The sequence below is a fragment of the Paenibacillus lautus genome (assembly GCF_050482385.1).
GTDB lineage: Bacteria > Bacillota > Bacilli > Paenibacillales > Paenibacillaceae > Paenibacillus_AQ > Paenibacillus_AQ lautus_B.
In genome coordinates this window covers 173,015-230,685 of the sequence record NZ_JBCNHV010000015.1, presented here as the reverse complement: position 1 = coordinate 230,685, position 57,671 = coordinate 173,015, and the positions used below count along the sequence as shown (strand labels likewise).

The following is a 57,671-nucleotide window of genomic DNA, read 5'->3' as shown; positions in this document are numbered from 1 at the left end:
ATGGATCGATCCGGGAAGGCATGGGCGGACGAACATCAGAGACTGGGCACTTATAGGTATGAAACCTTCAGCAAAGAAAACTATGATCGCTTCTTTAAAGAATACGTGACCAATCTGGATATTCATCACGGCTGGGCGGACAACGATTTCGGCAAGCCGGGAATCGAATATGTCAAACCGCGGCCGGAACATCGGCGGTATACGGCATCCTTGCGGACGATGCACCTGGAGAGGTGCGCCGATTATGATATCGTAACAGTGGAATTGAAGCTGCCGGAGATTCTCAGTAAGCAGTATGGGGCTCCGCGCCGATTGAACGTAATCTATACCTTTCTTGCGAATGAGCACGTCATAGAGGTAAGTCTAAGCTGGAAGGGCAAACCAGCCTGTCGTCTTCCGGAAGCAAGCTGGTTCTCGTTTGCGCCCCTTGTGGATAACCCCAACGCATGGATGATGGATAAGCTGGGACAGCGTATATCTCCGTTATTCGTCGTGAAGGACGGTAACCGGAATATGCATGGTGTCGATTCCGGCCTATATTATGAGGGGGCGGACGGAACGGTCATCATTGAAACCTTGGACGCGCCGCTTGTGTGCCCTGGGGAACCGCGTTTGCTGCAATTCGACAACTCCTATGCTTCATTGACCGGTGGATTCCATTTCAATCTGCACAATAACGTGTGGGGGACGAACTTTATGATGTGGTTCGAAGACGATATGAAATATCGGTTCAGATTGAAACTGCACTCTCATTCGTGAGCTAATTGTGCCCATCGTGAAAAACAAAACGGAAAGATGTGAGTTTATAACTCGCATCTTTTTATATATGCACGATCATCCGCCGGTCAAGTTATGAAGAGGAATTGTTTTTATTAATAAAATCGTGAATCCTGTTACGAAGCTGCTCATGCTGCTCAAAATGGTTATACATCCGATAGGCTGCCGTCTGCGCATTTCCGAAGAAGAAACGTTCAAACTGGGTTTGCCGGCCACCGAACGAGCTTGCACCAAGCTCCCATGCAAGCCTGAACAATGCGATACGATCCCAAGCTTCCGTCGTGGATCCTTTTAAATATTGATTAAGGTAAGGGCCTGATTTCGAATGAAAATCCAGTTCAGAAGGGATCATAATCAGGCTGCTGGAGCCCAGTAACTGTATCATCTCGACCATCTCGGGATAGAATTTGGGGAAGAGCATGCTGGATGCGAGAAGAGGACTGGCAGCAGGAACGAGATATCCGAATTGATCCTGGCTGGCGCCCTGCTCGGAAGCCAATCTTAATGCTTTGAACGTCTCGAGAAATGTAATCATTTTTGAAACATTCGAGACCATATGGGGCTCGAGTCCAACGTTCTGTTCATCTGCCAAGGATTCCAGCAAGCCGAGCATGAATTCGGTTTTAACGATGAAACGGGTGACCATTTGGTGGGCGATATGCGTATGAAAGTGACTCTCGCCGAATAAACGCCCGGCGTAAGTCTCGTCCCCATAGTAAAAGAACCGGTCATGGGGGACAAGCACGCGGTCGAAGACGACAAGTGTATCCATCTCTTCGTATCTTGCGCTGAGGGGATAATCATAGGAAGAAGTGGCACCGTAGCTTTCACGGCATATAAAAGTCATGCCCGGTGAATCGTTGGGAACCGCAAATGCAAACGCAGAAGGATTCACATCCTGGGACATCGTTGGCGAAGGTGTCGGGAATACCAGCATTTCTTCGCAAGTAGCTCCTTGTGTTGCCATCAGGAATGCCCCGCTTATGATCATTCCATCATCGTTAATCTCTACGACTTTAGCTGCGATAGTGTCTTCAGCAGCATCTTGCTGACCGGACATTTTACATGCATAGGGCTGGATGAAGGCGTGAGATAATGTAATATCATGGTCACGACAGTACTTATAATAGTTCCTGAGATTTTCCGCATATCTCGGATGATGTTCCTCCAAAATATTGGCAGCGGTATATAAGGACATGATCGCGGTGTTCATATAATCGGGTGAACGCCCTAAAAAGCCATGATGCCTGTTCGCCCACAACTCCATCATCATTCTGCGTTTCTGCAAATCCTCTGCGTTCTTGGGTGGGAGAAAAGACAAGCCTACCTGATCTCCCGTATCGGGCGAGGGGTAAGTCATCTGTTCGATATAACATGCTTCACACTGCATATCGTAAAGATCGGCTTGGGTCTGAATAAGACCTTGGAATGCAGGGTGTTCGGATAAAGGTCCCTTGATAGGCTCTCCTTTATACCAAATGTTAATATTCCGTCGGTCAATCCGTTCGATATACTGCTTCCCCGATTTAATAGGCACATTGCTCACCCCATTTTCGAAAATCGTATGCTAACAAACCTGTCTACTAGTGTTAATGTACGTGCTTAGTCCATACGGAGTACGTTGTCCGTTGGAAACGGGATAAAATATGCGAATGTACCTCAAAAGCTTGAGCCAGGAAGAGACAGCAAGCAAAAAAACGGACCCGTTATGGTCCGTTTCTTGATATTTCGATTATTGGGATTGGCCCAGATATTGCTCAAGCGTGAGGTTTTGTCTCGTGATTTCTCCCGCAATATAGACACCAACATAACGAACATGCCAAGGCTCATAAGAATAGCCGGTTAATTTCTCCTTGCCTTTTCCGTAACGAATGATAAATCCGTATTTCGGTGCATTGGCTTTCAGCCATTTGCCTTCCTTGGTATTTCCGAAGCTTTGCTCCAACGCATATCCTACGGAAGCGCTGGATATATCCATGCTCAGTCCGGTCTGATGCTCGCTTTGTCCCGGACGCGCGCTCGTTTTGTTAGCGACCGCCTCGCCCTTATTACGGGCGTTGCGTTCGAATATGGCTTTTTGGGTGGCATAGGACCGGTAGCCCGATACGGCTTTGAGATCGATCCCGTCTTTCTTGGCTGCCGCAAACAATTTTTCCAGCGCAGATGCCGCTACTTTTTTCATCTGTTTTTTAGGACTAGGTCCTGAGAAACTGAACGGAATATGGGGAACAACCAAGTCTTGCGGAACATAACTCGATGGTAGATTTCTTTGCTTGTTGACAAGTACAACGGTGCTTGATAGATTGGTGACCGTATTTAAACCACGAACCGTTTGTAAAGTTCGGTTAGGAGCGTTGTTTTCCAAAAACTTCGTAAATGATAAGCTGGAAGAAGCTGCCGCGGCAGCTTCTACTTTGCCAACGCCGGTGCTGCTTAGAAAACTGGATAAGGCTAGGCTTGTGACAACGGACCCGATGATGACCGTAGGTATGATAGATTTGACGATTTTTTTGCGCATTTGAAGTCCCTCCTCGTTAGCTATCTCTCAGTATATAAGAGAGTTATATCGGTAGAATCTCTAACTTGTTTCTGAATTGTAAACAAAATAGAATAGATCGAATCTGATAATAACCCAAAAATAGATTATAGTGATATAAAATAGGTAGGAATTTCTACATAAGGAGAAGTTTCACATGCAAAATGAACAGCTGCAAGAATTATTGAAGGAATATGGCATCCGGGAACCCGAGATTACGTTTATTCGCCATAATGAAAATCGAACCTATAAGGTGAGAGACCCTGACGGAAGTACATATCTGCTGCGCATTCATCAACCGGTAAAAGACGGCATGGCAGGTCAGCAGCATACCTATGACGGCCTGCAGGGTGAACTGCAAATGCTGGAGCATTTGTCAGGATGGGATCAACTGCTTGTCCAAAGGCCGCTGCGGAATCGGGAAGGCGAGCTGATTACAATCATCGAACATGAGGGGAAGCGTTGGAATAGCTCCGTGCTTACCTGGCTGGAAGGAAGAGACTTGCATAAGGATGATGTAAGCGACCCGGTCGTGGTCGAGAAGCTGGGGGCTCGAGTTTCAGAGCTGCACCGATTCTATGGTCAGTACATGCCAGAGGGTCTGGATAAGCGCCCGAGTCAGGGGATTTCCTACAATCAATATATGATCGAGGTTATAAAGCAAGGGTTAGCGACAGCGTTGTTTACTTCCTCCGATGTTTCCGTCATTGAAGACACGATATCGTTGGTTAACTCGCGGCTTGCGGATCGTGGGAACGAAGAAGCCTGGGGGCTCATTCACGGTGATTTAAGCTTGGGGAATATCATCATGACTTCAGATGGAGAACTGAGTTTTATCGATTTCGGTTTTTTCGGACCAGGTTATAATTACACGGATGTTGCAATGGGTGCCATGATGGTTCCCTCGGAGCTTCGGAATCTATTCCTGAGAGGGTATTATGGCAATGATCATACGGGACAAGATAGGCTTGTTCGGTTAGAAGGCTTCATGCTGCTGGCCATTATCGGATACTATGTCTTTCAAATGGAGAATGAATCCGTGCATGCATGGATGCGTGAAAGAATGCCGAAGCTGTGCGCCGATTACTGTAAGCCGTATTTGTCGGGTGAACGCATATTTTATTCCGTATAGTTCGATGACGAATTAGACGGTATCCGTGAAAGTTCATTATAAGCATTCAATCCCTTGGTATGCACAATGATCGGGTGATACGATATGAGATACATAACATAAGGATTAGAGGGGAAACCAAATGGCGGAAAGCAAACTTCTACTGCAACAAAAAGCTCTTCAGGATGAAGCTTCTGAGGTGGCTGATGAACTTCGACTTTACGAATTGTTAAGTCAAGCAGGCGAACCCGTGCGAGTTGGCAGTTCAGCCCTCGGATTGATGGTATGGAGAGACCTGGATATGACGGTAAAATGTTCACGACTGAATCAGCAATTAATTGCACAAATCGCATCGGAACTCATGCTGCATGCTGGTGTACGGGAGTTGAAGTTCATAAACGACACCGGTGTTTATAATACGGATCCCGCTTATCCCGATGGATTATACATTGGTCTAAAGTATAAGTCTCAGCGAGGGCAGGAGTGGAAAATGGACATTTGGTTCGTGGATGAACCGGAGAGACAACCCGACTTGAAACATATCGTCACGATGCCTGAACAGCTGACTCAGGATCGCCGGGAAGCTATTTTGCAAATCAAAAATGATTGGGCGAGCCGTGATGAATATGGCAAGACTGTGCGAAGTTTCGATATTTATACAGCGGTTCTGGAAGAAAACATAAGAACACCGGAGCAGTTTCAGGCCTGGCTGGACCAAAGGTCCAGGAATAAAGAATAAATCCAATGATTAATAGGAGATTTACATATGGAGATTATCAAGCATAACCAAGACAATTGGGAGCTTAAAGTAAAACAGCAAAATCAGTGGACTGTTCCTGTAAGCAGCGAAGAAATCCAGAATGCCAGGATGGGCGATTGGTCTATTATTGTCACCTCAACCAAGCCTGTGCCCAAAGAATGGTTTCCTGAACTAAGCGGAAAGAATGTGCTCTGCCTAGCTTCTGGGGGAGGGCAGCAGGGACCCATTTTGGCTGCTGCGGGAGCGAATGTAACCGTGTTGGATTTCTCCGAATCTCAATTGGATCAGGATCGCTTTGTTGCTAAGCGGGATGGATTGTCCATTCGGACGGTTCTTGGTTCAATGACGGATTTAAGCATGTTTGATTCGGAGAGCTTTGAGTTGATCGTTCATCCGGTATCTAACCTTTATGTGCCTGATATTCAACCGGTCTGGCAGGAGACATACCGCGTGCTGAAGCCTGGTGGCGTTATGATTAGCGGCTTTATGAACCCGTTTTTTTATTTATTCGACTGGGAACTGGAAGAGCGTGGTACGCTTCAGGTGAAGCACACGCTTCCATATTCGGAACTGGATTATGCGTCGGAAGAAGAGATCGTGAGAAGCGGGGTCGCTTTGGAATTCGGACATACGCTGGAGCAGCAAATTCAAGGTCAGATCCAATCCGGTTTTTTGATTGCCGGGTTATACGAGGATTCGTTCGGAGGCCAGAAATTGTTGGATCGTTATGCGAACAGTTTCATTGCGACAAGGGCCATAAAGCTTTAACATCCTGTCTATTTCCAAGGGGTTCATTAAGAAGAGTCATCCTATCGGGTGGCTTTTCTTTTTTTATGTATATGTAAAACATAAGTAAATCCTATTTTTTTGATATTATCCATATCATTTTTCCTGTGATAGCATGTTCGTATATCTAGTAAGTGGAGAGAGGAATGGTGGATATGAGTTCAGGATTTTGGTTGACAAATGCCCGGTTAGAGAGCGGTTATGAAGTTCAAGATGGCGTAATTAGGGGAACAAAGACGGAGATTCGCCACATATTCATAGAAGATGGAAAAATCGCGAAGATCGTAGCTTCGACTACAACCCTAACAGACCAATGGCCGCAGCACGACGTGAAGGGCTTATTGCTTCTGCCATCCTTTATCGAGAAGCACTGCCATTTGGATAAAACACTGCTTGGTGACCGATGGCGCTCCGTTACGCCGGTTTCCAATATTTTCGAGCGTTTGGCGATCGAGAAAGCGACGCTTCCTTCGCTGGATACCTTGACGCAAGACCGTGCCGAGCGGCTGCTTGATATTTACCTGGAGTCCGGCGTGACGCATGTGCGTACGCATGTGGATATCTATCCGGAAGTGGGATTAGACCATTTAGAAGCGGTTCAACAAGCATTACGTTCATTTGAAGGAAAGTTATCTTATGAGATCGTTGCTTTTCCACAGCATGGTTTGCTGCGCTCCAGGGCAAAGGAATGGGTCAGACAAGCTCTTCGCAATGGAGCAAACCTGGTCGGCGGCGTTGACCCGGCTACGGTGGATGGCGATATCGAAGCATCTTTACAGGAACTGGTAGAGCTCGCAGTTGAAGCCAATGCGGGCATCGACCTGCATCTGCACGATGCCAACCAACTGGGGATCTTTACCATGAAGCGATTAGCTCAGTTAACCATTGAAGCGGGACTGCAAGGCAAGGTGGCGATTAGCCATGCCTTCGGACTGGGTGATATTCCGCCATCCCAAACGCAAGAAATGGGGGACTTGCTCGCTGATGCGGGGGTCGCGATTATTACGAGTGTGCCGATTGGCCGCAAGTTTCCGCCGGTTGGCTTGCTGAACGAGCGCGGTGTAGAAGTTTTCGTCGGATGCGACAACATTTTTGATGTGTGGTCGCCCTTCGGAAATGGGGATGTACTGGAGCGTGCCGGCCGATTGGCGGAAATATCCGGATGGGTGGATGAACGCGCGTTAGCGCAAACGCTCCAATATATTACCGGTGGCACCACACCGCTTAATCATGATGGGGAGCAGGTATGGCCGCAGGTTGGAGATGTCGCCAGCATGGTATTTGTTGAAGCTTCTTGTTCCGCTGAAGCCGTTGCGAGAAGATCCAAACGCGTGGCGACGATGTTTCAGGGGAACATCGTTTCCGGTTCGCTTTAGGCGAATTTTATGTCCATCCGGATTAAATTGCTGCTGTCCTATACCGGTATGCTGGTCATTAGCTTGCTGGTCTTTGTGTTGACTGCGAGTTTGTTCACCATTGCGGCCACAGGCGATATTCACGGTATTCGGGATTTTTATAAAGTGCATTATCAGATTAACCCGCTTACGGAACAAGAGGAGTCTATTTTCCTCGAATTAAAATATCTTGCCAAGAACGAACCGGATGAGCTGCAGAACAAAGAGCTGCTGACGGAATATGATTTTAAGCTTAGAACCGTACGAGCGGGCCTGTATGTCCGCAGGGAAAACGACCAGGTCTTTGAGTCCAATACGATGAACCAGCCTGAATTGGAAGCGAGTCTGCCTCCATATGACCTGAACAACCATCAGATTCGGAATACCCTTAACATCGGTGAACGGTTTTATGCTTATGCCAAATATGATTTTCGGTATTCGGACGGTGCCAGAGGCAGTGTGTATGTGATTCGAGAGCGAAGTCCTTTCGGTGAAGTCACGCGCAAGCTGCTGCCCATTCTTGTCTTGAGTCTCGTTGGCATCGTTGTGGTTGCAAATGTATTGTTATATCGCTGGATTACGCGCAGCGTGGTCAAACCGCTTGATTTGCTTCGAAAATCGGCGGAACACATCAAGGAGGGAAATCTCCAGTTTTCTCTGGAATTGCATTCCAAGGACGAAATCGGCCAGCTGAACGAGACGTTTGAGAATATGCGGAAGCGTCTGCATGAATCGATTCAACTCCGGCTTCAGGACGAAGAGAACCGGAAAGAACTGATCTCCAATATCTCTCATGATTTGCGCACACCTATAACGAATATTAAAGGGTATATCGAAGGTATACGCGACGGCGTTGCGGATACGCCGGAGAAAATGGATAAATACGTGAACATTATCTACACCAAAACCATCGATCTGGATAAACTTGTGGATGAGTTGTTTCTTTATTCCAAGCTAGATTTAAAGCAGGTTCCTTTCATGTTAGAGCATGTCGATATCATCGGTTTTATAGACGATTGCATCGATGAGCAGCGCTATGTTTTGCAGGAAAAGGGAATACGGCTGGAGTGGAAGGAGCGTACCGGTCAGTCTGTCGAGGTCATTGCCGATCTGGAAAAATTAAAGCGAACGGTGCTCAATATCATCGGGAATGCTCAAAACTTCATGGACAAGCAGCACAAAACCATATGGGTCTCCACGCAGCTTTCTCCGGCATGGGTAACGGTTGAAATACGGGATAATGGGATGGGCATCGAGCCGGAAGTGATCCCTTATATATTCGAAAGGTTTTATCGTGCGGAGCCATCCCGCAATTCTTCAACGGGCGGCAGCGGTCTGGGGCTTGCAATTGCCAGCCAGATCATCGAGGGACACGGGGGGACGATCTGGGCGGAAAGCGAGCCCGGCATAGGCACCAGCCTGTATTTTACCCTCAAACGAGCGACGAAGGAGGCAGTGTAATCCATGACCACACGCATTCTCATTATTGAAGACGAGACGACGATCGCTCAGTTGGAGCGGGATTATTTTGAGTTGAACGGTTTTCTGGTAGATCTATGCCATACAGGCAATGAGGGGCTGAAGCTTGCCCTTAACGAGGACTACAGTCTTATCATTGTCGACCTGCAGCTTCCCGGAATGAATGGCTATGAATTATGCAGTCATATCAGGAAGAACAAGGAGGTTCCTATTCTGATCGTTTCTGCCAAGAATGAAGAGATCGATAAAATCCGTGCCTTTAATCTCGGTGCCGACGATTACATTACCAAGCCATTCAGCCCGAGCGAATTAGTCGCAAGAGCCAAGGCCCATCTGATGAGATATGAGAGGCTTATGGGCAAGCAAAGCCCAAGTCCAAGCTCAGAAATTCATATTCGCGGCTTGGTCATCGACAAATCGGCGCGAAGGGTGTTCGTTCGCAATCAGGAAGTCACGTTTACGACCCGGGAGTTTAACTTGCTTGAATTTCTGGCAACTCATCCAAACCGGGTGTTTAACAAAACGGAGCTGTTTGAACGGATTTGGGGCATGGATTCCAGCGGGGATATTGCAACCGTAACCGTCCATGTCCGTAAGCTGCGCGAAAAGATGGAGCTGGATCCATCCAATCCGCAGTATATTGAAACGGTATGGGGGGCTGGCTATCGCTTTTCGGTCTAAACAATTTATAATTTGTTAATAAAAGTTTTCGAAACGCTTAATCCCGGCTTTCTTGGGAGTTTAGGACTCTCTTCTATCATGGAGATATGACGATCGATGTTCATACTCATCGAATTAGGGAGGGTTTACAAATGAAAACATATTCTAATAAACTGGCGGCCATGATGGTGGCGGCTGCCCTGGGAACGGCTTCGCTTCCGTTTCATGTACTGCAGACCGAGGCTGCGGGAGCCCCGCTCGTTGCCCAGGATATAGAGCAAGCCACTCAAGTGCTGTCCCAGCTTCGCGTGATGCAGGGTTACCAGGATGGCACGATGGGGATAACCAGTCCCATTACGCGGGCAGAGCTGGCAAAAATGCTTGTGCTTGCGTTTGGACTTGAAGGCAAAGGAGATACAAAGCCAAGTTTCACGGATGTGAATTCAAACGCGTGGTATGGACGGTACGCAGCTGAGTTGGTAGCACAAGATATTATGCAGGCACCGGAGGGACGTTTTGATCCACGGGGAATCGTTACCCACGCCGACCTGGTACAAATGGTATCTAAGGCTCTGAAACGAGATGTGAAGTCCGTGGATGAATGGGCGAAGCGTTTTTATTCTGAGGTAGGCCATATCACACGTGGTCAAGCTGCCTACTTAATAAGCTTTGCCCATGAGGCAATTCCGTCAGAAAAAGCCAAAATCACAAGTGTCCGCGCACTGAATGCCATCACCTTGATCGTCACCTTTGATGCTCCCTTGACGGCAGACAATGAGGCGTTTGCCCAAGCCAAAGAAGATTTTAAATTTAACAACGGGCTTGAACTCACTAACATGCCGCGCTTGAAGACGGGCTCAATTTCCACTTATATCGTCCCAACCTCCGTTCAAAAACAGGGTACATCCTATACGCTTACCTATAAAGGGAAAACAGCAGGCACATTTACAGGTAATAGCACGAAGTTGGACATGACAGAGGCTAGACAAGTCGCTCAGGATACTTTTGAGCTGGAGGCACTTAAAGAGAATGGTGTCGTTGACTATGGTTATGTTATTTCCGCTTATAGCGGAGGCCGCGGAGCCAATGCATTCGTATTGGATGAGAACAATAGCGCCGATGGAAAAGTCTATCAGATCATATCCTCTGGTCAAGCCAGAGAAGTGACGATTACGCCTGCAGGCGGACAAGCTATCGTGGCAAAATACGTACCCTTCACCCAGTCCACGGATGGCAACCAAGAGCCGAAATTCCGTTTACCTGAAGGCCAGACACTGAAGCCGGGTGTTACCTATACCGTTACCTCGGATTGGGCACAGATTGCGAAACCTTCTTTCGTTGCGGGAAGTTTCGAACCGCTGGATATCATCGGAGCCGAGGCAATCAGCGACAGCTCCATTGCCATTACCTTGTCCGAGGATCCTGGAGACGAGCTCTTCTCTGGCCGGAGTGTTGAATTGACCGACGCAGACGGCAACAAGCACATAGCGACCTATAAATATTCAAGCCGCAAAGGTGCTGCTGGCGTGTTTGATCTTGCGCAGGAGGCTAAACTGAAACCAGGTACGACATATACAATTCAACCGGTTGGCGAATGGGCAGGCGAAACAACGGCGGTTCTGACAATGGATTGAGAATTAGAAGTGAATACACAACCTTTAAAGGATGAGCTTAGCTCGTCCTTTTTTTTATGGATCACTCACTCATACAGACCATGGAAATGATGTAAAAAGATTAAAATTCTAGCTGCTTCGGATGATACCTGGATTCTTCAGGCTGGAGGAAGGTATTTACCGTTTTTGTCATAAAGCATCATGAACCTTAACAATCGGATATTTACCAATCTCGCCGATTACCCTAATATGGAGTTACTTTCCGTCATTTGGCTGCATGCAGGTCCGATATGGAAAAATGTACCCTTCCATACGCAGAAGTACCTACCCATGCGCCGCAAACATCCATTATGATCAAATTTATTAGTTGGCGGGAGAACTTGAGTCGTTATTTTTTGAAAACGCTATCACGTAAGGGGGGATATTTATTCTTAAGCATTCGAAGGTTTTTCGCAGCTTTCTCATCTCCTATATTGCCATCTTGCTAATTCCCACCCTCGGGGGATACATATCCTACTTAACCTCCATCTCCGTAACGCAATCCATTTCGATTGAGAATAGCATCATTCAGCTCGAGAAAAGCCAGGAGCTGCTGGAACACAGGATGGCGGAAGTGGAGGGGATGACGCGGCAGCTGGCGATCAATCAAGAGCTTAACGTGCTGCTAAGCGACCATCTTGCCCAAAGGGATGTTTATGGCATATGGCGAACGATGCGCAATGTGCTGACCTTCGGTCAAACCAACGATTTTCTTCAGCATTACTACATCTATTTGGCGAATTACGACTTGATCGTAACGTCAGGCTCCTCCTTTCGACCGGAGCATTATTACGAGTTTTTTCATTATGGTGATCTCACGTTCGAGGAATGGAAACAACAGATCCTGGTGAAAACCCACCGCAGCGAAATCAAACCGCTCTCTTTCTTTTCGGATAGGGACAACGAAACCTCGGTGATCACGTACATGCAGTCGCTCCCGCTGGACAGCTTCAACGATTCGTCCCCGGCCACCGTGGTGGTTGTGATTGATGAACAGACGATTGCCGGGTTGTTCTCGGGGTTAACCGACAATTACGGCGGCTGGGTCCACATCCACGACGGGAAAGGGAATACCCTTGCTCTTCAAGGAAACATGGAATCCGATGTGAGCCAAATCATAAACGATCCGGCATTCGATCAGAACAAAACCAGCCAGTTCTACAAGAACGATCTTGTGATCACCACGCACTCGGATAAGAGCGGTTGGGTCTATCAGGCCGGCATCCCCCGGAGCGCCTTAATGGAGAATGCCGATCAAATTAAACAAGCGTCCTGGTTCATTACCGGGGGCGCCATGATCGTCGGGCTGCTGTTCGGGTTGTATTTGGCTCATCGGAACAGTGTGCCGATCCATCGCATGATTAGCATCATGAAAGAGCAGTTCGGCAGAGATGAGCTAACGGAGCGCAATGAATTTGACTTTCTAAGCGGGAATATTGCCAATATGATCAGCAAAAACAAACAGCTGGAAAACGAGCTTACGCGTCAGCTGCCGTTTGTCCGGGATGCTTTTCTGAAACGGCTGATTGCGGGCGAGTTTGAATCTAGGGACGAAATTGCTTCTGCTGCCGAGCAGGCCGATATTGCCTTGCATAACGGAAAGGGTTATGTCGGCATCCTGCAGATCAAAGGATATGCCGGAATGGACAGCGTGGAGATCCTTAACGAGCTTAACGCGGCCCGGCTTCTTATGAAGCAGGCTTTTTCTGAGATCGCCGGGTCGCTGCCCATGACGGATCTGGGTTCGGACAAAATGGTGGTTTTGTTTTTTACCGACGAGGAACGGGAGCCTGGGTCGGATGAAGAACTTCGAATTACGGGGTTGATCGAAACGCTGACGAAGCAGGTTCTGCATGAATATAAAATGTTCCTCCAAGCCGGTTTCGGTGATCCGTTCGATTCTGTCGCAGAGGTGGGGCAGTCCTTTGACCAGGCCAAGCAGGCGCTTGAATATGCGATCTACATGAATCAAAAAGAGACTGTGTGGTACCACGAAGCCAGAATCGTTAACACAACGTATTACTACCCGCTGGACACCGAGCAGCGTTTGATCAGCACGGTACGTGCAGGAGAGCTGGAAGAAGCCGAGAAGATCATGGGCTCGATTATCGATCAGAATCTCAGTCAGCGAGAGCTATCCGTTGAGATGAAACACCAGCTGGTCGGAGAAATCAAAGGAACGTTCCTTAAATTAATGGATCAGAAAATTTTTGCGGAGTCGGAATGGTTTGAAAGCATAAAGAGACGCATTATCGATATCGGCTTTACCGAGCCGCTGGAATCCATTCGAAACGAAATCCACGTGATCATGGGAGAGCTGTGCAGCTATATTTCCAATAAAAAGAAGGATTCGCATGCCAAACTGATCAAGCAAATTTATGAATACACGGCAAATATGTATACCAATTCGGATTTAACGTTGTATCGAGTGGCCGAGCATGTGGAACGACCGGAAAAATACATCTCTCAATTGTTCAAGGAAGTGACCGGAGTCAACTATTCCGATCATCTGATCAAGGTGCGAATGGAGCGGGCAGCCATTCTGCTTACAGAAACCAGCCATACGGTCGACGATATAGCTGCTCAGGTGGGCTACAACAGCTCCCATTCGTTTCGCAGGGCATTCAAGCGCCTCATCGGCATATCACCGAGCGCTTACCGACAGTCTCATGAGGTCATGTAGTAGGTTGATCCTGACAAGCCGCATTGTCGTTTAGGACGATGCGGCTGTTTGGGCTAGAGAAAACCGTAAATACGCGGGATTTGGACCCTATCGAGACAGGATGGCCTATGGAAAAGCGGTTTTTTGTACGCCAAACGACCGAAGTGTACCTGTTCAAGGAGTGGAATTCTCCCCTATGATCGACACATAAAGAAAACGCTATCAATTCAATGCCGACACATCGGTTGTCATTACATTAGGGGGGATTATTCTGGAGAAGCAATTGGTAATCGAGTCGGAGCCTGTTATCCATACCGACACCAGCGCCGGCTATTGGCATGCTGCGCGGAAAAGCTTGAGGAAACATTGGCAGCTGTATCTGCTTGTGATTCCTCCGCTGCTGTTTTTCTTGATCTTTAAGTATTATCCGATGCTGAATGCCGTCCTCGCTTTCAAAGACTACAACGTCATCAAGGGTATATGGGGCAGTCCCTGGGTGGGCTTCAAGCACTTCGAGCTGTTCTTCGAAAATCCGTTATTTTGGACGCTCGTCAAAAACACGATTATTCTCAGCGGTTATCTCATCTTAGCCGGGTTTCCGATTCCGATCGTGCTAGCATTAATGATTAACGAGATCCGGGGCGGTCGATTCAAAAAATTCGTCCAGTTGGTATCCTTTGCGCCGTATTTTATATCCACGGTGGTCATGGTGTCGATCATCATGCTGTTTCTGGCTCCGCGGCTGGGCTTTGCCAACGTGGCTTTGAATTTTTTCGGACTGGAGTCCGTGAACTTTCTCGGAGATCCCGGGATGTTTCGTTCGATTTACGTATGGTCCGATATTTGGCAGACGGCAGGTTACAGCGCGGTGATCTATTTGGCGGCATTGGCCGGCATTGATCCGACCCTGTATGAAGCTGCGAAGGTGGACGGCGCCTCCCGCTTCCAAAAGATTCGCCATGTGGATCTGCCCGGCATTGTGCCGACCATCGTCATCATCTTGATTCTGAATGTCGGCAACGTGATGGCGCTTGGATTCGAGAAGGTCTATCTGCTGCAAAATCCGCTGAATCAGGTGAACTCCGAGATCATTGCAACCTATGTCTATCGGATCGGACTGCTGAATGCGAACTACAGCTTCGCAACCGCGGTCGGCCTGTTCAATTCCGTGATCAACCTCATTCTGCTGCTGACCGTGAACGGATTGGCTAAACGAATAACTAATAACAGCATTTGGTAAGGAAGGAGTTAGGGCATGGCAGTTCAACAAACAGGTACTAGAAAGATCAAGGAGTCCGCAGGCGACCGCATCTTCCTGACAACGGTATACATCGTTCTGTTTCTGGTCGTTATTGCGGTCCTGTATCCGCAGATTTACATCATCAGCAGCTCCATCAGCAGCCCGGGGGCCGTTACTTCGGGCCGGGTATGGCTGTGGCCGGTCGATATTTCGTTTGAAGGCTTTCGGGTCCTCTTTAAAACGCCTGAGATCATGACCGGATACGCCAACTCGATCTTCTATACGACGGCCGGCACGATGATCAGTGTCGTGTTGACCATCATGATTGCTTACCCGCTGTCGCGCAGGTCGTTTTTTGGACGTAACGCGTTGATGATGATCATTACGTTTACCATGATATTCAGCGGAGGATTGATTCCGACCTACATGGTCGTGCGGGAGCTTCATCTGATCGATACCCGATGGGCACTGCTCATTCCCAATGCCATTTGGGTGTGGCAGGTGATTATCGCCAGATCTTTTTTTCAATCCTCCATTCCGGAGGAATTGCAGGAAGCCAGTGAAATGGACGGCTGCAGTGATATGCGGTTTATCAGGAGCATCGTCCTTCCGCTATCGAAACCGATAATGGCCGTGCTCGTGCTCATGTATGCGGTAGGCCAGTGGAATGCGTACTTCGATGCGTTGATTTATTTGAAAAGTGCCGACCTGTTTCCGCTTCAGCTAATCCTTCGAAGCATCATCATACAGAATAACAGTTCCGGGACGATGGATGCTTTAGCCATGGTTGAGAGGCAGCAGCTTGCCGAGCTCCTGAAATATGCACTGATCGTGGTTGCCACCCTGCCTGTGCTGGTCATTTATCCGTTTGTGCAGCGCTATTTTGTACAGGGGATGCTTGTGGGTTCTGTGAAAGGCTGATCGCTTTCGAGGTGACCGCCGAATTCCGCAAAGCGATCCTGATCTTATGATGGAAGGGAGGTGATGCTCTCTTTACGTGCGAAGCTAGACGTTTACGTGTTCATTTTAATGAAAAAGGGAGCGATCCAATTTGAAAAAAGGCCTATTAAGTTTGTTCATGCTGCTATTGGCGAGCAGCATCGTGATGGCAGGCTGCTCGGGCAAAAATACAGAAAGCTCCAGCAGCCCGCAGGGCGGAAGCTCGCCTGGCAGCACGGATAGCTCGAAACCCGTGGAAATCAGCGTTTTTGCCGTACAGGAATCAGGCATCGATATTCCGGCCAACAAATTCACTAAGCATATGGAGGAACAGTTCAACATCAAATTCAAATGGCAGATCAATCCCTCCGACGGCGCCAAGGAGAAACGCCAGATCTCTCTGGCCAGCGGCGATTATCCGGATGCTTACCTGTTGACGCATTATATCGATGAATTCTCCCAAGCCGATGTGCTCAAATACGGACAACAGGGAGTACTCGCTCCCCTGAATGACCTGATTGACCAGTATGGACCGAACATTAAAGCGGCTATGGAAGCTACACCGGAGATGAAGGCGCTTGTTACGGCCCCGGATGGGAATATCTACGGGCTAGGCGCATACACGGAATGTTTTCACTGCTCCTATCCTAACAAAATGTGGATCAATACCGAATGGCTGACGAAACTGAATCTCGAGGAACCAAAAACGACCGAGGAATTCAGAAGCATGCTGCAGGCATTCAAAACGAAGGACCCGAACGGCAACGGTAAAGCGGATGAGGTGCCCCTTAGCGGTTCAACGGAGGATTTCGGCGTACGGATCATCCCTTATTTGATGAACAGCTTCGTTTACGACGACGACCGAAACTACTTGATGATGAATGGCGGCAAGGTAGAGTCCGCCGCGATCACGCCGGAATGGAAGGAAGGGCTCGCCTATATCAAATCGTTGTATGACGAGGGTTTGATCGATCCCGGCGCATTTACGCAAAATGCCGAGGCGTTCAAGAAAATCGGTGAAAATGCGGATGCTGAAATTCTCGGCGCCGGCGCCGGCATGCATCCGGCCATCTTCATAAACATCGATCCGGGCAACACCCGCTCGGCGCATTACAATCCACTTCCGCCGTTAAGCGGGCCGAAAGGAATTTCATACGCAACCCATGATGCGGGGGGCGTATCACCGGGCGCAAAATTCGTGATCACCAACAAAGCCAGTGAAGAAGCCCGCATTGCTTTGATCAAGATGGTGGATTACATGTTTACGGCGGAGGGTCAAACCAATGCCGGAACCGGTATGAAAGGAATCGATTGGACAGACCCCGAGCCTGGCGATAAAGCGCTTGGAGAAGGCGTGACGCCGATGGTTAAATCGATTCCCGCGAAAGAAGGCGAAGCGCCGCACAATGCGGGTTGGAGCGGAATGGGCCATTTCTATATGCCGAAGGAGTACCGTGATACTTGGGTGCAGGGAACCGACATTTATGCATCTGATGGCTATGAGCGCAGATTGTACAATGCTTCGCTGCTGTATCAAGGACATGAGCCGAAGGAAATCTTTCCGATCTGGTCGATCTGGATCGATCCGAGCGTCATCGACGAAGCCAGCATGCTTCAAACCAACCTTAAAAACTATATTGAGCAAAACCAGCTGCAATTCATTACCGGCAACAAGGATCTGAACAAGGATTGGGACGCTTACGTCAAAGGATTGCAGGATCTGAAACTGGATCGTTATCTTGAAATTCTGCAGACGGCTTACGATCAATCTGCCAAATAATAGAAGGGCAACTCACAGCTGCGGCTGACTATGGAGCCATTCGAATATCCATATGCGGGTGCCGGTCTAAAGAGATCGGCCACTCCGTATTTTCTCTGTTTTACGGGTGACTAGCAAAAAGAAATAGGAATTTTACGAGGGTAGGTTATCATATGTCCGATTATAACAAAGGTACAGATCGTGCCGCGTTCATCGTTCATCGCCGAGGGCTGCCTAATGTGAAGGCCAAGATTGCAAGGGAAGCCCAGGTTACGGTTGCCTTTTTGGGCGGATCCATTACGGAGGGAGCCGGTGCCTCAGCGGCGGATAAGACCAGCTGGAGGGCCTTAACGGCTCATTATTTAAGAGACCGCTTCGGAAAATCGCGGATTCGCTCCATTAACGCAGGGGTTGGGGGGACGGATTCGACGCTCGGAGCCCACCGCCTTCGCGAGCATGTGCTGCGCGTTGAGAATATCGATTTGCTATTCGTGGAATTCAGCGTAAATGACGGCAATGACCGGAAGGAATCCATCAGAGGAATGGAGGGAATTGTCCGCCAATGCCGGCGTCTGTCCCCCGGCACGGATATATGCTTCATTTATACCGGGGCGGATCGAAATTTGACCTGTATCCGGCCGTATCCCATTGCCGCTCACGAAGAAGTGGCCGAGTATTACGGCATCTCTTCCGTCGATTTTGCTGCCGGGATCTATCGCATGCTGCAAAATGGTGAGGCCGTGTGGGCATCGCTTGCGCCTGATGGGTATCATCCGAATGATGACGGGCATGAGCTCTACGCCGGTTTTTTGCGAGGAGGTTTGAATGAGCTGCTGTCGACCGAGCCTGATTCTTTGATGCTCGATCACTGCGAATCTTTGCCCGAAGAACCGCTGATGACGGGGAATTACGAACATGCCGACATGCTCCCATTTGAGCTTGCCGATTATACCGGGGATTATCATATCCGGAAGCTGCCGCAAGGTTCAAAGCTAATGAATTGGCGTTATGCGACAGAGCACAGGTACGCTGATCATCCGAACGCTTCATTTACGTTCACTGTGGAAGGACAAAGCGGCGGACTGCTGCTGCTATGCGGACCCGACACCGGAATTTTTGAATACTCGATCAACGGCGGGTTCTTCGTACGGGTCAATCCCTTCGACGAGTGGTGCTTGAACGCCTATCGGCCAGTCAGCGTACACTTTCCGAGACGTCATGTTCGCGGGCCGATCTCGATCATGGTTCGAAACACTGGACTTAAGGATAAGCGAAGCCAGGGTACGGGCATGCGCGTGCTGAAGCTGCTTGCGAATTAGGCGGAATCGACGGGACTCCTGCGATTGTTATACCAAGCTCGAAAATAGCTGCTATTAGTGATGGAGGTGTTGTTATTGCATTTTCCTGGAAATCAAGACAAAACAACTCCGATCGTCTTTTCGTTACGGGATTACGAGGACCCGAATAACCCGGATGCGCAATCTGCTATGAAATGCGCGATAGAAGCCGTCAGGAAAATGGAAGGCGCGGTCATTCTGGACATACCGCCGGGGTGCTATCATTTTTATCCTCAATCCGCCGTTCGGGAGGCGTATTATATATCGAATACAGCCAGCGAGGAAGAGAAGCCGGATGTGACCAAAACGATCGGGATATGGCTTAAGGATCTGCACCATGTGACGCTTGAAGGGAACGGCGCCTTGTTTATTTTTCACGGGAAGCAGACGATGCTTGTGCTTGATGGCTGCACGGATATTGAAATCCGCAACCTGCACTGGGATTACGCCGCGCCGACCGTGACCGAAATGACGGTGGATATGTGCGGCGAAACTTACCTTGAGGCGTCCGTTCACCCGGATTCTTGCTATGATTGCGTAGACGGTAAATTCGAATGGGTTGGGGAAGGCTGGCGTTTTCGTGAAGGGCCGATGCAGTTATGCAGTGCAGATTTGAGTGCTGCCTGGCGCGTGGATAATTGGCTGGAACGGGTGTTACATACAGAGGAGCTGTCCCCTCGTCGGCTTCGGTTTCATTTTGGAAACCAAGCTTCCCCGCATATGGCTCCCGGTACGATCGTGCAAATGCGCGACGGCATTCGGGACCAGGTTGGCATGCTGATCACCGGAAGCTCCCGGGTGACGCTAAGCAACGTGGGCATACATTTCATGCATGGATTGGGCGTGGTTGGACAGTTCAGTGAAAATCTGACCTTTGAACGCTTGGATCTGACGCCGCGTCCGGAGACCGGCCGCACGGTGGCGGGCTTTGCGGATTTCATCCACTTGTCGGGCTGCAGGGGGAAGGTCTCAATCCGGAATAGCCGGTTTGCAGGAGCGCATGATGATGCGATCAATGTCCACGGCACCTACCTTCGGATCGTTGATCGACCGGCTACCCATCAATTGCTTGTAAGGTTTATGCATCCGCAGACCTACGGATTTTTGGCCTTTCTGCCAGGAGATGAGGTCGCATTCGTGGATGCGGATACGCTGAACGCCTACGCTTTCGGACGTGTGGCTGCTGTCGGTATGAAGTCAGCACGCGAATTGCTGCTTACATTGGAAAACGCGGTTCCTGCGGGCGTCGGAGTGAGGGACGTGCTTGAAAATGTGACTTGGACGCCGGAAGTCGAAATTGTCGGCAATACATTCGCCCGGATTCCCACGCGCGGAATTCTGGCCACGACACCGCGGCGGATCGTGATTCGGGATAACACCTTTTTGAACATGCAGATGAGCGCGATACTGGTCGCAGCGGATGCATCATCTTGGTATGAATCCGGCGCCGTAACGGATATGAGCATCGTGGATAACCGGTTTGTGAATTGCGGCGGTCCCGGACATGCCGTGATACGGATTGCGCCGGAGAATAAACATAATCATGCAGCCGTTCACAGCAACATTCGGATCGCGTGCAACCGCTTTGAAACGACCGGGGAAGATTGGTTAATGGCTAGAAGCACGGAGGGACTGATATTCAAAAATAACGTGATTCGGATGCAGGAAAAGCACGGCCTTGCAGGGAATATCCGTACGGACGAACGCGTCCATTTGGAAGCCTGCATGGGAACGGATATTTCGTGTAATGACTTGGAGTATGACGATTTGAAATAAGGGAGGCATAGCGAGTGGGAGAAAATATGAAATTGCAGTATGTTAAGCCGGCGTCAGTCTGGACCGAAGCGCTGCCGATCGGCAACGGACGTCTTGGAGGCATGGTCTACGGCGGCGTGGAGCGTGAAACGATCAGCTTGAACGAGGATACGCTGTGGTCCGGTTATCCCAGGGATTGGAACAACCCGTCAGCCCGGGATGCGCTGCCGGTGATCCGGGAGCTGATACGCCAGGGACGTTATTCGGAGGCTGACCAGCTAGGGCGCAAGATGATGGGGCCCTATACGGAATCTTACCTCCCGTTTGGAGACTTATGCCTCAGGTTTGATCATGGAGGCGTGTTTCATTCTTACCGAAGAACGCTGGATATCGCTAATGCCGTTCAACGAACGGAATACCGTATCGGAGAGGTATCCTATACGAGGGAATGCTTCGCGTCCAGCCCGGACCAGATGATTGCATTGCGGTTAACCTCAAGCGCTCCTGGCGCTCTGAACTTGCATGCACATCTGGAAAGTCCGCTGCGCTATACCGTAAAGATCGAAGAAGATATGCACTCCATGTCGGGATTTGCACCGGAACGCGTCGAGCCCAGCTACGTGTCGTCTGATCGTCCTATACGTTACGGTCATCCGGAACATACCGCCGCCATGGCTTTCGAAGGTCGGCTGGCCGTGGCTGAAACCGATGGCCGCGTTACGGTGGACGCAGCTGGCATTCATGTACTGGATGCGAGCGAAGCGGTCATTTACTTCACCGCTGCCACCAGCTTCAACGGATTTGACCAAATTCCCGGTCACCGCGATGGCGGAGACCACCCGGCGGCTGCCGCCGCTGCTAAAGCTGCGGCTAGTATGGAAGCTTTAAGCAGCCACTCTTGGACAGAGCTGCGCGAGCGGCACATCAACGATTATCGCAGCCTATATGATCGCGTAAGCCTCCGATTAGGCGAGACGCTGGCTTCCGAGGATATGGACACGGAGATGAGAATCGAGCAATTCGGTGCCCGGGATCCAGGCCTGGTCGAGCTGCTGTTCCACTATGGCCGCTATCTCCTGATTTCAAGCTCCAGACCCGGAACGCAAGCCGCCAATCTCCAGGGAATATGGAATGCGTCAACCCGTCCGCCGTGGAGCAGCAATTGGACCTTGAACATCAATGCGGAAATGAATTATTGGCCCGCGGAGGTATGCAATTTGGCGGAATGCCATCAGCCTCTGTTGGAGCTGATCAGAAGCCTGTCGGTAAACGGTGCGGAAACCGCCGCCGTCCATTACGGTACCCGGGGCTGGACCGTTCATCACAATACGGATATTTGGGCCCATACCGCTCCGGTCGGCAATTACGGGGACGGCGATCCTTCCTGGGCGCTTTGGCAGATGGGAGGAATCTGGCTGACGCAGCACTTATGGGAGCATTACGCATTTAGGGGCGATGAAACCTATTTGCGCGCAGTTGCTTATCCTATCATGAAGGAAGCTTCCTTATTTGCTTTGGACTGGCTTATAGAAAACAACGAAGGTCATCTCGTGACATCTCCGTCGACCTCACCGGAGCATAAATTCCGCACGTCGGATGGGACAGCTGCGATCAGCGAAGGGGCGACCATGGATATTTCCCTCATATGGGAGCTGTTCACCAATTGCATGGAGGCGGCCGACATTCTCGGCTTGGATGAGGAGCTCCGGGAGGAATGGAGCAACAAACGGGAACGGTTGCTGCCACTGCAGGTCGGCCGATACGGACAGCTGCAGGAATGGTCTCATGACCTTGAGGATGAGGACATATTTCATCGGCACACGTCCCACCTGGTCGGGGTTTATCCTGGACGGCAGCTATCTGGGGAAGAAAGCCCTGATCTGTTTGCAGCAGCCCGAACTTCTTTGGAGCGGCGCGGGGATGAAAGCACGGGCTGGAGCCTGGGCTGGCGCGTTGCGCTATGGAGCCGGTTCGGGGATGGCAACCGAGCGCTGCGACTGTTAAATAACATGCTGAGATTGGTAAGGGACGGCGAATCGGAGCGTTATGAGCACGGAGGTGTGTATGCGAGTTTATTAGGAGCGCATCCCCCCTTTCAGATCGACGGCAATTTCGCGGCTACAGCGGGAATAGCGGAAATGCTGCTGCAGTCCCATCGCACCGTACTCATGCTGCTGCCGGCTCTGCCGGATGCTTGGCCGGAAGGTGAGGTACGTGGACTCCGGGCACGAGGCGGTTATGAAGTCAACATTCGCTGGAAGGATGGAAGACTGACGGAGGCAGAGATCATGTCCCGGTATGGCAATATGTGCAGCGTAGACGTAGGCCATGGAGATTGGATTGAGGTTTACCAAGGTAAAGCCCGGATTCCCGTACAGCTCTCCGGAAAAGATGTGCATTCATTTGCAGTAGAACAGGGGATCACCTATCGGCTGGTCAGGGAACCGGCTGGGGAATCCAAGGCTTGATCGGCATAATGCATACCTTTTCGATTGTACCCGTACAATTCGAAGTTGAAGAAGACTCCATTAAGGAGTCTTTTTTACGTGGAAGCAGAAGAAAATTCCAATTAAATTGTTATTTTTGTAGTCGAAACGTCCACGAAGTGGGTATTAATTGTTAAATGGTTGACAACCTGTATATACATGTTAATGATTTTCCTATATACAACCTGTATATACAAGATGACGAGGAGGACGAAGTTTCATGTTGAACCCAGAAACCCAGTCTCAAGATTGGTGGAGAACGTCGACGGTTTATCAAGTATATCCGAAGAGCTTCAACGACACGACCGGCCTAGGCACCGGCGATATACGCGGGCTCATGGAGAAGCTGGATTATATAAAGGGACTTGGCATTGACATTGTGTGGCTTCAGCCGGTGTATGTTTCTCCGCAAAATGATAACGGTTACGACGTTGCCGATTATTGCAGCATAGATCCTGTATATGGGACGATGGACGATTTCGACGAGCTTGTGGCTGAGTTGAAAAAAAGAGGCATGCATCTGATGATCGACATGGTCGTGAATCATTCTTCGACCGAGCACCGATGGTTTAAAGAAGCGGTGTCTTCTCGCAATAACCCGTATCGAGACTATTATATCTGGCGGGATCCCGCGGAAGACGGCGGACCGCCCAACAACTGGCAATCCAAGTTTGGAGGCCCGGCATGGCAATATGATGAAGGGAGCGGGCAATATTACTTGACCCTTTTTGACAAAACGCAGGCAGACCTGAATTGGGAGAACGCGAAGGTCCGTGCGGAGGTCGTGGATATCCTCACCTTTTGGGCGGACAAAGGAGTAAGCGGATTCCGGATGGATGTCATCAATCTCATATCGAAAGATCCCTCGTATCCGAATGATGACGGTTCGGTAGCACCCGGAGATGGACGCAGGTTTTATACGGACGGACCGAGAGTGCACGAATACATTAAGGAATTGAACGAAAAAGTGTTCAAGCCTTACAATCTCGTTACGGTGGGTGAGATGTCCTCCACAACCCTAGAGCATTGCGTTCGTTACTCGAACCCGCAGGAGAACGAATTCTCCATGACGTTCAACTTCCACCATTTGAAGGTAGACTATCCCAACGGGCAAAAATGGGAGCTCAAGCCTTATGATTTCGAGGAGTTGAAAAGAGTGCTCTCCGATTGGCAAACCGGCATGCAGAAGGGGGGCGGCTGGAACGCCCTGTTCTGGAACAACCATGATCAGCCGCGCGCGCTGACCCGGTTCACCAATGATGGTGAATTCCGCACGGAAAGTGCAAAGATGCTGGCTACGACGCTGCACGGATTGCAAGGCACGCCATATGTATATCAAGGTGAAGAGATTGGGATGCCTGATCCGAACTGGAATGATATATCCGAGTTTCGGGATATTGAATCCTTAAACATGTATGTGATTCTCCAGGAACAGGGTAAAACGCCGGAGGAGGCTGCCCACATCGTCAAGGTACGCTCTCGAGATAACTCCAGATTGCCCATGCTGTGGAATGACGGCGATCTAGCCGGCTTTACGACGGGGACGCCTTGGATCAAGATCGATGAGCGATATCCGCTGATCAATGCGCAATCCGAAGTGGAAGATCCGCATTCGATCTATCATCATTACCGGAAGCTGATTGAAATGCGAAAGAACATTCCGGTGATGACGGACGGTGAATATGCTCGCCTGGATGAAGGCCATCCCGAAATTTATGCTTATGCCAGAAGGAACAAGAAGCAGACGCTTGTTGTGATTTCCAATTTCAGTGATCGCGACGTATCGTTCGAACTTCCCGAGAAGAAGATAGTGAATCTGACAGAAATCCGAACGGCTCAGCTGCTAATCGGCAACACAACGGAAGAACCCGAGCTTACTCCAACGGTTGCACTTCGACCGTATGCATCCTATATGTGGCTTATTCATAACAACTAAATTCATAATGTCAGGAGCGTACAGCTATGGCCATTGATCGCAAACACGTGGAGCGTATTGTCGAGGCAGTCGGTGGAAAAGACAATATCGAAGCCGCTACGCATTGCGTAACCCTTTTATAATGAAATGATGGACATCACCGGCGGTGCGAGAGTATCGAAGGATGAAGTGAAGAACATTGCGAGCAAGAAGCAAAATCCACTGCAGCGAGCAATCAAGACGCTTGCGGATATTTTCATTCCAATCCTGCCGGCGATTGTTATGGCAGGTTTGCTGCTCGGCATTAACAATCTGCTTACGGGACCGGGTATTTTCTATGCAGGACAATCGTTGATTCAGGTCCATCCCGAGTGGGCAGACGTAGCCTCCATTATAAATCTGATTGCAAGCACCGCCTTTACTTTCCTGCCCGTCCTCATCGGATGGTCGGCAGTAAGACAGTTTGGTGGCAACCCGCTGCTTGGGATTGTACTAGGCCTGATCCTGGTAAATCCGGATCTGCTTAGCGCTTATCAATATGCGGATGCCAAGCTGGAAGGCACGGTTCCCGTCTGGAATCTGTTCGGCTTTGAATTGGAGAAAATCGGTTATCAAGGCCAGGTGCTGCCTGTTCTCGTCTCCGCTTATATTTTGGCCAAAATCGAGAAGTTTCTGAACAAACGGGTGCACGATTCCATTAAGCTGCTTGTCGTGGCGCCAGTAGCTCTGCTCGTGACCGGGTTCCTTGCATTCATTCTGGTGGGACCGATCACGTTTGCCATTGGTAACATCCTCACTTCAGGTCTTGTCAGCATTTTTGATTCCTTTGCAGCCTTGGGTGGCCTGATCTACGGCGGACTGTATGCACTCCTTGTCATTACGGGGATGCATCATACGTTCCTTGCGGTGGACATTCAACTCATCGGCAGTGAAGGTGGAACGTTCTTGTGGCCGATGCTGGCGTTATCAAATATTGCGCAAGGTGCCGCAGCACTAGCCATGATGTTTATTATGAAGGAACAGAAGGCGAAAGGACTTGCCGTTACATCTTCGATCTCCGCCTTCTTGGGGGTAACGGAGCCAGCCATCTTCGGGGTCAACATTCGTCACAAGTATCCGTTTATCTTCGGTATGATTGGATCCGGGATGGCCGGCGTGCTGCTGGCCGTGAACAACGTTCTGGCTTCGTCGATCGGCGTGGGCGGCATTCCGGGATTCCTGTCCATATTCCCTAACCAGTGGGGCGTCTTCTTCATTGGCATGGCAATTGTATTGGTCATTCCGTTCACGGGGACCTTGTTGTTCGGGCGTTACCAGTTGTCCAAGCAGCATCGACATACAGCGATAGAGAATGCTGCCGGCAACGTTGCAAGTGATCAAGCAGTAATGATGGAATCGAACGACAGTCGTCAATCTGAGTCATTCGAGGCATCGGAAACAGAGAATAGTCCATTTACGGAAACTGCACAAAAAGCCGCAGTAGATATCATGGCACCTATCAAAGGGAAGGTGGTTTCCTTGTCTGAGGTACCCGACCCTGCTTTCGCCGAGAATCAGATGGGTCAAGGCATTGCCATTATCCCGTCGGAAGGGAAAGTGTACGCTCCGTTTGACGGTCAAGTCGCGCATCTGATCAAGAAGAGCAAACATGCGATTATTTTGACGGATACGAACGGGGTCCAGATCCTGATTCACGTCGGAATCAATACCGTTTCCTTAAAGGGAGAGGGATTCACGGCTCACGTGGAAACAGGTGCCGAGATAAGCAAAGGGCAGCTGCTGCTTGAATTCGATATGAATCGGATTCAGGAAGCCGGTTTACCCGTCATTACGCCGATCATTATTCCCGACGGCCAGGAACAGATTCAGAAGGTTACGGAATATGAAGGCGAGGCGTTTCCGGGTGAAACGCGAGTGCTTCAAGTGACTCTTGGTAATGGAATCTGACAGGTTCCTATGTAACATGTAATGGCTGCTGGAAAATGGTACAATAGCTGATGGTGATAAAGGGATGACGAACAACATTTATTGGACGCTTTACAAAGACTATGCCGACCAAATTGAAAGCGGGGCTCTCCAACCCGGCAGCAAGCTGCCCTCGGAAAACGAGCTCGCGGCTACCTATCAAATCACTAGGGAAACCGTTCGCAAGGGACTTAATTTGCTGGCTCAAAACGGTTATATTCACAAGGTAAAAGGCAAAGGTTCATTTGTGCTGGATACAGGAAGAATGAACTTCCCGGTAACGGGGCTCGTCAGTTATAAAGAGCTTGCGGAACGGTTAGGCCGAAAGAGCCGAACGCTTGTATATGAGACGGAATGTGTTCCGGCCGGGGAGCGTATAGCGAAGGAGCTTCAAATTCAACCGGATCGGCTTGTATGGAGGGTGATCCGTGCCAGGGAAATCGAAGGGGAGCGCATCATTCTCGATATCGATTATTTGCTTGCCGACATCGCAACGGGTTTATCGAGAGATATTACCGGGGATTCGATCTATCAATACCTGGAGCAAGAGCTTCATCTGAAAATTAGCTACTCGAAAAAAATAATTTCCGTTGAACGAGCTACAACGATGGACCAATCCTATATGGATCTTGGAAACGATACCCATGTTGTCGTAGTCCGGGGATACGTTCATTTGGAAGATACCACACTCTTCCAGTATACGGAATCGAGGCATCGATTGGATAAGTTTCAGTTCGTTGATTTTGCAAGAAGAGAATCCAATCATGATTTTGGAGACCAATAGAAGTGATCATGAAGCCGCGAATTCATCGCGGCTTTTTTGATGTCCTAAACAGGCTTTCGGGGATTTAGCTAACGGGACAGTGCATTCGGAGAATACGAAGCAGGAAAGAGGAAAACTCCTCCTCGGTGTTGAAGCTATTTTAGTAGTAATTGTCTGATAAAACAAGGTAAAGGAGCCGATAGAACATGGACTTGGGACTGACAGGAAAGGTCGTATTGATTACCGGAGGGAGCAGGGGCATAGGCCTTGAAACCGCGGTGATGTTTGCGCTCGAAGGTGCCGAGGTTGCTATTTGTGCACGGGATGAGGAGCAGTTACAGACTGCGGCAGACCATATCCAGCAAGCAGCGGATGTCGAAGTGCTAACCATAGCAGCGGATGTCACAAAAATCGAGGATTGCATACAAGCGGTGAACGATACCGTACAGCATTATGGACAGCTTGATATTCTGGTGAATAATGCCGGAACCGCCGCTGCGAAGCCATTTGAGCTGATCGGTGACGAACAATGGGCATCGGATCTGGATCTCAAGCTGTTTGGCGCGATTCGATGTGCACGTGCAGCCGTCCCTCATATGAGGGAGTCCGGCGGAGGTGCGATTATTAATGTTACCACATCCTGGGCCAAGACGCCGCCTGCTGCATCCATGCCCAGCAGCGTCAGCCGAGCGGCGGGGCAGGCTATGACCAAGGCCATGAGTCACGATCTGGCGCCTGACCATATCAGAGTTAACACCGTATGTATTGGTATGATCCGCAGCGCACAGCTTGAAGAGCGATGGAAACGGGAAGAACCTGGACTCACATGGGAACAGTACGCACGGGACACGCGCCACAGGATTCCGCTCGGACGTATTGGAAACACGGAAGAAGCGGCAAAAGTTATCGTATTTATGGCATCCGATGGTGCCTCCTATGTAACTGGAACTTCAATTAATATTGATGGGGGTTCAGCTCCGGCTTTGTAAGCCGTTAGCAATGAAAATAACACGGGAGGGTTTTGGATATGAGTCATGACGTAGTCATTGGCATTGATGGGGGAGGGTCGCAAACTCGCGTCATGGTCAGTGATTTGGCGGGAAATATACTTTCCTATGCCGTTGGTGGAGCCTCCTCAATTCATAAAGATAGCAACGCGCACGAAAATGTTCAAAAAACCATTCAATCGTCGCTTACCATTGCGGGTTGCAGCTTGGATCAAGTGAAAGGGTTATGTGCGGGAATAGCGGGTTACGAGTCCGAACAAGATTTGGATTGGGTTACCCGCTTGACCGATGTTGAAGGGCTTCATTGCCCGAAATGGTATGTGAATGATTCGGTTGTTGCGCATGCAGGTGCATTCATGGGAAAGCCTGGCATTGTTGTGGTATCGGGGACAGGGTCCATGATTCTTGCTATAACAGAACAAGAGATGCCAATCAAGAATATCGACTTCCATCATTATGCCGCCAGTGCAGCTAGATTTCTGTCTTATGATGCTGTCTATCAAGTTCTAGCCGGGAATATTCAACGATCGGATGAAGAAATGGTTCGAAATATTCAATCTTATTGGAACGTTGAGAATATGGCTCAGTTTCGTGACTTGGCGGCTCAAGGATTTATTGCAGATCATAAGGAGCGTAACAAGAAGTTCGGTGAATTGGCCCCTATCATTACGAACGCCGCGGAGTCCGGCAGCCAATTGGCTCAGATTGTATGTGACGAAGCCATAAGGCAAATCATGGTCGGCGTCGAGATTCTAGGATCCTTCTTCCATTCGGATTGCGTAACGGTAACAGGGATCGGAAGCGTCATGAACTGCACTTACATGAAATCAAAGTTTGTGGATAGCTTGCATTCCGGTAAAAACAAACAATATGATTATAAACCTCCTGAGTTATCGGCCGTCTCCGGTGCGGTGTTAAAGGCACTTCAAAGTTTGGGTGTACCCGTTGATTTACATACGATTGACTCTATGCGCGGACACCCCCGCGCTTCATGGTAGGTTTTCTACGAATGAATTTAAGTTTTAAAGTATTTGATCTCTGATCAAATGCTTTTTTTTATTTTCTCAGCAAACGAAGGAGAGAGAGAGATTAATCATGATATGAAATATTTATCAGATGAAGTTTTTTTGCTAGACCTATCATGCACATAACATTGAAAATATAGTAAATATTTCTTGTATATCCTAGAAAAATGATGTAAAGTAACATATCAAACGCACTATATTTGGTTTTGCGTCAGAAATATTGACATGTTAATTGACCGAAGTTCAATTTAATGTTGATTTTAGTCGAAAGGTAACGAGACATGGAAGTATAAGTCGAATCCTGCGAACCAACTCACTCCCAGTTAGGATCGTTTTCGTTTTATCCGTTGGGTTTTGTAATCCGAAATTGTCTTATTGAATCGGTGAGCTGCAAAATCTATCTTCTGACAGAAAAGAGGCAGTGATATGAGTCAACCCATTTTGCAAATTCAGGATTTGCGCACACATTTTTTTACAGATCGCGGTGAAATTCCAGCCGTGGATGGTGTGAGCCTACATGTTAAGCCTGGCGAAGTGCTTGGCGTTGTCGGTGAATCGGGATGCGGCAAGAGTGTGACATCGTTATCGATTTTAAAACTGATTCCACAGCCTCCTGGCAAAATCACCGGTGGTTCGATTGTTTTCAAGGGACAAGATATTGTCCCGCTAAAGGAACGCGAAATGCGTCTGATTCGGGGGAATGCGATCTCCATGATTTTTCAGGAACCGATGACGTCGCTGAATCCGCTGTTTACAGTAGGACAGCAAATTGGGGAAACCGTTTCTTTGCACCGGGGTCTCAATAAGAAAAACGCTCGCGTACATACGATAGAGATGTTGAGAAAGGTGGGCATTGCACGGCCGGAGGCGATCATTGATGAATATCCCCACCGATTGTCGGGCGGAATGCGGCAGCGGGTGATGATTGCCATGGCGATATCCTGTAATCCGGAGTTGCTCATCGCAGATGAGCCGACGACTGCGCTGGATGTGACGATTCAGGCACAGATCCTGGATTTGATCCGAGGCTTGAATGAGGAATATAAAACCGCGGTTATGCTGATCACGCATGATCTTGGAGTCGTGGCTGAGATGTGCCATCGCGTTGCGGTTATGTACGCCGGCAAGGTTGTGGAGGAAGGCAGTGTGCTTGATATATTCAAGAAACCGCTTCATCCGTATACCCGGGGGCTTATCAAGTCGGTTCCACGGTTGAATGAGCAGCATAGACGGCTATTCTCCATCCCTGGCAACGTCCCGATCTTGAATACCAGGATGAAGGGCTGCCGGTTTGCCGAGCGATGCCAGGATGTGATGCCGCTTTGCACGGAACAGCTGCCAGAGCTGAAAGAGTACGAATCTTCACACAGCTGCCGGTGCTGGCTGCATCAATCGCCAAAGGAGGAAGTCATATGAGTGAGCCGTTACTGCAGGTGGAGCATCTCAAAAAGTACTATCCCTTGGGAAAGCGGTGGTTCACAAAATCCCAGCAGCAAGTGGTGAAAGCCGTTGATGACATCTCGTTTTCCGTGTTGCAGGGCGAGACCTTTGGGTTGGTCGGGGAAAGCGGATGCGGTAAATCTACTGCTGGGCGTTCTCTGCTCCGATTGATCGAGCCGACCTCCGGTAAGGTTCGGTTTGATGGACAGGATATTACCTTATTATCCCCGGAAGCGCTGAGGCAAAAGCGTAAGGATATGCAAATCGTCTTCCAAGACCCGTTCTCTTCCCTGGATCCGCGTCATACTGTCCAGCGGATATTGGAGGAACCGCTTATCGTGCATGGAGTAGGGAATGCAAAAGAACGACAAGGCATCATCAGCCGGTTAATTGATGTGGTCGGCTTGACGCACAGCCATCTCCAGCGTTACCCGCACCAATTCTCTGGCGGTCAGCGGCAGCGGATTGGCATTGCCAGGGCTTTGTCGCTGCAGCCGAAGCTGATCGTTGCAGATGAGCCCGTCTCGGCGTTAGATGTGTCCATTCAGTCGCAGGTCATCAATTTGCTCCAGGATTTGCAGGAGGAGTTTGGCCTTACTTACATTTTTATCGCTCATGATCTGAGCGTAGTGAAACACATCTGCGATCGTATAGCCGTGATGTACCTTGGCCGGATCGTAGAGATTGCCGATAAGAACAAGCTTTATGCCACCCCGCAGCATCCATACACGAAAGCGCTTTTATCCGCGGTACCCGAGCCTGATCCTGACATAAAACCTCAGCGGATTATTTTGCAAGGAGAGGTACCTAGTCCGGCGAATGCGCCTGTAGGTTGTGCTTTCCACACACGTTGCCCGTGGGTGATGGATATCTGCCGGTCGATGCGCCCTGAGCTTATGCAAACGGAGCCCGGCCACTTGACGGCTTGCCATTTGTTCTCTGGACCGGATGCAGGGGAAAAAGCGATATAATCCGTTCGTCTTGCATGTTCTTGCCGTTGTAAATGCACTTTCTTCGAACTGGTTTATAGCTGGACAAGTATGTCCGGCCTCATATAAACAAATGAATATTCGGTTAAAAAAGAAGGGAGCCAGAATATGAAAGTGAAGAGATGGAGCAGTTTCGTTATGGTATTGATGTTGTGCACCGTTGTGGTCCTGGCCGGATGCAGCGGCAGTAAGGGCAACAGTAATAATGGTGCAACGGGAACCGAGCCGGGAGAGAAGACAGAAACGAATAACGCGTCACAGGCTTCACAGGATACGTTAATCGTCGGGCGGGGCGGAGATTCCGCATCCCTTGACCCTGCCATCGTAACCGACGGCGAATCGCTCAAAATTACGCACCAGGTATTTGACTCTTTGCTGGAGTACAAGGAAGGAACAACCGAGGTTCAAGGATCATTGGCCGAAAGCTGGACGGTTTCCGAAGATGGGCTGAAGTACACATTCAAACTTCGCGAAGGTGTTAAATTTCATGACGATACCGAATTTAATGCCGATGCCGTCGTCTTCAATTTTACCCGCTGGTCCGATCCAAAGAGTGAATACAAATATGAGGGAGATTCTTTTGACTATTATGACTCGATGTTCGGCCCCGACGGAAAACGGGTTATCAAGGAAGTAAAAGCAGTCGATGCCCATACCGTCGAATTTACGTTGAACCAACCGCAGGCACCGTTTTTGCAAAATCTTGCCATGACCTCCTTCGGGATTGCCAGTCCTGCCGCGATACAGGAGAAAAAAGATAGTTTCAAAAATGAACCTGTCGGCACAGGGCCTTTTGTCTTCAAAGAATGGAAGCGCAATGATTCGATTACCCTGGAGAAAAATCCAAGCTATTGGCGAGAAGGGCTTCCAAAATTGAATAAAGTGATTGTACGTTCGATCCCCGACAACTCCGCACGCTTCAATGCGCTGCAAAGCGGGGAAATCGATCTGATGGAGGATTTGAGCCCGGACGATCTGGCCACGCTTGAAGGCAACCCGGATCTGCAAAAAATCGAGCGACCTTCCAATAACGTAGGGTATGTCGGCTTCAACACTAAACAAAAGCCGTTTGACGACGTGAAAGTTAGACAAGCTTTAAACCATGCCGTCAACAAACAAGCGATTATCGACGCCTTCTTCGCAGGACAAGCCGTATCGGCCGTAAATCCGATGCCGCCTTCCCTGTGGGGATATAACGACAGCATTCAGGAGTATGAATACGATTTAGAGAAAGCGAAGCAATTGCTGGCCGAAGCCGGTTATCCAGACGGACTGCCGGACGAGTACACATTCTATGCCATGCCGGTTCCTCGTCCATACATGCCGGATGGCAAAAAGGTAGCTGAAGTCATACAAGCTGATTTTGCGAAAGTTGGCGTAAAGGTCAAAATCGATTCCCCTGAATGGGCGACGTATCTGGATGATTTGAAGGCCGGTGAAAAAGACGACATCTTCATGCTCGGATGGACCGGTGATAACGGCGATCCGGATAACTTCCTGTACACGCTCCTTGATAAAGACGCCATTCCGTCCAATAACTACAGCTATTATGCCAACGACAAGCTTCATGAAATTTTGATCGCCGCGCAAAAAGAAACCGAACAACCTAAACGCGAGGAGTTATATAAACAAGCCCAAGGCATCATTAAAGAGGATGCTCCATGGGTACCGATCGTGCATACGACACCGCTGCTTGCAGCCAAAGCAAATGTGAAGGGATACGTGCCGGCTCCTACGGGTACAGAATATTACTATAACGTCTATTTTGAATAACAGGCTGTACGACAACGTCTTTGGCAGGTGAACTTATTTTGAAATCCTATATTATAAAGCGATTATTCATTATGGTTCCTGTTCTGATCGGGATGACGATGATTGTGTTTTCCATTATCCATGCGATCCCGGGAGATCCGGCGGAGACCATTCTGGGGCAAAAGGCGACGGAACAGTCCAAGGAAGCGCTTCGTGAACAGCTTGGACTTCATAATCCGTGGTACCAGCAGTATTTCACGTATATGGGGGATTTGCTTCAAGGCGACCTCGGACAATCCATCCGAACCCGGGTGCCGATTGCCGAAGAGATCACACCTTACCTGGCGGCAACCGCCGAGTTGACGTTTGCTGCCATGGCCTTTGCCATCTTCTTTGGCGTCAATGCGGGAATTATCAGCGCATGGAAACAGAACTCGTGGTTTGATTACATCAGTATGCTGATTGCACTCATTGGTGTATCGATGCCCATCTTTTGGCTCGGGTTAATGGAGCAGTGGATATTCTCGCTGAAGCTGCACTGGCTCCCTTCAATCGGTCGAATGAATCAGCGGGATCCGGTTGAAGCTGTTACGAATTTGTATTTGCTTGACAGCATGTTATCCGGACGCTTTGATCAATTATGGACGGTCGTCAAACACCTAATCCTGCCAAGCGTGGCGCTGGGTACAATCCCGATGGCGGTGATCGCCAGAATGACGCGCTCCAGCATGCTGGAGGTCATGAATTCCGACTATGTTCGAACCGCAAAAGCCAAAGGGCTGTCCCAGTTTTTTGTCGTCTACAAGCATGCACTGAAAAATGCATTTATACCGGTGCTTACCGTCATCGGGTTGCAGACCGGCACATTATTAGGCGGGGCCGTTTTAACGGAAACGATTTTCGCCTGGCCGGGTGTCGGGCGGTACATCTATGAAGCGATCAGTTCACGTGATTATCCTGTCATTCAATCAGGCATCCTGATCATCGCCTTTATTTTTGTTCTCATCAATCTGATTGTGGATTTGCTGTACGCAGCAGTAGATCCTCGTATTCGCTACCGGTAAGGAGGGGAGACCATGCCAGAGGTTACAGCGCAAACAAACGACAGCCCTGCTATCTCCGCGGCCAAGGTTTCCGGACCTTGGAAGGATGCGTGGGCAGCATTTCGCAAAAACAAAATGGCGATGATCGGACTGTTCATGATTTTGTTGTTCATTGTAATTGCCCTAATCGCACCTCTTCTCGCACCCTATGATTATAAAGCACAGGAGTTGGCGGATCGGTTAAAGCCCCCGTCCGCGGAGCATTGGTTTGGTACGGATGATCTGGGGCGGGATTTGCTCAGCCGAGTGCTGTATGGGGCACGGATTTCATTGTGGGTTGGTACATTTTCCGTATTGGGCTCTATCATCCTCGGTACGTTACTTGGGATTTTGGCGGGCTTTTACGGGAAATGGATCGATATGATCATTTCGCGTATATTTGATATTTTGCTTGCGTTTCCAAGTATTCTGCTGGCCATTGCTATCGTCGCCATACTGGGACCTTCGCTGCAAAATGCGTTATACGCGATTGCCATCGTTAACATACCGACCTACGGTCGATTGGTGCGCGCCAAGGTTCTTAGCTTGAAGAACGAGGAGTACATTACCGCCGCGCAGGCGATAGGGATGAAGAACCGCGGCATACTGCTGCATCATATTCTTCCAAACAGCCTGACACCGATTATCGTGCAGGGCACACTGGGGATCGCGACCGCGATCATCGAAGCTGCGGCACTTGGATTTCTGGGTATGGGTGCCCAGCCCCCCGCTCCAGAATGGGGGAAAATGCTGTCCGATTCGCGCCAGTTTATTGCAACGGCTCCATGGACGGTGGTTTTTCCAGGAGTCTCGATTATGCTGACGGTACTCGCGTTCAATCTCATGGGAGACGGTCTGCGCGACGCGTTGGATCCTCGCATGAAAAGTTAAAACCGGATGGGGGAGGAGATACGTTATAGTCTGCGGCCTCGAAGGAGACGCTTAGGCTTTGAGTTTGGGATAAGGGTGAGGTAAACAATTGATGATTAAAACGCGATGAAAGGCAGCTTCTGTGCCTTTCATTGCTATTTTTCAATGATGTCGTAATTTTATATATGAATTGTCGTATAGTTATACTAAAAAAAACGGCAAGATATGATACCTTATATGTGGAGTTGAGGATCGCAAATACCATGCTCTTCGGAAAGGAGTGATAGCTCAAGTGTGGGGCTTTCTATCTGGAGACCATCAAGGTTCTGGATGACTGCATCTGCCAGTGAAAGGGATGTTTTGGCAGAATTACATACATTAAAGCCTGCCTGCTCTATAAGACGCAATGGGGTGGCCTGGACTTTATTTTATTGGTTCTTATTAAACTCATGAAAGTGATGGTGATGATAAATGTCTAAAGTTTATCGTATTGGAATTATCGGTTGTGGCGGAATCGCGAACGGGAAACATTTACCCAGCTTGAGCAGATTAAATAACGTGGAGCTCGTAGCGTTCTGCGACATTGTTCCGGAGCGGGCCGAAGAAGCTGCAGGTAAGTATGGCATTGAGGAAGCTAAAGTATATAGCGATTATACGGAGCTTTTACAGGACGCATCCATTGATATCATCCATGTGCTTACCCCTAATGATTCGCATGCTGAGATTTCGATCGCTTCGCTTGAAGCGGGAAAACATGTGATGTGTGAAAAACCGATGGCCAAGACCGCTGCAGATGCCAAGCGGATGATGGAAACGGCTAAACGCACGGGTAAGAAACTGACAATCGGATACAATAACCGCTTCCGCGAAGACAGCCTCTATTTGAAAGAGGTATGTGAAGCCGGTGAACTCGGAAATATTTATTTTGCCAAAGCACATGCAATACGTAGAAGGGCCGTTCCAACATGGGGCGTATTTTTGGATGAGGAAAAACAAGGCGGCGGTCCGTTAATCGACATCGGTACACATGCCCTGGATTTGACGCTCTGGATGATGGACAACTACAAACCGAAAATTGTCCTGGGTACCACCTATCATGAGTTATCCAGTAAGGAAAATGCAGCAAATGCTTGGGGGCCTTGGGATCCTAAGAAATTCACAGTAGAAGACTCTGCTTTTGGCATGATTGTGATGGAGAATGGCGCGACCATTATGCTGGAATCCAGCTGGGCGCTCAATACGCTGGATATCGATGAAGCCAAATGTACACTGAGCGGTTCAGAAGGTGGAGCCGATATGAAGAACGGTCTTCGCATCAACGGGGAGAAATTCAGCCGTCTGTACACGAACGAAATTGAATTGAATTCCGGCGGGGTTGCGTTCTATGACGGGAAGAAGGAACAGGCACCGGATGTGGAGATGAGAAGATGGATCGAAGCCATCGATCAGGATAAAGATCCTGTCGTTACGCCTGAACAAGCGTATGTAGTATCGCGAATTCTGGAAGCTCTGTACGAATCTGCCCGTCTTGGCAAAGCCGTTTATCTGGATTAAGTTGATATATCCATATGATAATTCATAATGCAAAAGCCCTGATGATCAGGGCTTTTTTTATTTCCGGAACATGCTGAATCTAGCAAAACTGGACATGAGATTGGGGAGGAATGGGATATAGATTAATGGGGAATAATAAGCTCATTACATAATGAAGGCGGTGTATATGAAATGATATTTATTTATAATGATTACGGTGGGACGCATACGACCTCACTGGCAGCAGCGTATCATCTTAATAAATTACCTACGAATCGGCAGCTTACAACCGAAGAGATTCTAGCCGTTGACTATTTCAATAAACTAAATAGGTCCGACATGGGCAAACTCGTTTTTCATGGGTTGGATGAGAATGGAAATCCGGTGTATACCATTGGACGGGGATCATCCAAGATAGTCATTCCAGCTTTAAAAAATTTAAGCTTCGTCCTTCAAGACAAATATCAGAACACGGAACCTATTGTGTTTTCCAACACCTCGCCTACCGTTCCATTAGTTATGACGATCGGGGGATTTTTGTCTAGAGGATTAAAATTAGGTTTTGTCGGCGATCCATTATTAGTCGCAGGTGCGAAGCAATGCTGCGGTATTATCCGTGAACTTGTTCTGCATACCAAACAAACGGCAGCTGCGAGGTCCGGTACGGAGTCCGTAATCGTGATTGAGAACAAAAATTATTCCCCATAGTTATTCGAAGTCTATAATCCATATGAGAAGATCACAAGTGTATAAAAGAGTTGAAGCGTATGCTGAAATAGCGCGATGAAGAAGAGGATGATATCCCAGTCTATCGACTTTCTGGATGTCGTCTTTTTTTTGCGCAAAAATAAATTCCTGAAAAATCAATCGATTTTACGGTTAGCTGCGTCTTACTGTATGAGTGGACGTTTTGGTGGCTTGTTTCCCATTACCCATAGACATAAGAAAGGGGGACGATGGGGTGGAGAATACGATGAAGGAAGTCGAGCTAGCAGATTTGAAGGTGATCGAGGAAGAGACTTTTTTTAAAATTTTATCAAACGAACAGCGGAAATTGTATTCCATAGCATTCAGTTACATGAGAAACGAAGCCGATGCGCTGGAAATCGTGCAGGAGGCGTCCTGCAAAGCTTGGATGAAGCGCAAAAAGCTCAAGGATGAACAGGCGCTTGCACCGTGGCTGATCCGGATTACGATCAACTGCTGCATGGACGAGCTTCGGCGTAAAAAACGCGTCTTTCCGGTGGATAGCTTGAAGGAAGAGGCTGCACAGGAAATGCAAAGCAATGATCGGATCGATCTTGAGCAGGCGCTGGATCGGATGAAGAAAAAATACCGTCACGTCGTGATGCTGAAGTATTACCAGGATATGACCACGGCTGAAATTGCAAAAGTGCTCAAAAAACCGGAAGGGACCATTAAAACCTGGCTGCGTGAAGGGCTGAAGCAGCTTCGGAAATATGTATAGGCTAGGGAGGCGAAATTGCAATGTTGAACAAAGAGCAGCACGTACTTATGAAAGATTCAACGGAGTTGAATGAGGAAGCCAATTCCCTCCCAGAGACGAAGCTTTCCACTGCAGTGCGGGGAGGAATGGAACGGGGGAGGAAACGCGAAATGCGTCGCACGTATTCTTACGGACTGGGAGCGATGGCAGTAATGACTACCGCCGTGCTTCTCATGTTCACGGTGAACGGATCTTCCTTCATAAAGAAGCAAGACCATCAGGTCCAAACATCCAGTATCAGCAGCGTCGATGATCTGGAATCATTTCCAACAGAACTCATGAAGGACAGCTCCCTGAGGAGCGCAATTGAGCGAGGCCTAGTAAAACCAATCAATCAGGTGATGGAGAAAAAAGGATATCGTGTGCAGATACTAGGCACTATTTCTGATGGCCGAAAATCATATGTTCTCTTCAACGTCCTCAATAATAGTGATAAAGAGATCATCTTACGAGATTTCACGCTTGTTTATGGAGGTTACGAAACTCCGTCAGTTGGAGCCGTGATAGCCAACATGAGCGGCAGTGGACAAATTCCTGCAGGACAGAATTCTTATTATGTTTATTCCACGAATCTTTTGCCAACGGATCCATACACGAATGAGGCAAGTATTCATATTACTTTATCCGATACTTCAGAGAAGGCATTAAACTCTAGTAGTAAGAAGTACGTGACCAGCATGGATGTCTCTTTGGCTCTCGATCCCAATATGTTCGAAGACAAAGAACGTGCCTATTACCCGGACCGCACATTGACAGTAGATGGACAAAAAATTCACGTCCGTCAATTGCTGTTTACGCCTCTGAACACCTATGTAGATTTGGAATATGACCAAGCCAATGAGAAACAGATATTTAAATTGCTTAATCCGGTCCTGATCGGGAAACACGGGGATCACACCGAGAAGCTATATTACCCTCAAGAGATTTTAAAGGATAACACCAAAGTTACGCTGGTTTATAAGAAGAGCCAACTGGATCAATTGGATACGACCTCATTCAAGACGTTTGGTATTGCGGCTGCGAAAAAGGATGAGATGAAAATTGTCATTGATCTGAAGAAGAAACAAATCATCGATGCACCGGACGATCGCCTACAATTGCTCCCCTCCGATCAGGAAGCGGGTGCAGGCGAAGTGTATTTTCAGCGCAAACTCGAAAAAGCTCAAGCGGCGGAAAGCTTCGGGATGTCGCTGGAGGACAGCTTCACCGATGCCGCAGGGGATAAACATGGGAGGTTATCGTCAGAAAACAGCAGTCACAGCGGACTCATGAAATCGGTTAAAGACGATACCATAGAAGATAATACGACCTTTAATTTTGGGGAGGATGCGCTTGAGTACCCGCAGCCGCTTACGATAGGGGTCAAACAATACTGGATTCCGATTATGAACAGTCAGGCTGTAGATTTGTTAATGAAATAACATAATGATCTTGTCGTCCTAGGGATCGTTAATATCCCCTCATGGCAGACAGTGAAAAAGAGATCATGATTACCGTGAACTCTGTACTGTTGGCCGGAGGGGATGTTTGTTATGCAAGCTAACTAGCGACAAATCAATCACTTAGTGAAAAATTGAGAACTCCTCAAAATAGAAATTCCCTTGGCCTGCAAGGTACCCCAGCAATATGATCTGAAAGTTTACAGCTGGTTTTCTTCGGTAATAATGGGGGAATAGCATCTGTGAGAGGAAGAATGTTCCCATGCGGTATCGAAGAAGAACCGGCCATTCCGTCAAAAACAACACCAAAGATACCCTACCGGCTAATACATCGACAAAAGATCCCGATGCTTTAAGCTCGGATATACAAAACAATCTAAACCATATCAGAGCAGCCCTCGGTAACAGTACCGATATCGTGATCAGGGAAATTCCGCTGGATGAAGAGGAGAAACACTATATCGCTATCCTCTATACGGACGGCTTGGCTGACCAAAAGATCATTTCGGAATCCATCATGATGGTCGTAACTGACACTGCTAAATCCCTGGTGAGGGCAGATACGGAACATCCGAAGCCTTTCGATGGGCAAAAGATATTGGAAAATATTTCTTTTATCAATAATGAGATTAAGTCCATTTACGATTATAAAAAGTTGTTCCATTCCTTATTGTCAGGGGACACTATTTTTCTGGTAGATGGATTGGACCGAGGCATCGCAGCAGGTACACGGGGATGGAAGGACCGAGGGGTCATGGAAACGTCGGCGGAGAATGTCGTGCGCGGTCCCCGCGAATCCTTCACGGAGTCGCTGCGAACGAATACGGCCTTGATTCGTCGGAAGATCAAGGATCCGCATCTGTGGATGGAAACGAAGCAGATCGGTCGAGTTACGCAAACGGATGTTGCCATGATGTACATCGATGGCATTGCCAACGATAAAATTGTCGAGGAAGTCCGCAACCGGCTTGGACGAATCGATGTAGACAGCATTTTGGAGAGCGGATATATCGAGGAACTGATCCAGGATAAGACCCTGACTCCTTTTCCTACAGTGTATAATACCGAACGTCCCGATGTGGTCGCGGCCGAGCTGCTGGAAGGTAAAATTGCGATTATCGTAGACGGCACTCCATTTGTTCTGATCGTTCCGGCCCTATTTGTTTCTTTCTTGCATGCTGCGGAGGATTATTACCAACGTGCGGATATCAGTTCCTTTCTGCGTATACTGCGCTACCTGAGCATCTTTATTTCTTTGCTGGGGCCCTCCCTTTATGTCGCCATTACCACCTTTCATCACGAAATGCTGCCGACAAGGCTCCTGTTTGGTCTGGCCGGACAGCGCGAGCAGATCCCGTTTCCCGCCTTCGTCGAGGCCGTTCTCATGGAAGTTACCTTCGAGATCCTGCGGGAGGCAGGCGTGCGGCTGCCCAAAAATATCGGATCGGCGATTTCCATCGTTGGGACACTGGTCATTGGTCAAGCTGCCGTTGAAGCGGGGATCATCTCGCCCGCCATGGTCATCGTGGTTGCGATCACGGCGATTTCCAGCTTCGTCGTACCATCCTTTAATATGTCCATTGCTTTTCGGATGCTCCGGTTTCCGTTAATGGCCCTTGCCGGATCCTTTGGCCTGTTCGGTATTCTTGTCGGGATCATCGCTCTTATTCTGCATTTGTGCAGCCTCCGCTCGTTCGGAATTCCGTATATGTCGCCTTTCGCGCCGCTAATTCCGGATGGGCAAAAAGATACGATTTTGCGGCTGCCGCATTGGATGCTGTTGAGCCGCCCCCGACTGATCAATCAGAACAACCAAAAGCGGAGAAAGAGCACACCACCCCAAAAATCGCGGGAATAGATCATTACAGACCAGCGGGAAAGCGAGTGAACAATGGATGAAACGGATATTGGCGTTGCTTCTCTTACATATCGTCATCACTCTTCTTCTAACCGGCTGCTGGAACCGCAGAGAATTGAACGAGTTGGCCATAGCGGTAGCCGCTGGGGTTGATTGGGTGGACGGCCGCTACCGTTTATCGGTCCAAGTCGCCATTCCCGGGCAGATTACCGCCAAGAGAAGCGGAAGTCCCCAAGCACCTGCTACATTGTTTACGGCTGAAGGCGATACCATATTTGAGGCAGCCCGTAGAATGACCCAGATTAGCCCGCGAAAAATTTATTTTTCCCATTTACGGATGTTTCTGATGGATGAGGCTGTGGCAAGGGAAGGGATAGCCAAAGTTCTGGACCTGCTGTCCAGGGATCACGAATTCAGACCCGATTTCTACTTGGTCGTTACCAAAGGAGCAACGGCGGAGGAAACATTGAAAATCATGACACCTTTGGAGACGATCCCTGCCAATAAACTTTACGACTCCCTGCAAATCTCCGAGAAGGTATGGTCACCCAGCATGGCTGTCACACTGGATCAATTGATCAACGACATGACCAGCAGTGGTATTAATCCGGTACTTACAGGACTTGTGGTAACAGGGAATCAGGAGCTCGGAAAAACGAAGAAAAACGTAGAAAATATCGAAACACCGAGCCAATTGAAATATTCAGGACTGGCCGTTTTCAAAAAAGATAAGCTGATTGGCTGGTTAAACGAGAGGGATAGCCGAGGTTATCGACTCATAAGGGGGCACGTGAAAAGCTCTGTAGCTTTTGTTCCCTGCCGGAATGACGGAAAGGTTATCTTGGAGACGCTAAGGACCGATGCCAAGTTGAAGGGAAGAATCGTTCAATCCCGACCAGAAATGGATATCAAGATTCGTTTGGAGGGGAACATTGGCGCAGTGGAATGCATTGGCTTAGATCTGTCCCAGCCAGCAACCGTGAGGGATCTCGAAATCGAAATGGAAGAAAAAATAACCCAAAGCTTGGAGTCCGTTATCAATAAAGTGCAGACTGAGTTTAAAGTCGACATATTCGGCTTCGGGGAGGCAGTTCGGCGTTCGCACCCAAAGGCATGGAAAGAGATGAAGGAAGATTGGAACGACCGATATTTTCCGAACCTCGAGACCCATATTCAAGTGGATTACAAAATCCGGCGAACCGGCACAACCAATGATTCTTTTTTAAATGATCTAAAGGAGTGAGGCGAATTCATGCTGAATATCGCGATTATTGCCCTTTCAGCCACCATCCTAACCTGGCTGGAGCTGCCAAGGATGCTCCGGGAAAAAGAATACAGAGAAATCTGGGGGTTTACTGTATTCATGATCATTGGCATTGGAATTAGCGTGGCCCAAACAGTTATGAACGATATTCCAACTCCTCTGGTTATGTTAACGATGGTATTTAAGCCGTTCAGTGATTGGCTCTCGGCCGTTGGTTTGATCCGATAAGAAAAGGAGCGGAAAAGATGCCCGTAGTAAAAATTTCATTGCGCCAGGTCAGCATTCTAACCGCCATGTATACGATCGGAAGCGCTATTCTAATCGTTCCTTCGGGTATGGCTAATATTGCTAAGCAAGATGCTTGGATTGCCGCTTTGGTCGGAATCGGTCTCGGATTTATCATTTTGGCGGTGCAGTTGCAATTGTCCAAAAAGAATCCGGAAACGAATTTGATGCAATTGACCGAGAAACTTTTAGGAAAATGGATCGGCAAAACGGTAAACTTTCTGTTTTTACTTACATTGCTCCTAAGTGGTCCCGCTTCGGTGTTACACGAAATTAGCGACTTCATGACCATCCAAATGCTGCCTGAAACCCCGATTCAGGCGATTATTTTCCTCTATGGGGCCCTTGTTGTCCTGGGGGTGCGTTTGGGGCTTGAAGTGCTGGCCAGATCAGCGGAGATGCTGTTTCCATGGTTTCTGCTTCTGTTTCTGTCGATGAGCATTTTATTATTGTCGGAGATCAAATGGGAGAATGCATCTCCCATTTTCGAATCGGGGGCCCACCCTATCTTTCCAGCCGCAATCTCATTTGTTAGCACTGCGTTTCTGCCGCACATCGTGTTGATGATCATCTACCCGGGGGCCGTTAACCGTCCGGCGGAGGTATACAAAGCCGTATATATCGGAAGCCTAGTCGGCGCGGGGGTGCTTTTTATGATTATTGGATTAACGATTTTGGTCTTGGGTCCGGACGTTACGGCAAGAAATATGTATCCCAGTTTTATGCTTGCGAAGAAGATCAATATCGGTAATTTTCTTCAACGTATTGAAGCGGTCATGGCGGTGATGTGGTTTATCACTTTATTTTTCCGTATCTCCTTGTATTTTTACGCCATTGCGATCGGCGTAAGCCAGATATTCAATATCAAAAATTATCAACCGCTGGTCGTGCCGTTAGGCTGGATACTTGCCGCGGTTTCCGTCTTCATATATCCCAATGTCCCATTCAAGGTAGAATGGGATACAAAGACTTGGATTCCTTATACGATTACCGTTGGATTTATACTCCCGCTGTTGATGTTTGGCATGCATGGACTTCGTAAATGGCTGTCCAAAAAAACAAAAAAGTCCTCGAAATCCGCCTGAACGGTTGGAGGACATAATCCACTGTAATGGTAATTGAAAAGGATATAGCTTGGAGTTCTTGTTCAATCCGTCTACTTGTAGACGGTTTTTTAAGTTGAGCGGGCAGGAAAGGATGGATGTTTCTGAAGCGCTGCTAATATATGAAGTCACACAGACTTCATTAAAGAACGGCAATTGTCCTTTATGCCAAATCCTTCGGTTTATCACCGATCAAGCCTAACAAAAACATTTGAGAATAAGCGTAACCTTTATAAGTCTTGGATAGACACGAAGGAATCGTAAGATCCAGATCACAGCAATGCAGACGCCATTTGGATTCGCACGTTGTTTAAGTAATCGAGCGGAGCCATTCCCATGCACGCGCGGAACGTACGACGAAAATGTGTGACGCTAAGGCTGCAAGCTGCCGCCAATTCATGAATTTGTATCGGTTCCATGTAATGCCGCGAGATATACTCAAGTGCTTTGGATATTTTGTTCATGGAAGACCGATCGGGAGGTTCAGCAACAGGTGCGTGGTCAGCCAACTGGACATCGATAATTCTGGTGATGAGCGTCATTAGGGTCCAGACATAGCCTTTGACGGCGGATTCGTACCCTCGCTGTGCAGCCCCAGTTCTTTCATGAGATATTCCGTTATTACCGTTATGTCAGGAGCATCGTTGGGACTGATGATATTGGTAAACCGTGAATATCCCGCTGGGGAAGCTTCATTCCACAATGGGGAAGAAGAAATCTTGCCAAGTAGCGCAATCGGATCCAAAAAGCAGAAATGCCAGCGGCTTACTTGCCCTTTTAGGCTTTGGGCAAGATGAAGCTGGCCCGGAAAAATAATGCTTACATCACCTTTGGAGTAAGGCAATATCTTTTGCTCTACGAAAAACACCCCCGAGCCTTCGCAGCAGTATCCGATCTCAAGACAATTGTGAAAATGCAGATACGTAATATCAGCATCGTTCTAGGCGTAGTTCTCTATCCAATCAACAGGAAATGCCGGAGGAAGCAGATACGGCTGAGAGATGACCTCGTATGAATATGGTCGTTTCTGCATAGTTTTCAGTCCTTTTTTAGCAGAATTGTTATGTTTCTTATTATAAACTAGGGTTGAAATCGATTACACCAGGAAGTGGGAGGAGAATGTGACATGGCGTATCCTGTGGAACCGAAATTGGCAGAGTTAGCCGAAAAAATTATACAATATGGGCGATTAGCCCATGAATACGGAGCAGACGGCGTTTCCGACGTCTGGCTGGACATTGAAAGGGCAATGCATGCAGCCGCTCAGAAATTGCAAGACCTGCCCGTTGACGAGAAACTGGCTTCACATGAACCGAATGATCTGCGAGGGATTCAGTCGCTTCGGCAAAACGGGCCTCGAAGAATGTGGAATACGTTCAATAAGTCCGTGTATATGGATAAGCTGGAGGGCGCCTTGCTGGCTCGATTCGCCGGATGTACGCTGGGAGCTCCGGTCGAACTATGGGGGGTGGATGAAATGGAGAGTTGGGCCGAATACATTGGGGATCCATCCCGCCGCGGAACTATTGGACCAAGATTAAGAATCCGAATCATAAGCGATATGGGAAGAGCACTTTCTATGAATATACGCTTGAAGGCATGAATGGCGTTCCGGTCGACGATGATATTACGTATACGATCCTGGGGCTGCTCATTGCTGAAGAGTATGGGATACATTTTACGACAGAGGACGTGGGAAAGAGCTGGGTGAAATATTTACCGATTGCATGCACAGCCGAAGAAGTTGCACTTCGTAACTTGAGGGCAGGCAAGACGGCGATGGAAGCAGCGGACTTGGACAATCCGTACTGTCAATGGATTGGTGCAGATATTCGATCTGACCCGTGGGCCTATATAGCACCAGGATTTCCGTCGAAAGCTGCAGAATACGCATATCGTGACGCCTATTTGAGCCATCGAAGGAATGGAATCTATGGTGAAATGTTTTTTAGTGCGGCACAAGCCGCCGCTTTCAGTGTCGATCACCCTGTGGACGCCCTTCGCATCGGGTTGACTGAAATTCCTAGAGATTGCAGTCTATCTAAGGATATCGAATGGGCGCTCTCCATTGGTGGAGATATCCGAAATTACGCAGAAGCGCGAGAAGCTGTGAATAAACGTTTTCAAGGAATGTCATGTGTTCATACGAACAATAATGCATGCTTGACTGTATTCGGATTAATGATCGGAGGGACGGATGTGTCCAAGGTCATTTCCGAGACAGTGGCGATGGGGCTGGACAATGATTGCACGGCCGCTACCGCAGGCAGCATCGTCGGTGCGATCGTTGGCAAGGAAGGCGTGCCTGCCCATTGGCATGCGCCATTTCATAATACGGTAATGACTTATATGATGGGTGCGGAGAAGTTCAAGATCAGCGATCTGGTCGAGCGTTTTGCCACCGTAGCAGAGCAAACTTATACCGATGCTTAAGCGAGACATAATAGCCAGAGCGTTGTTCCATGGCTCATAAAATCGAGATGCTCAAAAATAGAGAAGGAAATATCTCAGTCGAGCGTGGAGTAAGAACGTGGCAACTATTCATCCAACATGATTTATTTGAGGATCTGTGGAAAGTGGTCTTCTATTCGAGAAAACCAGTGCGACCAGCGCTGTTCAAGTCGCACCCTGGCCGCTTTTATTTCAATGGGGATAAGCCGTTTCGAATTCGATGCCGCACGGACCGCCATTCGGATTGATATCGAGATTGATCTCCGTACCGTCTTCCCGGAACAGCGGCCGATAGAATGCACCGATCTTAGCAGCCGATGCGTTGGCGTAGTGGCAGATGAAGGCGCGACGGAACCGGTTGGATTTGTTGCGGTAAGAGCCGTGGATCAGGTTGCCGTTAAAGAACAGCACATCGCCTTTGTCCATGATGGCGGGAAGGACCTTTCTATCCTTGGGCGGCTTCACGAAGTGAGTGGTAAATGACTCGTTCGAATCGGCTTCCTCCGGGCACACCAGGTCATAATCACTTGTTTTTGGAACGACGAGCAAACCGCCGTTCTGTTCATCAGCCGGATCGATTGCGGTCCATGCCGCGATACAATTGCCCGGCTCGACCTGTAGGTAGAAATTGTCCTGGTGCAGCGCCTGACCGCGGGAACCCGGGGGTTTGTAATAGAACATGCTTTGAGCCGCGAGTGCCGGTTCGCCATACAAATCGGCCAGCACCTCCATAACGGGCTTATGCAGCATGTATTTTTTCGCGGTTGCATTAAAGCGGTGCGGGTGCATCACACGAGGATAACGTTTGAGCGGTTCGGCAGTTTCATCATCCAACACCGGTTCAAAGTGGCCGGGCACTGTTGTGTGGCTGATCTCCTCGAACGTCGCTTCAATTTCCGACAGCTCCTCTTGGCGGAAAAGCCCTTTTACAATTAAATATCCCTCCGTTTCGAACGTGTGCAGCTGCTCTACCGTCAATACGTTTAACTTCTCTCGCATAGGAATTCCTCCCGTAAGATTATTGTTTCTTCCTGTTGACAATAGAATAAGGTCTGCTTATCTTGAGAGGAAGTATGATATCTGCTTATTATTACCGGAATTCTGCTATTCGAAGTGCAGAGGAGGAGAGGCTTGTGCGGACGCCTGACGGACGGGAAGGCATATCCCTAGAAAGTACCGGAACCATATTCGGCGACCATTTTGATCAAGACGATGCTTATTGCCTGCGTCGTCCTCACGGGATGCAGGACTGGTTGCTTGTCTACACGCTGCATGGAGAGGGCTATATCCGGACGCCTACCGGAGAGAAACGATGCCTGCCTGGGCAGCTTGGGCTGCTGCGTGCCAACATCGCTCATGAGTATGGGACAGTCCAAGGGAAGGGCTGGAACTTCCTATGGATTCATTATCCCGGACTTCCGGAAAACAGGATGCTGCGTCATGAGGAATTTCTGGTTGAAACGCTGCCCGATGAACGTGTCCGAAGACGTGTCGAGTTAGCGTTTCGGAATGTGCTGCAAGATTCGCTGGACCGGTTAGAGCTATGGGAGGCACTGTGCGAGAACGCCCTGCGTGAGATTTTACTTCTGCTTGCACAGCGAACGAACACAAGACTCGATCCAAGGGTCGAACAAACCCTCGGCCTGTTGTCCCGTTCGTTAAAAGAAGATATACGAATCGACGCCATATCGCGAGAGATCGGAATATCGGGGTCAAGGCTGGCCCACTTGTTCAAGCAAGAAACGGGGTACACCATCGTGGAGCATCTGAATCAAATGAGGGTTCGCCACGCTGCCTTATTGATGACCCATTCCGGCCGTACGGCAAACGAAGCCGCGCAGGATGTCGGGTTTAACAGTTACAATCATTTTGCCGATCAGTTTCGCAAACAGTACGGGGTTTCACCGAGACAGTATCGCCAAGCGTATAAGCCCACATGAATGCTGCAAGGCTTTATACGTATTATGCATGAATCATTCCAAGAGAAGCTGCCTGCAAGGGATCGTGTAGAATGGCTCTGTACAACTTCCCTGATGAGATGTTAACTTATAAGGATGTCCCTAATATAGAAAGAAGGTATTAAGTTGGCACGATCCTTATATGTTTCACTCATCCTCCTAAGTCTCATATGGGGAGGTTCGTTCTTTTTCGTCAAAAATTTGCTGCACGATTTCGGCCCGTGGGGGATCGCCTTTCTGCGTTCCACCTTTGGATTTCTCTTCATCACGGTCTTTATGCTCATCATGCGAAAGCCGTTTGCCCTGCGTGAAATTCGTTGGCTGCCAACCGTCGTGATTGCGATGATCAATATGGCCCTGCCATGGACCTTAATCGGGTTTAGCGAAACCAGGCTGGCGAGCAGCATGGCCTCGGTATTAAATGCAACAACGCCGATATGGACCATGCTCGTGGGGTTACTGTTCTTCGGCTCCGTGTTTAGGCGGATTCAATGGATGGGCATGGGGGTCGCGCTGGTCGGTCTGATCATTCTGCTCGGTATTCGCCCCGGATCATTTATTACTGTCGATTTCATTGGTTTCGCAGCGATGATAGGTGCTACCTTGTGTTATGCCGTGGGTTCACAGTTATCCAAGCGTTTACTGGGCGGACTGACGATGTATCAGCTAACGTTCGGAACGTTGCTTGGGGCGATGGTAGGTAGCGGTATCATCGCTTTTACTACGGAAAAGATTGATCTTTCGAAGATCGTAGAGCCAGCCAATATAGGTTCTCTTGTTGGCCTTGGCATCTTTGGTTCTGGCGTGGCGTATATTCTGTTCAATTATATGGTTTTAAAAGGGAGCCCGGAGTTTGCCACATCCGTCACCTATCTCGTTCCTGCAACGGCGATGATCTGGGGATATACGCTGCTGGATGAACCGATTGGATGGAGCCTAATTATCGGCTTGATTCTCATTTTATCGGGGGTATTTATCACAAATCGTGGCGGACGAACATCAAAAGAGAGTTTGGCTGCTGTACCTAAGTAGCATTCATTAGTAACAAGAAGGACTGCTGAGAGGCAGTCTTTTATTTTTTTATCCCCTTGTTTTTCTTTATATGTAGTAATCAAGTTATTCAGGAATTTCGCTATGAACGCAATTGAAGAAATTCATAAAGAGCTTCCTAAAGAGGGAATGATGCAGCGAATGATACGAAGCTTTATTTTACCCAGGGCCGCTTAAATTGCGGATTTTTTGTCATTAACCCGTTACGTTTTGTTATTTTCCTATGGGATTTAAAGCTTGAAAATTCGATGATGACTTTGCGATTATTCTACTTGTTTTGCAAAATCTACTTTGACCCATAACGGGACAAATGTAATAAAGCATGATAAATATCGATTGACACCATCTTGGTATTTGCCTATTATACGGGCCAGACGGCCCCCATCATGTTCTATATTTTACTTACAAGGGGCTTATCAATCCATCGAAAAAGGAGGCTCCGTATACAAAAACAGAGACTGAACGCCCGTTCGATATCCGTCTGCATGTGGAGCGATCTTTCGGGAAGACGACGATTGAATCTAAGGAGGTTATTTATGAGAATTAGAAAGGGTAGCAAGTACCAAGTCTTGATGCTTGCAATTTGTTTTATATTGGCATGCTCGGGAGGCGGTGGTGTCGCAGCTGCTTCCGGGGAGAGCAGGCTCGCTCAAAAAACGTATGGAACACCGGAAGAAATTCTGGTCCCTAACAATTATACGGTGGCCGTGTTCAACGGTACGACCGGCAAGGAAGAGGGCCGCAACGTGCTTTACGCGACCAGTAAAGGGAAGCCGGGGCATCTTAACATCATTGATCTGGAGGATTATAAACTGCTGCGGAGCATTCCGATCGGACCCTCCGAGAGCTCCTGGGCACATACCACGGCACCGGACGGAACATTGTTCCTTGCGGCTGACGGCGGCGGAGCAAGGCTGTGGAGTTACTCTCCGGTTACTCATGTCCCTGTGCAGGTTGCACAGTTTGATGGACAGTCGGTCCCGAACAGCATCACCACGGATGAACAGGGCCGCGTGTATGTCGGAACCTATCCCGGCGGCAAAGTGTACCAGTACGACCCCGCTACAAAGCAGACAAAAGATTATGGCCGCGTCATCGGGTTGCTTGATCAGGAATATGTGCGCTCCATTGCTTACCAGGGCGGCAATATCTATGCCGGTACCGCACATAAGCAGATCGTACGCGTGAATTTAACGACCGGGGAGAAAACGAATATCGCTGCTTCCTTGCCGGTTAAGGAAGACACCGTATATGACTTAAGCACAATTGATAACCGTTATTTGTTTGCCAGGTATACGGACGGTAGCGGTATTCCCGGAGAGGCGTTTATCTACGATACGCAGACGGAAAGCTGGCTGGATGTCGTGCTTGAGAACGTAACGGGGCTGCATGCAACGGACTCGCTTGACGGAAAACTGTATTATATGTCTGATAAGAAGTTGAAAACCTTCGATCTTGCCACGCATGAAGTTGAGTTAACCGGAATGGAGTACAACAGCGGATTTCGGGGAGTCGATTGGGTGGAATTTCCGAATAATCCGGAATATCCGGGCAAAAATCTGGTTACCGTCCGTTATGACGGCGGTGTTACGATCATGAACATCGAAACCAAGCAAGTACACCTGATGCCGCCGGTTATTCCGGGTCTGCCCGGCGTTGTCAACCGGTTGAAAAGCGTATCCGATACGGAGTTGATCACCACCGGCTCACAGGCGCGTTCTTCGCTCGTTGATCTGACGGATAAAACCGCGACACCGTTCAGCATCGGTCAGGCCGATAGCGTTCATGCCGTGGGCAATAAGGTCTATATGGGCGTGTATCCAGAGGGTGGACTGTATGAATTCGATTTATCGATGGAGCCTGGAATGAACAATCCGAAGAGATTGGCCGTGCTGGGTAACGATCAGGAGAGGCTGGTGGATATCTCCAGTTCTAAAGGCAAATTGTACATTTCGACTATATCGGGTTACGGTACTTTGGGCGGCTCACTGACCGTTTACGACACTGCTACCGGAGAAATAAACGTTCACCGAAATGTCGTCCAGAATCAGAGCGTGCTCAGTACCACGGTTCATGAGGGCAAGGTATTCGGCTCCACGACGATTCGGGGCGGACTCGGCTCCGAGCCGACCGAGGCGGAAGCGAAGATTTTTGTATGGGATGAGGAGAAGCAGCAAAAAATCACCGAGTTCCCGCTCAGGGTTCCGGGATTGGATAAACCGATATTCATCGGCGATCTTTCCGCCGGTCCGGACGGTTTGATCTGGGGGGCATCCTATGAATACATTTTTGCAATTGATCCCGATACCTATGAATTAGTAAAAAGCAAAAAGGTGTATCCAAGCTTAAACTTCAGCCAATGGGCGCATCACCCGCTGCGTTGGTCGGAGGATGGGTTGCTCTATGTGCTGTTTAATAACAAACTGACGGTCATAGACCCTGAAACGCTGGAACATCGGACATTGGCCGACACCTCCAGATTCGATTTGCATGCTGACGGGAACCTGTATTTCACAGATATGCAAACCAATACGATTCTGTATCGGATGGAAGTTGACGGAGAAGTCGTGGAAGAACCGCCGCATACGGCTGTTCCTGTTACCAATCCGGGCTTCGAAGAGGCATTAAAGGGATGGAGCCCGCTATTCGCTCCCGGTAACGGTTACCGCTATGATCTCAGTACAGAACGCAGTTTCTCAGGAACGCACAGCCTGAAGATTATGGACACACTGAGAACGGCATCTGTTGCCGTTCAGAGTGATCCGATTCCCGTCATCCCGGGAGAGGAATATACGGCGGGCATGAATCTTTATATAGAATCCGGCCAGCCGGGCTTTATGTTCCGATTCTTTGATAGCAATAACGCGACCATCTCCACCTTGGAAACTCATTTGGATGAATCGCGATTGGCCCAGTGGCAGAAAGTGACGCTCAGAGGCAAGGCGCCAGCTAATGCAACCTACGCTAAATTGATTGCGGTAACCTCCAGATACAATGTGGCAACCGCATATTATGATGATTTCTTTGTTACAGTAAAAGACAGTGTGTCGCCAGTCTCAACGGTAAGTCAATTACCTTCTCCCAACGAGAATGGCTGGGTGAATTCCGATGTGTCATTGTCCATCTTTGCCGACCGTGCCAATTCAATCGTATACTCTGCGGAAGGGGCACAGCCGATAGAGAAGACCACAGTAATAGGGAATACGGCTCAGCTTGAAATCACGAAGGAAGGTGTCACGACGGTCACCTATTCCGCCTCCAACTTCTCAGGTGTGCCTGAGGTTCCTGGGACGCTGAAGGTGCAGATTGACAAGACAGCTCCGGTTGTAGAATTCACGGGGGAACACCAGTACACGGTTACCGATTCTGTATACGTCTCATGCAGCGCTGACGATAGCTTGTCCGGGTTAGCTGAGAATCCATGTCTTCGTCCATTGATCGAAAGTCCTGCCTATTCCTTCGATCCGGGATCCCATGATATTTCCGTAACGGCAATCGATCTGGCGGGAAATAAAACGGAAGCGATCTTTCATTTCGAGGTGTCCGTGACCTATGATAGCTTGTCCGCGCTTGCAGAGCATTTTGCCGCGAGCGATCCGGGACTCGCGCAATCGCTGTCAAGTAAACTCCTCAATGCCAAAGAGGCCGAGAATAGAGGTAACACCGCCGCTAAGGAAGGCATGCTGAACGCCTTTTCCAATCAAGTCAGCGTACAATCCGGCAAACTACTGACGGGTGAACAAGCAGAAGTGCTTGCCAAACTGGCAGCTTACCTGTAAGCAGGCGAAAGCGTTAGTCAAAAACACGATACTTTGCTTCTAAATCATCGTCCATATTTTAGACAGCCGCGTGATTCACGCGGCTGTTTTTGTTTTTTACAAAGATATGAATCTTCATCTAACACGCATGGAATGGATTATTTCATAAAGAAATGATGTGCCGTCGAAATTTGTCATAACAAATGTACGGTTTATACATCTAAAGTAGCAATTTTTCGATGTCATATTGACTGGAAAATAAAACCTAACTAAAATGTGTTATAACAAATAATTGAATTTAAAGTAAAAGTTAATACAAGTTGTTGAGAAGGAGGTGGTGCATTACCAAAGTAAGCAGAAATTAGTCGCCCAACATGGCTAATATTTGCTTACGCAATTTGTTCGAGAAAAAGGAGGTCATGACAAAGCATGGACGCCCGATTAAACTCGGCATCCCCACAGCCCGCTCCAAAGTCCAACAAATGGACGCATATTAAAAGGCAGCTTAAGCGAAATATCGGGCTGTACATCATTATCTCGCCGGCGGTGCTTTATTTTTTGATTTGGCATTATTGGCCGATGTACGGCGTTCAGATCGCGTTCAAGGATTTTATGCCCGGCCTTGGCATTTGGAACAGTCCATGGGTCGGATTTGAGCACTTCGAGCGGCTTTTTGACGCTTATTATTTCTGGACGATTCTGAAGAATACCATCGGGATCAGTTTATATGGACTGCTGGTCGGCATTCCTGCACCAATCTTGCTTGCGCTTTTGTTCAACGAGATTCGAAATCGTAAATTCCGCTCATTCGCCCAAAGCATCTCCTACGCCCCGCACTTCATTTCGGTTGTGGTCGCGGTCGGTATTTTGTTCTTCTTCATCTCGCCAACGAATGGCGTTTTCAACTCCATCCTTGTTTCCCTGGGGAGAGAACCGGTCGACTATCTGGCAGAGCCATCGAAATTCTGGCACCTGTACGTCTGGTCGGGCGTATGGCAAGGAGTTGGCTGGTCTTCGCTTATCTACAGCGCTGCCATCTCAGGCATCTCGCCTGACCTGTACGAGGCGGCTTATATGGACGGGGCCAGCAAATTTCGGCGAATTTGGCATATTACGATTCCAGGTATCGTTCCAACCATCGTAATTTTGTCCATTCTGAGCGCTGGCGGCATCATGAGTGTCGGCTTCGAGAAAATACTGTTGATGCAAAACCCGATGAACCTGGAAACATCCGAGGTGATCTCCACTTACATGTACAAGAGCGGGCTGCTTAACACCCAGTACAGCTTTTCCGCGGCCGTGGGCCTCTTCAACAATGTGATCAATTTTATCATCCTGATCATCGTCAATGCGGTTGCACGCAAGGCGGGGGAGACCAGCTTATGGTAAAGGCTCGTCCATGCAGGATTAAGGAGGGAACGTAAGAAGTGCTGCTGAACATCAAACGAACGCCTGGAGAAAAGCTGGCCGATATCATCATTTTAGTGCTATCCGTCCTCGTGATCATCGTCATTTTGTACCCGCTCCTCTTTGTCTTGTTTGCTTCATTTTCCGATCCGCGCCAAATATGGGACAAGCCGCTGCTGCTGTTCCCGGCTGGCTTCAATCTGGACAGTTATGCCAAAGTGTTCGAGAACAGCGAGATCTGGAGAGGGTATGCAAATACGCTCCTGTACGCCTTCATCGGGACTGCGATCAATATTATGATGACGGTATTTGGCGCTTATCCGCTCTCTAGAAAGCGCTTTTACGGCAAGGGACTGTTTACGCTGCTGTTTGCTTTTACCATGTTTTTCGGTGGTGGGCTGATCCCTCTTTATTTGGTAAACAAGGAGCTTGGTTTGCTGAATACGATGTGGGCCTTGGTACTGCCTGGTGCGATCAGCGCCTACAACATGATTATTATGCGAACCTACTTCCAGACCCGGATTCCGGTGGAACTCGAAGAGAGCGCCTACGTCGACGGCTGCAATGATTTTCATATGCTATACCGAATTGTCCTGCCTTTGTCCATGCCGATCATTGCCGTAATGATCCTGTTCTACGGGGTCGGCCACTGGAACTCTTATTTTGACGCTATGATTTATTTGACGGATCGGAATAAATTTCCGCTGCAGCTGATTTTAAGAGAAATACTGGTTCAGAACGACTTTAAGGAAATGGCCGGAATATCGGTCGGTGCCGAATATGCGGATCAGATGATGGTCAAGGAAGGCCTGAAATATGCGATCGTCGTATTATCCGCACTGCCGCTGCTCCTGTTGTATCCGCTGCTGTCGCGTTTCTTTGAGAAAGGCATCATGGTGGGAGCTATCAAAGGGTAAATCCGATATGGAAGCGGTCATTACCGCTTGGAACTCATAATCATGGAAAGAGGGGATATGGATATGAGAAAAGGAATGAATCTTCTGCTTGCCTTAACGATGACGTTCTCGCTTACGCTTTCCGCCTGCAGCGGTTCGGGGGGAAAGGCGGAGCCGGAACCAGCCGGAACGGACGGAGATCCCGGCAGTATCAAATTAAGGATCGTCAAGCGCGGGTATACCGATGTGCATCCTCCGGCCGATCAATTATGGATGTGGCAAAAATACGAAGAAATGTCCGGCATTCAAGTCGAATTTGAGGAGTTGGCGGGCTCCGCCGTAACCGAAAGGAAAAATGTCATGCTCGGCTCCAACGACCTGCCGGATGCATTCTATCGCATTGCTTTCGGCACCGACGAACTGATGAAATATGGCAAACAGGGCTTGTTTGTTCCGCTCGAAGACCTGATTGAACAGCATGCGCCGAACTTGAACAAACTCCTTAAGGACAATCCGGATATTAAGGGAGCGATCACGATGTCGGACGGACATATTTATGCCCTGCCTTACGTCGATTTCTCTAAAGCGTTCAATTCCGTTCGCCTGTATATCCACAAGGGGTGGCTGGATGAAGTGGGACTTGATGTTCCAAAGACGACCGAGGAGTTTCGCCAGGCGCTGAAAAAGGTGCGTGAGAAGGACAGCTCGCGTCTGGGCTGGGTGCTCGAGTCTTCCTATTGGACCTTCCTGGAGAGCTTCCTGGCTGGCAGCTTCGGTATGGGGGAAGGCGGTGCTAAGGCATTCGGTCAATATCTATATAAAGACGCGGACGGACAGGTCAAGACGACGTTTAATGATCCGAAGTATAGAGAGCTGCTCCGCTACATGAGCGATCTGTATAAGGACGGGTCGTTGGCCCAACAAAATTTCACGACAGGCTATGATTATGCGAAGTGGTCTACGGACGGTTCCAACAATCTGATCGGTTCGTTTGTATGGGAAGGTCCGGGATATATCGGGA

Annotated in this window: 47 protein-coding genes (2 of these 47 running past the window's edge); 42 read left to right on the top strand and 5 right to left on the bottom strand. The window is 48.8% G+C overall.

The genetic code is table 11. The features are described 5' to 3' along the window. On the top strand, positions 1 to 759 hold the 3' portion of the coding sequence (locus ABEW73_RS19485; RefSeq protein WP_430166177.1) for a DUF5054 domain-containing protein. It extends 1,326 nt beyond the left edge of the window; 759 of the gene's 2,085 nt are visible here — the last part of the coding sequence; the start codon falls outside the window, past its left edge; the stop codon is at positions 757 to 759. A gap of 91 nt (positions 760 to 850) precedes the next feature. Here ABEW73_RS19485 and ABEW73_RS19480 read toward each other — a convergent pair whose 3' ends face one another. Together ABEW73_RS19480 and ABEW73_RS19475 are read right to left on the bottom strand one after the other, a co-directional pair. Then, positions 851 to 2,314, bottom strand: coding sequence for a 4-hydroxyphenylacetate 3-hydroxylase family protein (locus tag ABEW73_RS19480; protein WP_430166176.1), 1,464 nt, complete (start codon positions 2,312 to 2,314; stop codon positions 851 to 853). A gap of 195 nt (positions 2,315 to 2,509) precedes the next feature. Further along, the gene (locus ABEW73_RS19475; protein WP_430166175.1) at positions 2,510 to 3,295 is read right to left on the bottom strand and encodes a M15 family metallopeptidase; all 786 of its coding nucleotides are present in this window, start codon (positions 3,293 to 3,295) and stop codon (positions 2,510 to 2,512) included. Between the two features lie 175 nt (positions 3,296 to 3,470). Here ABEW73_RS19475 and ABEW73_RS19470 point away from each other — a divergent pair, with 175 nt between their 5' ends. The 33 genes from ABEW73_RS19470 (at position 3,471) to ABEW73_RS19310 (ending at position 45,112) form a co-directional block, all read left to right on the top strand. Beyond that, on the top strand, positions 3,471 to 4,445 hold the full coding sequence (locus tag ABEW73_RS19470; protein WP_430166173.1) for a phosphotransferase enzyme family protein: 975 nt from the start codon (positions 3,471 to 3,473) through the stop codon (positions 4,443 to 4,445). A gap of 121 nt (positions 4,446 to 4,566) precedes the next feature. Continuing rightward, positions 4,567 to 5,163 (top strand): hypothetical protein, encoded by a 597-nt coding sequence (locus ABEW73_RS19465; RefSeq protein WP_430166171.1) that lies wholly within the window; start codon positions 4,567 to 4,569, stop codon positions 5,161 to 5,163. Positions 5,164 to 5,190: 27 nt separating this feature from the next. Next, on the top strand, positions 5,191 to 5,952 hold the full coding sequence (locus ABEW73_RS19460) for a class I SAM-dependent methyltransferase (protein WP_430166170.1): 762 nt from the start codon (positions 5,191 to 5,193) through the stop codon (positions 5,950 to 5,952). Positions 5,953 to 6,125: 173 nt separating this feature from the next. Then, entirely contained in the window at positions 6,126 to 7,346 is a 1,221-nt protein-coding gene (locus ABEW73_RS19455; RefSeq protein WP_430166168.1) for an amidohydrolase, read from the top strand. 9 nt (positions 7,347 to 7,355) lie between these two features. Continuing rightward, complete coding sequence (locus ABEW73_RS19450) at positions 7,356 to 8,825, top strand: ATP-binding protein (protein WP_430166166.1); 1,470 nt, start codon at positions 7,356 to 7,358, stop codon at positions 8,823 to 8,825. Positions 8,826 to 8,828: 3 nt separating this feature from the next. After that, entirely contained in the window at positions 8,829 to 9,524 is a 696-nt protein-coding gene (locus tag ABEW73_RS19445; protein WP_430166165.1) for a response regulator transcription factor, read from the top strand. A gap of 131 nt (positions 9,525 to 9,655) precedes the next feature. Beyond that, positions 9,656 to 11,137 (top strand): S-layer homology domain-containing protein, encoded by a 1,482-nt coding sequence (locus ABEW73_RS19440; protein ID WP_430166163.1) that lies wholly within the window; start codon positions 9,656 to 9,658, stop codon positions 11,135 to 11,137. Positions 11,138 to 11,720: 583 nt separating this feature from the next. Then, on the top strand, positions 11,721 to 13,838 hold the full coding sequence (locus ABEW73_RS19435; RefSeq protein ID WP_430166161.1) for a helix-turn-helix domain-containing protein: 2,118 nt from the start codon (positions 11,721 to 11,723) through the stop codon (positions 13,836 to 13,838). A 262-nt stretch (positions 13,839 to 14,100) separates the two neighbouring features. Then, complete coding sequence (locus ABEW73_RS19430) at positions 14,101 to 15,057, top strand: ABC transporter permease (protein ID WP_430166159.1); 957 nt, start codon at positions 14,101 to 14,103, stop codon at positions 15,055 to 15,057. 15 nt (positions 15,058 to 15,072) lie between these two features. Next, on the top strand, positions 15,073 to 15,978 hold the full coding sequence (locus ABEW73_RS19425; RefSeq protein WP_430166157.1) for a carbohydrate ABC transporter permease: 906 nt from the start codon (positions 15,073 to 15,075) through the stop codon (positions 15,976 to 15,978). Positions 15,979 to 16,108: 130 nt separating this feature from the next. After that, on the top strand, positions 16,109 to 17,776 hold the full coding sequence (locus tag ABEW73_RS19420; RefSeq protein WP_430166155.1) for an extracellular solute-binding protein: 1,668 nt from the start codon (positions 16,109 to 16,111) through the stop codon (positions 17,774 to 17,776). Between the two features lie 152 nt (positions 17,777 to 17,928). After that, positions 17,929 to 19,074 (top strand): SGNH/GDSL hydrolase family protein, encoded by a 1,146-nt coding sequence (locus tag ABEW73_RS19415; RefSeq protein ID WP_430166153.1) that lies wholly within the window; start codon positions 17,929 to 17,931, stop codon positions 19,072 to 19,074. 75 nt (positions 19,075 to 19,149) lie between these two features. Beyond that, positions 19,150 to 20,868, top strand: coding sequence for a right-handed parallel beta-helix repeat-containing protein (locus tag ABEW73_RS19410; protein ID WP_430166152.1), 1,719 nt, complete (start codon positions 19,150 to 19,152; stop codon positions 20,866 to 20,868). 26 nt (positions 20,869 to 20,894) lie between these two features. Further along, complete coding sequence (locus ABEW73_RS19405; RefSeq protein WP_430166281.1) at positions 20,895 to 23,315, top strand: glycoside hydrolase family 95 protein; 2,421 nt, start codon at positions 20,895 to 20,897, stop codon at positions 23,313 to 23,315. A gap of 238 nt (positions 23,316 to 23,553) precedes the next feature. Further along, the gene (gene treC / locus ABEW73_RS19400; RefSeq protein WP_430166150.1) at positions 23,554 to 25,269 is read left to right on the top strand and encodes an alpha,alpha-phosphotrehalase; all 1,716 of its coding nucleotides are present in this window, start codon (positions 23,554 to 23,556) and stop codon (positions 25,267 to 25,269) included. Between the two features lie 26 nt (positions 25,270 to 25,295). After that, positions 25,296 to 25,391 (top strand): PTS transporter subunit EIIB, encoded by a 96-nt coding sequence (locus tag ABEW73_RS19395; RefSeq protein WP_430166148.1) that lies wholly within the window; start codon positions 25,296 to 25,298, stop codon positions 25,389 to 25,391. Between the two features lie 46 nt (positions 25,392 to 25,437). Then, the gene (locus tag ABEW73_RS19390; protein ID WP_430166147.1) at positions 25,438 to 27,195 is read left to right on the top strand and encodes a glucose PTS transporter subunit IIA; all 1,758 of its coding nucleotides are present in this window, start codon (positions 25,438 to 25,440) and stop codon (positions 27,193 to 27,195) included. 64 nt (positions 27,196 to 27,259) lie between these two features. Further along, positions 27,260 to 27,997 (top strand): trehalose operon repressor, encoded by a 738-nt coding sequence (gene treR / locus ABEW73_RS19385; protein WP_430166145.1) that lies wholly within the window; start codon positions 27,260 to 27,262, stop codon positions 27,995 to 27,997. Positions 27,998 to 28,182: 185 nt separating this feature from the next. Beyond that, positions 28,183 to 28,965: an SDR family NAD(P)-dependent oxidoreductase gene (locus ABEW73_RS19380; protein WP_430166144.1), complete on the top strand. Its 783-nt coding sequence runs from the start codon at positions 28,183 to 28,185 to the stop codon at positions 28,963 to 28,965. Between the two features lie 38 nt (positions 28,966 to 29,003). Then, positions 29,004 to 29,981, top strand: coding sequence for an N-acetylglucosamine kinase (locus ABEW73_RS19375; RefSeq protein WP_430166142.1), 978 nt, complete (start codon positions 29,004 to 29,006; stop codon positions 29,979 to 29,981). A gap of 453 nt (positions 29,982 to 30,434) precedes the next feature. Next, complete coding sequence (locus tag ABEW73_RS19370; RefSeq protein ID WP_430166140.1) at positions 30,435 to 31,424, top strand: ABC transporter ATP-binding protein; 990 nt, start codon at positions 30,435 to 30,437, stop codon at positions 31,422 to 31,424. Next, on the top strand, positions 31,421 to 32,419 hold the full coding sequence (locus ABEW73_RS19365; RefSeq protein ID WP_430166138.1) for an ABC transporter ATP-binding protein: 999 nt from the start codon (positions 31,421 to 31,423) through the stop codon (positions 32,417 to 32,419). Before ABEW73_RS19370 ends, ABEW73_RS19365 begins: the two co-directional genes overlap by 4 nt. A gap of 126 nt (positions 32,420 to 32,545) precedes the next feature. Beyond that, positions 32,546 to 34,210 carry an ABC transporter substrate-binding protein gene (locus tag ABEW73_RS19360; RefSeq protein WP_430166136.1) on the top strand — a complete coding sequence of 555 codons (1,665 nt, stop codon included), beginning with the start codon at positions 32,546 to 32,548 and terminating at the stop codon, positions 34,208 to 34,210. Between the two features lie 38 nt (positions 34,211 to 34,248). Next, a complete protein-coding gene (locus ABEW73_RS19355) occupies positions 34,249 to 35,253 on the top strand; it encodes an ABC transporter permease (RefSeq protein WP_430166134.1) in 1,005 nt (334 codons plus the stop codon). Positions 35,254 to 35,265: 12 nt separating this feature from the next. Then, a complete protein-coding gene (gene nikC / locus ABEW73_RS19350; RefSeq protein ID WP_430166133.1) occupies positions 35,266 to 36,162 on the top strand; it encodes a nickel transporter permease in 897 nt (298 codons plus the stop codon). A gap of 450 nt (positions 36,163 to 36,612) precedes the next feature. After that, positions 36,613 to 37,695 (top strand): Gfo/Idh/MocA family protein, encoded by a 1,083-nt coding sequence (locus tag ABEW73_RS19345; RefSeq protein WP_430166131.1) that lies wholly within the window; start codon positions 36,613 to 36,615, stop codon positions 37,693 to 37,695. Between the two features lie 171 nt (positions 37,696 to 37,866). Next, positions 37,867 to 38,382 carry a DUF3189 family protein gene (locus ABEW73_RS19340; protein WP_430166129.1) on the top strand — a complete coding sequence of 172 codons (516 nt, stop codon included), beginning with the start codon at positions 37,867 to 37,869 and terminating at the stop codon, positions 38,380 to 38,382. Positions 38,383 to 38,647: 265 nt separating this feature from the next. After that, complete coding sequence (locus ABEW73_RS19335; protein ID WP_430166279.1) at positions 38,648 to 39,142, top strand: sigma-70 family RNA polymerase sigma factor; 495 nt, start codon at positions 38,648 to 38,650, stop codon at positions 39,140 to 39,142. Between the two features lie 20 nt (positions 39,143 to 39,162). After that, on the top strand, positions 39,163 to 40,602 hold the full coding sequence (locus ABEW73_RS19330) for a hypothetical protein (RefSeq protein WP_430166127.1): 1,440 nt from the start codon (positions 39,163 to 39,165) through the stop codon (positions 40,600 to 40,602). Between the two features lie 280 nt (positions 40,603 to 40,882). Next, positions 40,883 to 42,478 carry a spore germination protein gene (locus ABEW73_RS19325; protein ID WP_430166125.1) on the top strand — a complete coding sequence of 532 codons (1,596 nt, stop codon included), beginning with the start codon at positions 40,883 to 40,885 and terminating at the stop codon, positions 42,476 to 42,478. Between the two features lie 37 nt (positions 42,479 to 42,515). Further along, complete coding sequence (locus ABEW73_RS19320; RefSeq protein ID WP_430166123.1) at positions 42,516 to 43,721, top strand: Ger(x)C family spore germination protein; 1,206 nt, start codon at positions 42,516 to 42,518, stop codon at positions 43,719 to 43,721. Positions 43,722 to 43,730: 9 nt separating this feature from the next. After that, positions 43,731 to 43,970, top strand: a complete 240-nt coding sequence (locus tag ABEW73_RS19315) for a hypothetical protein (RefSeq protein ID WP_430166121.1) — start codon at positions 43,731 to 43,733, stop codon at positions 43,968 to 43,970. A 17-nt stretch (positions 43,971 to 43,987) separates the two neighbouring features. Next, positions 43,988 to 45,112 (top strand): GerAB/ArcD/ProY family transporter, encoded by a 1,125-nt coding sequence (locus tag ABEW73_RS19310; protein ID WP_430166119.1) that lies wholly within the window; start codon positions 43,988 to 43,990, stop codon positions 45,110 to 45,112. 290 nt (positions 45,113 to 45,402) lie between these two features. On the opposite strand, the gene ABEW73_RS19305 is transcribed toward ABEW73_RS19310, so the two are convergent. Both ABEW73_RS19305 and ABEW73_RS19300 read right to left on the bottom strand, forming a co-directional pair. Beyond that, positions 45,403 to 45,549, bottom strand: a complete 147-nt coding sequence (locus ABEW73_RS19305) for an AraC family transcriptional regulator (RefSeq protein ID WP_430166278.1) — start codon at positions 45,547 to 45,549, stop codon at positions 45,403 to 45,405. A gap of 122 nt (positions 45,550 to 45,671) precedes the next feature. Then, the gene (locus ABEW73_RS19300; RefSeq protein ID WP_430166117.1) at positions 45,672 to 45,998 is read right to left on the bottom strand and encodes a hypothetical protein; all 327 of its coding nucleotides are present in this window, start codon (positions 45,996 to 45,998) and stop codon (positions 45,672 to 45,674) included. A 258-nt stretch (positions 45,999 to 46,256) separates the two neighbouring features. On the opposite strand from ABEW73_RS19300, the gene ABEW73_RS19295 reads away from it, so the two are divergent. Together ABEW73_RS19295 and ABEW73_RS19290 are read left to right on the top strand one after the other, a co-directional pair. Further along, on the top strand, positions 46,257 to 46,733 hold the full coding sequence (locus tag ABEW73_RS19295; protein ID WP_430166115.1) for a hypothetical protein: 477 nt from the start codon (positions 46,257 to 46,259) through the stop codon (positions 46,731 to 46,733). Beyond that, complete coding sequence (locus ABEW73_RS19290) at positions 46,616 to 47,563, top strand: ADP-ribosylglycohydrolase family protein (protein ID WP_430166113.1); 948 nt, start codon at positions 46,616 to 46,618, stop codon at positions 47,561 to 47,563. The genes ABEW73_RS19295 and ABEW73_RS19290 overlap by 118 nt, the downstream gene beginning before the upstream one ends. Before the next feature lie 210 nt (positions 47,564 to 47,773). Here the strand turns inward: ABEW73_RS19290 and ABEW73_RS19285 are convergent, their stop codons facing one another. After that, positions 47,774 to 48,580 carry a phytanoyl-CoA dioxygenase family protein gene (locus tag ABEW73_RS19285; protein ID WP_430166111.1) on the bottom strand — a complete coding sequence of 269 codons (807 nt, stop codon included), beginning with the start codon at positions 48,578 to 48,580 and terminating at the stop codon, positions 47,774 to 47,776. A gap of 134 nt (positions 48,581 to 48,714) precedes the next feature. Here ABEW73_RS19285 and ABEW73_RS19280 point away from each other — a divergent pair, with 134 nt between their 5' ends. The 6 genes from ABEW73_RS19280 to ABEW73_RS19255 form a co-directional block, all read left to right on the top strand. Then, entirely contained in the window at positions 48,715 to 49,521 is an 807-nt protein-coding gene (locus ABEW73_RS19280; protein WP_430166109.1) for a helix-turn-helix domain-containing protein, read from the top strand. Positions 49,522 to 49,665: 144 nt separating this feature from the next. Further along, complete coding sequence (locus ABEW73_RS19275; protein ID WP_430166107.1) at positions 49,666 to 50,571, top strand: DMT family transporter; 906 nt, start codon at positions 49,666 to 49,668, stop codon at positions 50,569 to 50,571. Positions 50,572 to 51,125: 554 nt separating this feature from the next. Next, a complete protein-coding gene (locus ABEW73_RS19270; RefSeq protein WP_430166105.1) occupies positions 51,126 to 54,368 on the top strand; it encodes a hypothetical protein in 3,243 nt (1,080 codons plus the stop codon). A gap of 408 nt (positions 54,369 to 54,776) precedes the next feature. After that, the gene (locus tag ABEW73_RS19265) at positions 54,777 to 55,736 is read left to right on the top strand and encodes an ABC transporter permease (RefSeq protein ID WP_076323274.1); all 960 of its coding nucleotides are present in this window, start codon (positions 54,777 to 54,779) and stop codon (positions 55,734 to 55,736) included. 38 nt (positions 55,737 to 55,774) lie between these two features. Beyond that, on the top strand, positions 55,775 to 56,671 hold the full coding sequence (locus ABEW73_RS19260) for a carbohydrate ABC transporter permease (protein ID WP_430166101.1): 897 nt from the start codon (positions 55,775 to 55,777) through the stop codon (positions 56,669 to 56,671). Between the two features lie 63 nt (positions 56,672 to 56,734). Further along, positions 56,735 to 57,671: the 5' portion of an ABC transporter substrate-binding protein gene (locus ABEW73_RS19255; protein ID WP_430166099.1), read on the top strand. The gene runs 656 nt beyond the window's last position; only the first 937 of its 1,593 coding nucleotides appear in the window; it begins with the start codon at positions 56,735 to 56,737; the stop codon falls past the right edge of the window.

Excerpts from the sequence above, each read along its gene's own strand:
- ABEW73_RS19325 (WP_430166125.1), top strand. The coding sequence starts at position 40,883 with ATGCGGTATCGAAGAAGAACCGGCCATTCCGTCAAAAACAACACCAAA.
- ABEW73_RS19440 (WP_430166163.1), top strand. The coding sequence starts at position 9,656 with ATGAAAACATATTCTAATAAACTGGCGGCCATGATGGTGGCGGCTGCC.
- ABEW73_RS19270 (WP_430166105.1), top strand. The coding sequence starts at position 51,126 with ATGAGAATTAGAAAGGGTAGCAAGTACCAAGTCTTGATGCTTGCAATT.
- ABEW73_RS19450 (WP_430166166.1), top strand. The coding sequence starts at position 7,356 with ATGTCCATCCGGATTAAATTGCTGCTGTCCTATACCGGTATGCTGGTC.
- ABEW73_RS19415 (WP_430166153.1), top strand. The coding sequence starts at position 17,929 with ATGTCCGATTATAACAAAGGTACAGATCGTGCCGCGTTCATCGTTCAT.
- ABEW73_RS19375 (WP_430166142.1), top strand. The coding sequence starts at position 29,004 with ATGAGTCATGACGTAGTCATTGGCATTGATGGGGGAGGGTCGCAAACT.
- treR (WP_430166145.1), top strand. The coding sequence starts at position 27,260 with ATGACGAACAACATTTATTGGACGCTTTACAAAGACTATGCCGACCAA.
- ABEW73_RS19475 (WP_430166175.1), bottom strand. The coding sequence starts at position 3,295 with ATGCGCAAAAAAATCGTCAAATCTATCATACCTACGGTCATCATCGGG.
- ABEW73_RS19285 (WP_430166111.1), bottom strand. The coding sequence starts at position 48,580 with ATGCGAGAGAAGTTAAACGTATTGACGGTAGAGCAGCTGCACACGTTC.
- ABEW73_RS19335 (WP_430166279.1), top strand. The coding sequence starts at position 38,648 with ATGAAGGAAGTCGAGCTAGCAGATTTGAAGGTGATCGAGGAAGAGACT.
- ABEW73_RS19265 (WP_076323274.1), top strand. The coding sequence starts at position 54,777 with ATGGACGCCCGATTAAACTCGGCATCCCCACAGCCCGCTCCAAAGTCC.
- ABEW73_RS19360 (WP_430166136.1), top strand. The coding sequence starts at position 32,546 with ATGAAAGTGAAGAGATGGAGCAGTTTCGTTATGGTATTGATGTTGTGC.
- ABEW73_RS19310 (WP_430166119.1), top strand. The coding sequence starts at position 43,988 with ATGCCCGTAGTAAAAATTTCATTGCGCCAGGTCAGCATTCTAACCGCC.
- nikC (WP_430166133.1), top strand. The coding sequence starts at position 35,266 with ATGCCAGAGGTTACAGCGCAAACAAACGACAGCCCTGCTATCTCCGCG.
- ABEW73_RS19305 (WP_430166278.1), bottom strand. The coding sequence starts at position 45,549 with ATGGAACCGATACAAATTCATGAATTGGCGGCAGCTTGCAGCCTTAGC.
- ABEW73_RS19295 (WP_430166115.1), top strand. The coding sequence starts at position 46,257 with ATGGCGTATCCTGTGGAACCGAAATTGGCAGAGTTAGCCGAAAAAATT.
- ABEW73_RS19380 (WP_430166144.1), top strand. The coding sequence starts at position 28,183 with ATGGACTTGGGACTGACAGGAAAGGTCGTATTGATTACCGGAGGGAGC.
- ABEW73_RS19465 (WP_430166171.1), top strand. The coding sequence starts at position 4,567 with ATGGCGGAAAGCAAACTTCTACTGCAACAAAAAGCTCTTCAGGATGAA.
- ABEW73_RS19425 (WP_430166157.1), top strand. The coding sequence starts at position 15,073 with ATGGCAGTTCAACAAACAGGTACTAGAAAGATCAAGGAGTCCGCAGGC.
- ABEW73_RS19340 (WP_430166129.1), top strand. The coding sequence starts at position 37,867 with ATGATATTTATTTATAATGATTACGGTGGGACGCATACGACCTCACTG.
- ABEW73_RS19460 (WP_430166170.1), top strand. The coding sequence starts at position 5,191 with ATGGAGATTATCAAGCATAACCAAGACAATTGGGAGCTTAAAGTAAAA.
- ABEW73_RS19455 (WP_430166168.1), top strand. The coding sequence starts at position 6,126 with ATGAGTTCAGGATTTTGGTTGACAAATGCCCGGTTAGAGAGCGGTTAT.
- ABEW73_RS19330 (WP_430166127.1), top strand. The coding sequence starts at position 39,163 with ATGTTGAACAAAGAGCAGCACGTACTTATGAAAGATTCAACGGAGTTG.
- ABEW73_RS19370 (WP_430166140.1), top strand. The coding sequence starts at position 30,435 with ATGAGTCAACCCATTTTGCAAATTCAGGATTTGCGCACACATTTTTTT.
- ABEW73_RS19470 (WP_430166173.1), top strand. The coding sequence starts at position 3,471 with ATGCAAAATGAACAGCTGCAAGAATTATTGAAGGAATATGGCATCCGG.
- ABEW73_RS19435 (WP_430166161.1), top strand. The coding sequence starts at position 11,721 with ATGGCGGAAGTGGAGGGGATGACGCGGCAGCTGGCGATCAATCAAGAG.
- ABEW73_RS19445 (WP_430166165.1), top strand. The coding sequence starts at position 8,829 with ATGACCACACGCATTCTCATTATTGAAGACGAGACGACGATCGCTCAG.
- ABEW73_RS19365 (WP_430166138.1), top strand. The coding sequence starts at position 31,421 with ATGAGTGAGCCGTTACTGCAGGTGGAGCATCTCAAAAAGTACTATCCC.
- ABEW73_RS19405 (WP_430166281.1), top strand. The coding sequence starts at position 20,895 with ATGAAATTGCAGTATGTTAAGCCGGCGTCAGTCTGGACCGAAGCGCTG.
- ABEW73_RS19395 (WP_430166148.1), top strand. The coding sequence starts at position 25,296 with ATGGCCATTGATCGCAAACACGTGGAGCGTATTGTCGAGGCAGTCGGT.
- ABEW73_RS19345 (WP_430166131.1), top strand. The coding sequence starts at position 36,613 with ATGTCTAAAGTTTATCGTATTGGAATTATCGGTTGTGGCGGAATCGCG.
- ABEW73_RS19315 (WP_430166121.1), top strand. The coding sequence starts at position 43,731 with ATGCTGAATATCGCGATTATTGCCCTTTCAGCCACCATCCTAACCTGG.
- ABEW73_RS19320 (WP_430166123.1), top strand. The coding sequence starts at position 42,516 with ATGAAACGGATATTGGCGTTGCTTCTCTTACATATCGTCATCACTCTT.
- treC (WP_430166150.1), top strand. The coding sequence starts at position 23,554 with ATGTTGAACCCAGAAACCCAGTCTCAAGATTGGTGGAGAACGTCGACG.